The organism is Nocardia sp. NPDC058114, assembly GCF_042884695.1.
Lineage (GTDB): Bacteria > Actinomycetota > Actinomycetes > Mycobacteriales > Mycobacteriaceae > Nocardia.
Window position 1 is genome coordinate 567,237 of sequence record NZ_JBHVTK010000002.1, and the last position, 57,465, is coordinate 624,701.

Below are 57,465 nucleotides of genomic sequence, written 5' to 3' on the forward strand. Positions count from 1 at the left end.
TAGGGCGTTCGGAAGTACTGGCCGATCCGCAGGTCGGCTTCGCTGAATCGTCGCGCGGTGCCCTCGACACCGCCGGCGACGCCGAGGGTCGACAGGTGGTGGAACCGGGCGTCGGGTGCGTGCGCGTCGATCCAGGCAAGGAGTCCGGACACCGCGGCGTGGTTGGTTCGTTCGAGTTCGGCGGGTGCGGCGACCAGTCGGGTATCGGCCGCGGCGTGGATGATCACCTGTGCCCGGCCCGCCGCGCGGGTCGCGTCGACCGACATCCCGAGGTCGGTCCGGGTGATGTCACCGGCGAGCACCCGGATACCCCGCACGTGGCGCAGCCGCTGCCGGGCCTCGATGTCGCGCTCCCCGCGCACCAGACACGTCACCTGTGCGTTGCGTGCGAGCAGCGCCGAGAGCAGATGCCCGCCCAGGTAGCCGGTCGCGCCGGTGACCAGCACTCGGGGCGCCTCCTCGACCACCCGCACCCCGGCCCGCGGTGCGCGCGCGCCCGCGAGCAGAACCTGCCCCGACGTCGACAGTGCCGATGTCGTGGCGGGGGCGGCGACCGTGCCCGCGTACTCGGCGACGGCACCGGCGAAACGGGTCATGATCTGGCGCGCCCGGTCGTCGGAGTCCGGGGACCCCGGGTGCACGAGGTCGGTGACGAGGCGGCCCTCGACGATGCGAGCTGTGAGCTTGAGCCGGTAGAGCAGGTCGCAGTGGGGATTGCGCGCGGTACCCGCCTGTTCCGGCGCGACCGACCAATCCAGGGTCTGCTTGTCCGGCAATTCGAACGTGCCGAGAAAATTGAACCCGATGTCGGGGCGCGCACCCACGGTGTCCATCGGCTGCTCGGGCGTGCCCGCGAGGAGGCGCTCGATCTCCGCGGCGGAGTGGGTGGGCTCCGACGGCGAACGTCGTTCCAGCAGTATCCATTTGGCGGCGGTGAACCAGCCGACCGTATCGAGGTACTCACCGCCGCCGTCACCGGCGTCACGGCCGTGGGTCTCCACCTCGACCGCGAGCGACTGCTCCTCACCGCGCTGCACCACCGCGGCGAATGCCGACAGCAGCAGGGCTTCGAGCCCTTGCGCACCGCCGTACTCGCGAACGAGCGCGGCCGTCGCGGTCCGGTCCAACGTCCACACCAGGCTCGCCGGTCGTGGCGCCGGCCCGATCGTGCGAGCCGGGCGCCGCACCACCGCGGCCACGGAGCCGCCACGATCGGCCGCCCAACGGTAGTAGTCACCGGTACCCGGCAGGTCGAACTGCTTGCCGTGCAATGCCGTTCGATACGCGTAGGCGAGATCGTCGAGCAGGATGTGCCAGGAGAACCCGTCGACGGCCAGATGGTGGACCACGATGGCGAGGCGGTCGTCGTGGTCGTCACCGCCGTCGAACAGGTGCACGCGCAGGAGCCGCCCCGCCGCCGGATCCAGGCCGAGGTGCAAGTCGGTGCAGGTACCCTCGACGAACTCCGCGATCCCCGCGGCCGATCGCGGCAGCCGGGAGAACGAGACCGTCGCCACCTCGTCGACGTCGCGACAGGCGCCCGGTCCGGTGGGCCCGATCTCGGTGCGCAGCACAGCATGTCGCTCGGCAAGATCGGTCACTGCGCGCGACAGGACACCGGCGTCTACAGCGTGACCGCAGCGCAGCACCACCGACTGATTCCACTGCCGGTGATCACCGACCGGCTGTGCGAACATCCACCGCTGGGCAGGCCCGAGCCGGCGACCGGGCTGCTGTCCCCCGCCGGCCTTCGACGCGCCGGCGTCGATCGGTCGTGCGACCGCCGCCAGCCGCCGCGGAGTCGCATGCTGGTAAAAGTCGTCGAAAGTCACGCGCTGACCACGCCGGTAGAGGTAGGCGATCGTGCGCATGGCCAGAATCGAATCGCCACCGAGGTCGATGATGTCGGCCTCGGGATCGACCGACTGCACTCCCAGCGCACCTGCCCACAACGCGGCGATGCTGTGCGCGAGGCCGCCCGCCGGATCGTCGCCTCGACGAGTCGAGCCGGCGGCACCGCCCGCACGGGAGTCGAGCAGTGCGGTCACCATCACGCCGACGCGGGGGCGATCCAGCTTGCCCGTGGATCCCAGCGGCAGTTCCGGCAGCACGAAGATCGGCTGCGGCACCGCGTAACCCGGCAGCACCTCGTGCAAGTAGGCACGCAGTGCCGCCAGTGTCGCGGCATCGTCGGTGCGCGGCGTCAGCCGAACAGCCGCACGGAGCCGAGGGCCCACGGCCGTCGACTGGACGACCACGGCTGCCCGCTCGACGCCGGGCACGCACTCGGCGGCTCGTTCGACCTCGGCGGGATCGACCCGGAACCCCCGAACTTTCACCTGACGGTCGACGCGGCGCACGAACACGAGTGCTCCGTCCGCGCGCCGCCGACAGATGTCGCCGGTGCGGTAGACCCGGTCGTCGTCGCGCGGTACGAACTTTCTCGCGGTGTCGCCCGGTGACCCGAAATAGCCCGCGGTGACCCCCCTTCCGCCGATGTACAGCTCACCCTCCGATCCGTCGGGGACCGGATCGCCCCGGTCGTCGAGCAAGCGCAGCGTCGTTGTCGCGCCGATGGCCGTTCCGATGGGAACGACCTCCTCCTCTGGCAGTTCGGCCGCCGTGGTCGCAACGAAGCACGTCGCGCCGACGGTCGTCTCGGTGGGACCGTAGTGATTGACCACCCGGTGCGCGATACCGCGGGCGAGCAAGCTCGCGGCGAAGGCGCGGGAGAGCGGTTCGCCGCCGAGCAGCACCGCATCCAAAGGCTCACAGTCCGCGTCCTGTTCGAGTGCGCCCAGGTGAGACGGCGTCGTCTTCAGTACCGAGATACCCGCCCGGCGCACCGCGGGCCAGAAGGCCGCTGGGTCGCGGGTGTCGCGATCGGCGACGACGTGCACCGAACCAGCGCTGGCCAGTGCGAGCAACCACGCCGTGTGGCCGAGATCGGCCGCCAATGTCGTGACATGTCCGACGCACGGCGCGTTGCCCGCATCGAAACCCAGCCGTTCGCACAGTGCCCGCGCATAGTGAGTCGCGTTGCCGTGCGTGACCGCGACCGCCTTCGGCTCGCCCGAGGACCCGGACGTGAACGACAGATAGGCGAGGTCACCGGCATCGACGTGGCACGCACCGCCCCGTGCGTCGCTCTCGATCGCCTCGACCGGATCGATGACGACCGATCCGTAGTCGGTGACCGTCGCCGACACCGCACAGCGTGCCCCGACAGCGTCGAGTCGGCGACGCAATTGACCTGCACTCCACGAGGATTCGACCGGAACCGCGACCGCGCCGCGGCACCACACCCCGAACATCAGCGCGCATTGCCGGGCGTCTCGTTCGCCGAGAACAGCGACACGATCGCCCCGGCCGACCCCCGCCGCGCGCAGTCGGTCCGCGGTCACCTCGGCTATTCGCTCGACCTCGCGATAGGTGAACACGCGGTCGGCATCGGCCAGTGCGGGTCGCTGTGGGTGTTCGCGCGCGTTACGCCGCAACAGCTCGATCAGCGTGTCCGCGTTCATCGCCGCACACCTTCGCCGCGCAGCTCACCGGCCACGACACCGTCGATCAGATCCCCCGCGGGAAGCCTGCCCGCGAGTTCCCACGCGATCATGCGGTGCAGCCCGTCGAGGTGGAACAGTCCTTCCTCGGCCCGCAGATCGGCATAGTCGCTGTGCCCGGCCGGAGCGGCGCTGAGAAACACCGTGGTGAACGGCGCTTCGGTCAGGGCGGTGATCAGCCCCGTGCACACCGGGTTGGCAGCGGCCAGATCGGCCCGTTCGGTGCGCAGTCGCGCGGCCGCCTGTTCGACCGTCAGCCCGGTGCGCGGCACCAGTTCCCGGTCGCCGCCCTCGCTCAGATGCCAGGGCAGGGTCACCGCGGCCAGATCAGCCCGCGACAACAGCACCCGGGTCCAGGTGCCCGACAATTCGTCACCCCGGCGAAGATTGTCCTCTCCTTCGCGAAACCGCACACCCTCTTCCGCCCCGTGCGCGCAATGCTCATCCCGGTAGATCGCCAATACCTCGGCGAGATCGCTGTCTCCGACGATTCTCATGATCGGGCGCCCCTATCCTTGTGCGATATCGTCTCGGAAATGCTTGTCGGCGAACAACTCCGGCGAAAGCCCGGTGCCGAGGCCCAGCTCACGCGCACGTGCCAACATATGGCGCCAATACGGTTTCACCGGCCGCCAGCGCGCCGCGCCGGTCTGGCAATAGGACGCGTCGACGAAGTAGCGATGCCGGTCCGACGTCGTCGCCGACAGTCGTCGCGCGTGCAGTAACGCCGAATGCAAGAGCACCGTCGAACCCGGTGGTAGCGAATCGATCACCACTTCACCATCGAGATGGTCGGTGCCGATATGCGCCATCGCTGACTTTTCGCGCGACTGATGATGCGACCCCGGCAGAATCACCAGCGCGGCCATGGTGTCATCGAGTCCGGTGAGGTAATGCAGCGTGTGCACCATCGCCAGGGTGGAATCGGCCAGATCGTTGGGTTCATAGTCGTGGTGCCACGATTTCGCCGCGATCGTCGCGTCATGGCGGTCACTGTGCAGATGGTGGTAGACGAAATCGGGTCCGAGCAGCTGGGACAGGATCGCCATCAGCGGCCGATACGTCAGGATTTCCCCGTGCGCGGGCAATTCCAGCTCCATCACCGGCGGTATTCCGTAAGCCGCGGGATCGCGGCAACTGTCGATGGACCGCGCACGTAATCCCTGGTCCACCCAGCGGTCCACTTCCGGCAACAGCCGTGCGCGCAGTTCGCCCGGAATCAGTCCCGGCACGATCAGATAGCCCGATTCGGCGAATTGTCTCGCCGCGAGAATTCCGGTGTGATCATCATCGAGAACAGGCCGCATCAGCCCGCCCCTCCCTTCGACAACAAGCGATTACACGGTGGGAACCAGGGACGCTTGCGCGTCCCGCAGCCAATTCAGGGTGCGTTCGATGCCATTCGGCAGGGCGGTGGTCGCCTCGAGTATTCGCTCGGCGCGGGCGCGGGCGACATCGAGGCAGCTGCGGCGCACTTCACCGTCGCGAGCGGCGGCATAATGCGGCAGCCAGGCGGCCGGTTGCAGGCCGGCGGCGGTGCGAATCGCATCGACCAGTCCATTGACGGTGATCTCGACCCCGGTGCCCACGTTGTATTCACCGAAACTGTGCTGACCACATTGCGCGGCAGCGATATTGGCTTCGACCACGTCGTCGACGTAGACGAAATCCCGGGTCTGCATTCCGTCGCCGTAGATGATCGGCGGACGACGATCCAGCGCGGCCGCGCAGAAACGCAGCACGACACCGGCATCACCGTCGAGTGATTGCCGCGGACCGTAGACATTGCTGTATCGCAGGGCCACGACATCGATATTCGTGGTGTCGGCGAACCAGCGCCCGTATCGTTCGCCCGCCCATTTCGCCAACCCATAGGCCGACGGTGGATCGGGCGCGGTCGCCTCGGGTGTCGGGTAGTGCGCGGACTCGCCGTAGATCGCACCGCCGGTCGAACTCAACACCACGCGCCGCACCCCGGCGGCCACTGCGGCGGCCAGCACACTGACCACACCGACCACGTTCTGCTCGGCGTCTGTCACCGGATCCGCGATCGAATAATGGACGCTGACCTGCGCGGCGAGATGGAACACCACATCCGGATGAAACCGCTGCATGATCTCACGGACGGTATCCGCCGATCGGACGTCCGCACTGACCAAGTCCGCGCCGCGGTGCAACGCCGACTCGAGATTTCGAACGTTGCCGTGGCTGAGGTCGTCCACCACGAGCACTTCGGCGCCGCGTGCCACGAGCGCATCTGTCACATGCGAACCGACAAATCCGGCACCTCCGGTCACCAACGCACGCATCACTCAGGCCCCCTGAGAAGAAGTGGTCGAGAACCATCACGAGTGGATGGCTCGAGTTGTGAACGATGTTGTCCTACAAAATATTTCGGAACATCTGCCGAACCCGACGGTCCAGTCACCGTAACACGCTGTTATCCAATGATGTTGCAACTCAACAGGTTTCAATATTGCGTTCGCAGTGCGAGTCGTGATGTGACGCCGGGTCGAGTATCGGACACAGCCGAGGAGGTGCCGGCGGCGAGGTGCCCGGCCGGCAGATGCGCTGCGGAATCAGGGGATCACCTGGCGCGGGCGCCCCGAACGGGACATAAGCGACTCAGCTCTCGTTCCCGTCTTGCTTTGCACCACACTGTGTTTGGATCGAAACAATCGCATTACGCACTGCAGGTGGGTAATCGGTCGATCAACGGCAGGAGCGATCTCATGCGCGGCACCGTCATCCACGCCCCCGGCGACATCCGCGTCGAACAGCTGCCCGACCCCCGGATCGAGGCACCGACCGATGCGATCATCCGCACCGTCGCGACCTGCGTGTGCGGGACGGACCTGTGGGTCTACCGCGGCATCGAGGCCGTCCACGAACCGCAACCGATGGGCCACGAGTACATCGGTGTCATCGAAGAGGTCGGCACAGAGGTGCGCACGCTCCGGCCCGGCCAGTTCGTCGTCGGCTCGTTCGCCACCTCCGACAACACCTGCCCGAACTGCCGCCACGGCTACCAATCCCGCTGTGTGCACCGCGCATTCCTGAGCACCTGCCAGGCCGAATACATCCGTATCCCGAATGCCGCGGGCACCCTCGTCGCGCTCGACGAGACCCCCGATCGCCGTCACCTCCCCAGCTTGCTCGCCCTCTCCGATGTGATGGGCACCGGCTGGTACGCCGCCATCGCCGCCGAAGTACACCCAGGGGCGACCGCAGCTGTGGTCGGCGACGGCGCGGTCGGACTGTGCGCCGTGCTCGCCGCACGGGAACTGGGCGCCGAACGGATCATCGCGATGAGCAGGCATCCCGCACGACAAAAGCTCGCACGGGCGTTCGGCGCTACCGATATCGTCACCGAACGCGGCACGGAGGGCGTCGCGGTAATGCTGGAGCTCACCGGCGGTATCGGCGCGGACTCGGTGATGGAATGCGTCGGCACCGGCGAGTCGGTGACCCAGGCTCTGCGCTCGACCCGCGCGGGCGGGAATCTGGGCGTCGTCGGTATCCCCCATGCTGTCGAACTCGACAGTGCCGAGATCCTCGCGTCCGCAGTGGGTGTGCGCGGCGGTGCGGCCCCCGTGCGCCGGTTCCTTCCCGATCTCATCGACCGCGTCCGCACCGACCGCATCGACCCCGGCCGAGTCTTCGACCTCGTGCTCCCCCTGGACCGGATCGCCGAGGGCTACCGCGCGATGAACGAACGCCGAGCCGTCAAAGCCCTACTACTACCATGAATTTCGATGGCGTTCGCGAGGGCTATCGGCCGAGCCGGTCGGCCAACGCGGCTGCCGACCTCGCCCCGTCAGCGCGAGGAACACCGAAACAGGTCCCAGCGCGCAATCGCGGACGCGAAGGTGCTCGATGACGGCACCGACGAAGTACAGCACCCGGCCGGACCCATTTTCGCGGCAGATATTGAATCTGATTCAGAAACTTCTTGACTCCGTCGACGCCGGACCCCTACGCTCCAGTTACTGAATTTGATTCAAAAACTTGGAGGTGTGATGGTCGGCAATCGACGTGGCGAGGCGTCGCGGGCAGTGCTACTGGCGGCGGGTAAGGCCGCGTTCAGCGGTGATCGCTACGAAGAGGTCTCCATCGTCGACCTGGCGCGTTCGATCGGGGTCGCCGCCGGTTCTATCAGCTATCACTTCGGTGGCAAGCGCGGCTTCTACCTGGCCGTTCTCGAGCAGGCCGCCGAGGAGTTCTGGGGTGACCTGCTGGCCCTGCGCGGACCCGCGTTGGACCGACTGAGCCGTGGAATCGACCGGTTGCTCGATGAAGCCGAGCAGCAGCCGAGAGCGTTCGAGGCATTGTTCGCCGATGTCGCCGACGCGGAGGTGCGCCAGATTCGCGACCGTCACCGCATCCAGCTGACCGACGCCTTGGTCGTGGAGGTGACCGATTCGGACTCGTCCCCGGTGCTGCGGGCCGCGATCAGCGGGTTCGTGGCGTATATCGAAGGGCTGGTGCTGCATTGGACGCGCACCCGCGACATCACCCGCGATCAGCTCAAAGACCTGGTCGTGGGCAACATGTTCGGCACGATCCTCGCCGCGCTGCGCACAGATCCGAACATCGAACTGACGCAGCGGGCCATCGATGCCGCGCTGTCGGACCCCCAAGCACTGGCCTTCCTCGGCTCGCTGTCCACCGTGTCGAAAACAACGGAGTAACACTGATGTCTGAAGTTCTGCCCGCCGGTCCCTCGCGGATCGCCGAGACTCGGTTCGCCCGGGCCATCGCGTGGGCCATCGGTCCCCGCGGATTACGTAGCCAAGCCGCTTTGCGCCGTGAGGTCGAGGGCAAGGTGGTCGTGATCACCGGGGCGTCGTTCGGTGTCGGCGAGGCAACCGCCCGCTGGTTCGCCGCCGCCGGAGCCAGGGTGGTCATCGCCGCACGGTCGATGGACCGGCTGCTCGAAGTGGCCGAGGAGATCAATGCCGCCGGTGGCGACGCCTATCCCTATCGGCTCGACCTCGCCGACGAGCAGTCGGTCGCCGAGTTCGCCGCGGCGGTGCGGTACGACCTGGGCGAGGTCGACGTGCTGATCCACAACGCGGGCAAGTCGTTGCGTCGTTCGGTCCACCTGTCCTATGACCGCCCCAAGGACATCACCGCCACCTCCGGTGCCAACTACCTCGGCCCGATGCGGTTGACGCTGGCGCTGCTGCCCGGCATGCGCGCGCGGGGCAGCGGGCACATCGTGAATGTCTCCACGGTCGGGATCATGTTCCCCAATGCTCCCAAGTGGGGTTTCTATCTGTCGTCGAAGCTGGCCTTCGACTGGTGGATGCGCGCGGTCGGGATGGAAGCCCGCGCCGACGGGGTCACCCTGACCACCTTCTACGGCGGGTTGTTGCACACCAGGATGAGCGCGCCGAGTCGCTGGATGCGCGTGCTCCCCGGCCAAACTCCGCAGGACGCGGCGAAAGTGCTGGCCAAAGCCGTGGTGAAGAAGCCGCGCACGATGACGCCGCTCTACGGGTTCCTGTCGGTGGTGTTCGCCGCGGTGTTCCGGCTGCCGCTGGAAGTGCTGATGGAACGGATCTTCCGCAACCTCGGTGACACCGAGGCCTCGTTGTCGCGGCTGAGGCAACCTCGGGTCGAGCCGACGCCCACCATCACCGATACCGCCGGTGACGATCAGGCTCAGGTGAGCTCGAATGCGCGCTGAACTGACTCATAGCCTGCGCCGGTGGGGTTCGGCAGTGCCCGCGGTGGTCACCTCGGGCATGCTGGCTCCGGTCGGGCCGCGCAAAGCCGCAGCCTTGGCGCGCAGTTTCTACCGGTACGGGCCGACCCCCGCGATGTTGTTGGCGGCCACCGCGATTCGGCATCCGGACAAGGTCGCGATCATCGACGACTCGGGGCAGTTGACCTATCGGCAGCTGCAGCGGCGCGCCGAGGCGATCGCCGCGGCGCTGTTCGCGTCCAGCGCCACCGCGCCGAAGTCGGTGGGCATCCTGTGCCGCAATCATCGTGGGTTCGCCGAGGCGCTGGCCGCGGGCGCACAACTCGGTGCGGAGCTGATCTTCGTCAATACCGAGCTTCCCGCCGCGCAGTTGCAGGCGATCTTGGCCCGGCACAACCCTGACATACTGGTCTACGACGACGAATACGACACGACGGTCGAGCAGTCGAATTTCGCCGGTGCGCGCGTAATTGCCTGGCGTGACACCGATTCCGGCCCTACCGCACTCCCGACGCTGGACGACCTCGCTTCCCGGAGCCACCCGGCACCGCCACGGGTACACCGGGCGGTGAAGCTGACATTGCTCACCTCCGGCACTACCGGCTTGGCCAAGGGCGTGCCGCGCGCGATCAAACCGCACGCGATCGTGTTGCTGACCGTGACCGCGATGGCGATTCTGCGACTGCGTTCGACCGATCGAGTGTTGGTGGCGCCGCCGATGTTCCACGGTTTCGGATTGCTGTCGCTGCTCGGGCCGCTGGCATTGGGTGGCACCGCGATCTGCCGGCGCCGATTCGATGCCGTGACCGCGCTCGACGATATCGCCCGCTACCGGGTCACCGTGGTGATGGCGGTGCCCGTGATGTTGCAACGACTACTGGCGGTGCCCGGACTGCAGGAGAACACAGCGGCACGGTCGGCGTTGCGGGTCATGGTGACCGGAGCGGCGCCGATTTCGCCGATCACCATCTCAAACCTGATCAACGCTTTCGGCCCGATCGTGGTGAACGGCTACGGCTCAACCGAGGCCGGTCTGGTCACGATCGCCACCCCGGCCGACCTCGTCGCCGCGCCCGATACGATCGGGCGGTCATCGCTGGGAGTTTCGGTGCGGATTCTGCGTGCCGATCGGACCGAAGCCGCGACCGGTGAAATCGGTGAGATCTTCGTCCGCAGCGGACTGGAATACACCGGATACACCCCGGACGCGACCGTGGCGGCTGCGGCCAAGGAAGTGATCGACGGGCATGTCAGCACCGGAGACATGGGCCACTTCGACGAGCAGCGCAGGTTGTTCATCGACGGCCGTGCCGACGACATGATCGTTTCCGGCGGGGAGAACGTCTTCCCCGGCGAGGTCGAGGATTGGCTCGCCGCCCACCCGGCCATCACCGACGCTGTCGTGATCGGTGTCGCGGATGCCGAATACGGCCGGGTCCTCAATGCCTTCATCGTCCTCCGCCCGAACGTCTCCCCGCCCAGCGACAACGCGCTCAAACAGCACGTCCGCGACGGACTCGAGCGCTACAAGGTGCCCAAGCGGTTCATCGTGGTCGACGAGATCCCCCGCAACGCCAGCGGCAAAGTACTGCGGGCGCGACTGCATGTCCCGACCGGATCCTGACCCCTTCGTCATCGCTGAGATCGGGGGCGTCACACCACGTCGTGGACGTGGCGCGAACAGCCCCGGCCACGGCCGAGTCATGGTCCGAATCAGTGAAATGTCTCCAAAAGGGGAGCCGATGTCAACCGAAACGAACATGCGATCCACGCCTGGCGGCCGCAGATTCCGAGGTCAGGCGATGCTCAGCGTGGCAGTGCTGGTAGTCGCCGCCGCGCTGACCGTGGGCGCCGGGCCCGCCGCCACCACACCGGATTCCGGCTCCACATCAGGGTCCGCCCAGGGCAACGACTTCTATCTGCCGCCCGCGCCACTGCCGCCGGGGGCACCCGGCCAGATCTTGCGCAGCGAACCGTTCGCACTCGTCCTCGCGGTTCCCGGCCAGGATGGGCAGGTCCCCGCCAACGCCACCCGGATCATGTATCTGAGCGCCGACACTCACGGCACCCCTGCGGCGGTGACCGGGACCTACCTCGAACCCACCCTCGCGTGGAACGGCCCTGGTCCCCGACCGCTCATCGCGGTCGCGCCAGGCACCCAGGGCCAAGGCGACCAATGCGCACCGTCGAAGGGGTTCGCCGAACTCATCCACTACAGCTTCCCGCTCGATATCTGGGTCAGCTACGAGATGATCACCGCCTACTCGCTGCTCGCCCGCGGCATGGCGGTCGTGATGACCGACTACCACGGCCTCGGCACCCCCGCGGTCCACGACTACGTCAACCGGGCCGCCGAAGCCCACGCGGTCCTCGACTCGATCCGCGCAGCCGAATCGCTGACCGGAATCACCCGCCCCAGCGCGATTTTCGGCTACTCCCAGGGCGGTGGTGCCGCGGCCGCAGCCGCCGAACTCCAAGGCGACTACGCCCCAGACCTCGACGTGCGCGGCACCTACACCGGAGCGCCGCCCGCGGACCTGCGAGCGGTGATGCTCAGCGCCCCCGCGATCAACGGGATCGTGCCCGGCGTGATCGGCGGCTTCGCATCGGGGTTGCTGGGCTATGTGCTCAACGGGATCGTCGCCAATGATCCCGAGATGGCGCCGATCGTCGACGCCGCGACCAATCCCGCAGGCAAGCAGATGATGGCCGAGCTGGCCACCACCTGCATCGCCGAGGCGGTGATCCGGACGATGCTGCGACCGGTGACCTGGTACACCGCCGGTGGTCGCACACCCGCCGAGATCATCGACAGCTCAACGGAATTGACCGCGCTGGTTGACGAGCAGCGTATCGGCAGGCGCACACCCATCGCACCTGTCCTGATCGCCGGCGGCACCAACGATGACGTCCTGACCTATCCGCAGGTCCGCCAGTTGGCCGTGGACTGGTGCGCGCAGGGCGCGACCGTACAGTTCGAACCGACAGCCTGGCTCCCGCCACTGTTCCCGAGCACCGCGATCGGCCACCTGCTGGAGTTCCTGCCCGCCACTGTCACGGCCCACGATTGGCTAGCCCAGCGCTTCGCCGGCACCCCGGCACCGAGCAACTGCGCGGCCTTGCCCTGACCTCGACGACCGATATTGCCGTGGGGCGCGGGAAGCATTCCCACGCCCCACTGGTCGCCGTTGCTCGAGCGCCCTCGAATCAGTGGCCTTTGCCGAATCTGCTACCCGCGTGCGGCGTTCGCGGTCGTGATGAACTCGATCTGCGCGGGTGAGGGTCCGCAGAACTCGCTCTCGATCCGGTCGGACTCCTCGGCCTGCATCCGATACATGCTCTCGCGCAGGCCTTCGTCGCCGCCGTGGAAGCCCTCCAAGAGCCTCATCCACCGAGCCGCCATTTCCTGCGCCTCGGGTGAGGTCGGGTCCGTGCCCGCCGCGATCGCCGCGTCGACCTGGGGGATCAGCACGGCCCAGTCCGCTTCGGCTTGCTGAATGCGCTGTTCACCGAGTTCCTCCCGGCGCAGCGCGAGCTGGGTCAACTGCTCTTCGGTGAAGTATTGCTTGATGGTGTCGTCGACCATGACGGTCCTCCTGATCAATTCCAGGAAGTGATCCGTGGATGCGTCCGACCGGCTTTGCACCGTGGCGGTCAGTGCCGCGACCAAGGCATGCAGATCCCGGGTCGCGGCCAGTTGCGCGGCCAGATAGTCGCGGTGAGCGGCCAGTACCTGCGTCATCGCCACGGAGCCCTCGAGCAGATCCGCGATCTGGTCGAGCCCCAGGCCCAGTTGCCGCAGAGCCAGCACTTGATACAGCCGCTCGACATCGCTCGCGGTGTAGAGCCGGTGGCCGGTGCCGGAGCGTTGCGCCGGGTGCACCAACCCGATCCGGTCGTAGTGATGCAACGTCCGCACCGTCAGTCCGGCCTCGGCCGCGAGCTCACCGACTTTCCACACACGCTCGGTTCCGCGCTGGTCCATCCGCTTCATCCCACTTCCACCGGCGCCCTGTGCGCCGGTGTCGTCGACGGTAGAACCTGACCTTACGTCAGGTGCAAGCCCGAATACGCCCGCCGAATCCAGAGTTCAGCACATCGCTAGACCCGATCCAGGGCCTTCCACGGCTGCGGCGGAAGTTCAGCAACGATACTGTCGCCGGGGTGGACCTCGCCACCGGTGACGACCACGCCCATGATTCCGGCCTTGCGCACAAGGGTGCCTGCCGCATCGTGGTGGACCAGCTGCTTCAACAGCCCGTCTTGGAACCTGTCGATCTGGACGCACGGGTTGCGTAGGCCGGTAATCTCCACGACCGCGGCGGAACCGATCCGCAGCAGCGCCCCCACCGGAAGTGCGAGTAGATCCAGGCCGCTGGTGGTGATGTTCTCGCCGAGATCGCCGGGGAATACGGCGAATCCGTGTTCGGCGACCTCGGTGAACAGTTCCTCGTGCATGAGGTGAACCTGCCGCAGGTTCGGCTGGGTCGGGTCCTGCGCGACCCGAGAGCGGTGTTTGACCGTTGTTCCGGCGTGGACATCGCCCTCCACACCGAGTCCTGTCAGGAGCCGAATGCTCGGTCTGGTCGGCTTGCTGAACGAGTACTCACCGTTGCTGTTCACCGCGATCACTGTGCCGCTCATCGTGTTTCGTGCCCCTCGTCGTTCGAAACGTCACGGCGAGCGTAACCCGGCACAACGCTGTCTCTCCGGCGTTTTTCGACTCAGCGAGGGGTCGGGCACTGGCCTTCGTAGCGGCTCAAGCCGAGACCGTTGGCCTTCTTGCTTCGGCCTACGGGACCGTTCTTGGCGGAGCGGACCCAGGTGCCGTCGGTGTCGAGGACGGGCATGCGTTCGCTGAAGGCTCGGCTGTAGTGGATGGTGCCGTCGACGGTGAGGATGCCGTCGCGCACGTCGATATGGGCGACGGTGGCCCAGAAGGAGCTCTTGCCGTTGCCGATGATGACGGTGATCTGGTCGGCATCCTTGTCGGGGAGGCCGTCGGGGCCGGGACGGCCGTAGCGGACGCGCACGCGCGGGTTGCCGAATTTGTCGATGGCGCCCGCACCGTTGTCCACGGATTGGTAGACGTTGAGCAGCAGATCACCGTTCTCGGTGGGGCGGACGGTGACCTGTTCGGTGGCGGGGAGGTTGTCGGCCCCGGGGCCGCGGGTGTCGCCCTGGTGATGGATGAACGGCCACTGCGTGATGTCGCCCTGGTGGCCCTTCTCCCCGCTGAGGACCACGTAGTCGCCGGTGATCTCGTTGCGGCAGAAGAAGTACACGTCCAGGTCGCCCGTGCCGAACTCGGTGACACGACCGTTCGCGTCGTATTTCGCACCGCGGCCGTCCCACTCGAGACCGACGGTCAGGACGTAGCCCGGATCGCCCTTGCGCAGGTCGATCGTGGCGCGGCGATCCGGCGACTCCTTGGTCAGCACGACATCGACTTTGCGCAGATCGACCGAGGGCGCCGGGGGTGCAACACTCTGGGGTGCAGGCGCTTCGGCCACGTGCGAGGAGACGTCGGCCGGTTCTTCGTCGACGACGATGCCGTGATCGGTCGCGAACGCCGCCAGCCCCGCGCTGTATCCCTGACCGATCGCGTCGAGACGCCACCCACTCCCCCGCCGATACAGCGCGACGGCTTGCAACACCGTCTCCGAATCCAGCCCCGGCGGCACGAAACTCACCGATTGACTGGAACCGACGGCACAGACCCGTAGCCCGGCGACCGCACCGAACCGAATCCCCTGCGCCTCGGTGCTCCCGGTGATCACCACCCGATGGATCTCGGCGGGCACTGCCGAGAGATCGACCGCGACAACAGCATCGGATTCCAGCCGAACGCCCGACGCCGCCGGATTATTGAAGAACACGAAGTCGGCATCGGAACGCACCTTGCCGTCGACGGTCAACAGCACCGCCGCGATGTCCACCGCCCCGGCCGGGCTGTCGAGATCCAGGCGCACCGTGTACCGCCCGTCGACGAGATCGGTCTTGGACCCTTTGGACACCTCGACCATCGTTGCCGCACTCCCACTCATGATTTCTGCCCCTCCACTGGTCGGCTGAGCCCCACGGTACCCGCCGGGCCTGCCATCGGGTCTGCGTTCAGTGACCGGCACGGACCTGTAGGTATGTCCAAGCACGGGCGGAAAACCGTTGGGCTCGGTCACAGATCGAGACGCAGCGGTAGCGGGAGTGGTGAGTGTGTCGTTGACTGACTGGATGGACGTCCGTGAACTGATCGACCGCAAGGCGGGTCGTCGGGTCTCGGTGGTGGTGCCCGCGCTGGATGACGAGGACACCGTCGCCGGGGTGGTCGCTTCGGTGACGCCGCTGCTCGGTGGGCTGGTCGACGAGTTGATCGTGCTCGATGCCGGGTCCGCTGATCGGACCATCGCGCGGGCGCGCGCCGCCGGGGCCGAGGTCTTCACGCGGGAGCAGGCGTTGCCGGGAGTGGCGGTGCGGCCGGGCAAGGGCGAGGTGCTGTGGCGGTCGATGGCGGTGTGTACCGGTGACCTGATCGTTGTCCTGGACGCGGACCTCGTCGACCCCGATCCGATGTTCGCACCCACCCTGCTCGCACCGTTGCTCGCCGACCCCCACATCGCCCTGGTGAAGGGCTTCTATCGCAGGCCGACGACCGATGACGCCGACGGCGGTGGCCGGGTCACACAGCTCGTGGCGCGTCCGCTGCTCACCGCGCTCGCACCCGCGCTGGCCGAGATCATCCAGCCGCTCGGCGGCGAATGTGGCGCCACGCGTGCGTTTCTCGGGCAGATCTCCATCGCCGGCGGGTACGGCGCGGAGATCGGGATCCTGCTCGATTGCTGGCAGCGGCGCGGTGTGTCTGCCATCGCCCAGGTCGACCTCGGGATTCGCGTGCATCGTCATCGGCCGACGCACGAACTGGCGGTGATGAGCCGCCAGGTCGTGGCGACTCTGCTCGACCGACTCGGCATCCGGGATTCCGGGATCGGCCTGGTGCAGTTCCTGCCCGGGGAAACCGGGTGGCGGCGAACACCTTCCGAGGTCAGCCTGGCCGACCGGCCACCGATGTCGCGCCACATCGCCGAGTACCGCGACATCGCCTGACACACGAGAACGCCGGCCCCGCGAGGGACCGGCGTTCACGCCTCACACAGCGACGAGACCGAAGTCGAGCTTCACCAATTGGTCGGCGCAATCGAAGTACCGGTCGTCATGGGTGATCACGATGACCGTCTTACCCCGACGCTTCAGATCGGTGAGGATCTCGTGGTAGAACACATCGCGGAACCGCGGCTCCTGATCGGCGGCCCATTCGTCGAAGACATAGATCTGGCGGTCTTCGAGCAGGGCGGTGAGCAGGGCCAACCGCTTGCGCTGCCCCTGCGACAGGTCGACGGTCGACAATCGCCCGTCCTGCACCGTCACCTTGTGCGCGATCTGCAACTCGTCGAGATAACGCTGGACTTCGGCGTCGATACCGGGGCGGTCGAAACCCAGGTAATCCTCGAACAGATGGAAATCGGTGAACACCGCCGACGAATTCTGCCGGTACCACTCGATGTTGTCGTGGTCGATCCTCTCCCCGTTGAGCGACAACGACCCCGAGCGTGGCACATACAGACCGGTGATGAGCTTGGCCAGCGTCGACTTCCCGCTGCCGTTGCCACCGACGATGAACGTGATCTGGCCAGGTTCGAAAACCAGGTCGATCGGGCCGAGACGGAAACCGGCGTCCTCGGACTCGTCGCGCCCGGGCGGCGGAGCCAGCGGGCGCACATCCACGCCACCGTGGTCGACCCAGTTCTTGCCGTTGACATCCACCTGACCGCCACCCGGATGCGCGCCGGGGTGAGCGGGATGCGGATGCGGCGGCCTGCCGTCGCCCTCGCGCGGCGGCATCCCCGGACGCGGTGGATGCCCACCCGGCCCGTGCGATCCCGGCGGCGGTGGCACCTGCGAGGGCGCCTCCGAACGATAGATGTAGCTGACGTTGGTCAGTTCCAGCTTGGCCTCCCCTGCCGCTGGACGCTCCGAATACGGCAGCGACTCCTCGTCGTGCAGCGTGGTCATCGACAGGTTCATCGCCCGGATCTTGGCCAGCGCCACATCACCACGCAGCAGATCGGGGATGCGGTGCATGAAGTTCTGCATCGGCATCGCCAGGAACGTGGTGACCAGCACGTAGCCGACCATCGTCTCGCGCGGCAGATCCAGTGCGGCCGCGATGACGAACAGGATCAGCGCCATCGTGCCCAGCTGCAACGCCTGGCCGAAGCCTTGGGCGTAGGAGAACTTCGAGCCCGCGTCGGTGTTCTGATCGCGCAGCGTGCCCGCCGAACCGAGCAGGTGCCGGTCCATGAAGTCACGGCGACGACCACGGTGCAGCTTCAGTTCCTTGATGCCGAGGGTGACGGCCTGGAACGATCGCAGCAACGCGTCCTCGTTCTCCCGAGCTTCCCGGTAGATACCGCGGACGCGCTTGAGAACCAGTTCGACACACGCGATGCCGACCAATGTGCCGCCGACCGTGACCGCGAAAATCGGTCCCGAAACCACGGCGAGGAACACGAAGCAGCCGACGATGGTCGCCACATCCACGCAGATCGAGGGAATGGCGGTGACGGCCTGCGACAGCGAACGCACGTCCTCGGTGAGCGTCGCCATCAGGCGGTGCATGCCGAGCCGTTCGAGGTGTTCCAGTGGGGCGGAGACGATTCCGGAGCTCAGGTCGCTGCGCAACCGGTAGATCGCGTCCTGGGAGAGCCGGATCAGCAGAACCTGCGACAGCACACCGCTGACGAGGATCACCAGACCCGTGCCACCGAAGCGCAGCAGCAGGTTGTCCGGCTGCGGGCGCGGCGAGACGACCGCGTTGATCAGCGTCACCAGGTAGGTGTTGGCGGCGCCGCAGATCAGGCCCGCGGCGACGACGGCCGCGATCCTGGCCGGCGACAGCGCGGCGAGAAAACGGAGCAGATGCATAACCTTCGGCTCTCAGCTTCGGATGACATCGAACACGATGCCCTCGAGGGTGACACCGGGTGCGAACGAGAACGCCACACCGGTAGAGATCGGTGCCGCTGTCTGTGCGTCGCGGATCATCCGCTCCAACACGAAGATCAGCGAGACACTGAGCATGTTGCCGTGCTCGGCGAGCACCGCCCAGCTCGGCGCCGCCAGCTCGGCGGGAATGCCGAGCGAATGCGCCGACTCCTCGATGATGCGGGGGCCACCGGGGTGGATCGCCCACAACTCGATATCGGACTTTCCGAGTCCGTTGCGCGCCAGCACTTCCGACACCACCGGGTCGACACCGCGGTAGATGTAGTCGGGCAGGCTGGTCGCCAGTTCGCAGGTGATGCCCGCGTCCTTCACGCCGAGCACGATGCCGTCCTCGGCGTCGTCGAACAGGTGGCTGAAGCTGTCGCGGATCACGACGCTGCCTGCCGCGAGCGGCTTGTGCACCTGGTTGGCGCCGATCACCACCGCCCCGCAGCCGTCACCGAACAGGCTGTGGGTGATCACGTCGTTGACGTCATCGTCGAAAACGGCGTTGACCGAACTCAATTCGATGCACAGCACCATCGCCTTCTTGTCCGGATGGGCCCGGACATAGTCGACGGCGGCGCGGATGCCGTTCATGGCCGCGGCGCAACCCATGAAATTGATGACCATCCGGCCGACCTTCGGCGACAGACCCAGCTGCTTGACCACCGCGACGTCGACGCCGGGAGCGATGAAGCCGGTGCTGGTCACGAAGATCAACTGGCCGATATCCTCGGCCGGGTCCGCCAGCCCCGCGACGGCGCGCTGGGCGACGTCGACGGCGAGCGGCACGGCGTGTTCGAAGAACAGGTTCATCCGCTCCCGGATGGTGCCGGGCTTGCGGCTGAACTCGAGGAACTCGGGGTCGAGTGGGTCGATGGCGAGGTGGCGGGTGTCGATCCTGGTCTTGGCGTAGATCCGCGGAATGCGCTGGCGCTGAGCGGGATCGGAGAACAGTTCGGCGACCCGGCCCGCGTTCACGGACTGCTCGACGACCAGCGAGGGCGAACCGGTGGCGACCGCTTCGATCACGCCGACGGTCGTCGGCGGCGTGGGTGGTAGCAGGTCGTGCCCGCGCTCGACGTCGGGCGTGCGGAGCAGGTCAAAGGAAACAGACACGGGCACAAATCCTTTCGAGACAGATCAGAGGTGGCAACGGGCCGGGTCAGACGGTTCCGATGCCGGAGAAGCCCTGCGCGGTGTAGACGACACAGGTCTTCAGCGCTGATGGTGCGCAGTGTTCGCGCACGAAACCCCACCGGTTCTCCTCGGCCTCACGGGAGGGCGCGAGCAGATAGGTCCGGCACAGCTTGGGGAAACGATCTCCGAAGAAGCTCTTGGCGGGCAGCCACTCCACACCGAACTTCGCGGCCTCCTCACGCACCACGTTCTCCGACGCGATGTTGGCGAAACCACTGCGCTGGAACGGAAGTACGTGATGAGCACGGTGCGAGCTCAAGCCCGCCGAGAGGAAGCAGTCGACGTACTTGTTACCGACCACGGTCAGGTCGTAGGCCTGCTCGAGCTGGTTCACCGCCCAGTCCTCGGTCTCGGTGTGCAGTTCCTCGGTCGGGATCTCGAAGTCGTGGCTGGCCACCACCATGAAGGTGCTGATCCACAGCGTGATCACGAACTGCAGGCCCCAGGCGAGCAGGTCGCCCGCGATGGCGAAGGCCACGAACTCGGCCACCAGCAGGAACCGCATCCCGAACGAGCCGATGAAGTGCGGCAGCGCGCCACGCCAGCTGCCGTACATGTCCTTGATGCCCACCTTGCGGGTGAGCCGGCAGACATCGAGGAGGCGAATGATCATGCCCGTCAGCAGATGTCCGAACTTGTGCACGGTGTGCACCGGCACCCGGTACAGGCGCGGGATCTGCATCATCATCGTGAAGACGTTCTTCTTGATGTCGACTTCACTCTGGGTGTGCGGGTGGTGCAGTAGCGCGTGCCCGTCGGCGGTGACGAAAGACAGTGCGACATAGTTCATGTCGAAGGCGTTGACCGCGTACTTGTTCAAGCCCTTCTGCGCGCGGTGGATCGCGTAGTGACCGAACCCGGCCAGTGAGCTGCGCAGCAGCACCATCGCGATCACGAAGGCGGGCAACGGCATCCAGCTCGTGTCGTAGAGGCGGAGCGCCTGCACGGCGATGTAGGCGAAGATCAGCACGCCGACGACGATGTTGAACGCGCGGTCCATCCGTTGCAGTCGGGCCGCCAGCTCCGGTTCCTTGAGCCGGGCCTTCACCTGGTGCAGCAGATCGGACTTGTTGTCGAACTTGTACTTCGGGGTGTCGTCCCAGCTGTTGAAGCCGTCCTTGAACAGGAAGTCGGGGGCGTTGTTCTTCGGATGGATGTCCTCGGGCGTGGCATCGCGACCGAGACTGTAACGCTCGATCATCCGCGCGATTTTTTCCGGATCACGGTGGTAGGAACCGATGATCGAGGTGATATCGCGATTTTTCGTGCGGCCGATGAAGAATTCACCGCCTGGATGCTTGGAGATCCAGTCACTCAGGTCGTAGGCTCTGCCGTTATAAACCCATACGTTGTTGACGGGAGGCCGACCCCCCGGGCCGGGCGGTGGCGGGAGCTCGCGCTCCGCTTCATCAGGTCGATCATCGATCGTCATTAGTTCTTCCTCCGTGTCCGATCGGCGTCCGATGCGTGTTGCCTGCCGACCAGCGTCCCGACACGTATAGTCCTTGTGGCGCCTTGCATCTCGCTGAACATTCTCTTATTGGATGCGTACTCGTGCGTTCGTGATTCGTTTACCGCAGGCGACACCCAGACGACACACCGGCCCGGGGCTGCGGAGGGCACTGCGTGCCAGGCTCCGCTGACCCCGGACCGGTGTGGGTTGATCCGGTATTACCGGCGAATATCAGCCGGCGGGCTTGATGATGTTGACGGGCTTGGCCCAGTTCGACAGGCCGACGGTGACCTCGCCCTGATCCTTCTTCACCACGGCGCGAACAAGATTCGGGCCGTCGCCGGTGGACGCGGCGTCCGAGGGCTTGGTCGAATCGGAGGCGGGCGGGGCGGTGTCCTGGATCCACACGGTGATCGGCATGGTGCCCGCGTTCTGACCGATGCGCGGCACGATCGGGTCGATCACAGCGGCGTCGATGGTGCCGGAGACCTTGACGGTGTTGATGCCGTCGATCACCTCACGGCCCTCGGTCTTCGCATTCTGGATATTGGCGATCACATTCGCGATGCCCTTGTCCTTGTCCAGGATGACGCCCGGATCGTAGACCTTCTCCGCCGGACCCGACGGCACGTAGCGGCCACCGGCCTGGGTGTACAGGACCTTGTCCACCACAAGGAACTTCGCCTCGGTGAACGAGGCTTCGGGGGTGAGCTTGACCTTCGCGTCACCCATCGCCGCGCCCGAGCCCTGGGTCTCGTTGGTGACATCGGCCGACACGGTTTCCACCGGCAGGTCGGGCAGGTTCTTGACGTTGATCTTCAGGTGCACGTTGTGCAGGGTCTGCGTGGTCTTCGCCGACTCCTTCACGATCTGTGCGCCCTCGGGCAGCTGGCCGGTGGGCGCCGGGCCCGCCGTGGTGGCCGAATCGTCTTTGGTGCAGCCGGATACGAGGGCCGCGCAGACCGCCGCCGCCGCGACGACCGAAGTGATGCCGGAACGTCGCGCGAAGCGCCGACGCGAGGTGGGGTTCGGTGTCATGTGGATCAAGTTTCATCCCCTGGAGATGGTCGCATATCGGTATAGGGCAGCCGAAGACCATCGTTCATCTCGTGCTCCCCCGTCGGCGATAGTACCTGAGGAATTCAGTTTGCGAGTTGTGTCTTCGCGCTATCGATTTCGGATATCTGAGTCCCGGCGTGATCCGCCATCACCCCAGGTCAGCCGACCGGTGGAATCGCCGCCGATGATCTTCGCCGGGCCGCCGCCGCTCGTCGTCCGACATCGCCAGCAGCTCGGAGAGCTTCGCGGCCTCGGCGTCGTCGACCGGGGTGAAGATCTGGATCCACTCGCCGTCGGTGGCGGGCAGACTCATGATCGTCAGATGCATCGCGAGGTCACCCACGGCGAGATGCTGGATCACCTTGACCAGGTTCACCGGCACCGCCACGTCGTTGCGAGCCCACATTCTGGCGAACTCGGCGCTGGAAGTACACAGCTCGTCGATCAACTCCTGCCAGGCCGGATCGTCGAGGTGACGGACCGACGCACCGCGCAGGTAGGCAACCATGCGACGCAGATCATCGATGTTGTGCCGATAGGGATTGCAGCACTCCGGTGTCAGGAACACCGTGCGCAGCACATTGGCGTCGGGGCGGGCGAGGCCGGGAAACAACACGCGATAGGCGTCATTGTGCGCCAGGACGTCGTATCGGGAATCGAGAAGCACCGCGGGCAAGGGTGCGAGCTGGTCCAGGATCATCGGCAGACCGGGCGGCATCGCCGACTCCACCGCCGCAGCGGGCACCGACGGCACATCCGCGAGGCGATAGAGATGCACTTTCTCGGCGTGATCCAGGCCGAGGGTGCGCGCCACCGCGTCGAGCACCTGAACACTGGCGTTGATCGGTCTGCCCTGCTCGAGCCACGTGTACCAGGTGACGCCGATTCCCGACAGCTGCGCGACTTCTTCGCGCCGCAGACCCGGCGTTCGCCGCCGCGGGCCCGGTGGCAGACCCACATCCACGGGGGTGATCTTGGCGCGACGGGACTTCAGGAACGCACCGAGCTGGGCTCGGCGCTCGGTGCTCACCGAGCGCAGGTCGACCGCTTCACTCATCCCATCATCGTGGTCCATGCCGATCCTGGTATCCAGGTGGTGCTGGTACCCGGATCCGCTTGCGCTGCGTCGAATTCAGTGCGTGCGCAAATGCCGGTCCCGGCCGGTTCGAGCGCCGGATCACCGCTGCGCGATCAGTAGATTGTGGTCAACTCGACGCGCTCAGGAGGTTCCGCTGTGGCGGTACACACGCTCACCCTCGCCGTGGCCACGGCCGACGGCAAGGCCGATTCCTTCCTCGCCTACCCCGACGACAACGCGCCCCACCCCGCGGTGCTGGTGTTCTCCGACGCGTTCGGGCTGCGGCCGGTGGTGCGCCGTGACGCCGAACGCCTCGCCGCCCACGGCTTCACGGTGCTCGTTCCGAATCTGTTCTACCGCCACGGTTGCGCACCGGTGGTCGACCTTCCCGATGTCATCGGGGCCGACCGTCGCGGTGAGATCTTCGGTGTCCTGCGCCCGCTGCTGACTGCGTTGACACCCGAGCTCGTCGTCGCCGACGCCGACGCGTATCTGTCGTGGCTGGCGGATTCCCCGCTGACCACGGGCAATCCGGTGGGCCTGTCCGGCTATTGCATGGGCGTGCGCCACGCACTACACACCGCCGCCGCCTACCCCGACCGAGTGGCCGCGGTGGCCGGCTTTCACGGCGGCCGGCTGGCCACCGAAGACTCCACCAGCCCGCACGCCGTAGTCGATCGAATCACCGCCGAGGTGTATCTCGCGCACGCCGACGCCGACCCCGGCCTCCCGCCGGAACAGATCGAACAGCTCGACGCCGCCTTCAGCGCCGCAGGCACCATCTTCCGCACCGAGGTGTATCCCGGTGCCGGCCACGGCTTCACCCAATCCGACACCGATGTCTATGACGCCGGGGCCGATGCCCGGCACTGGACCGAACTGACCGGCTTGTTCACCCGCGTTCTGCGCTGAACCTGCTCGGTAGGGCGGCCCGCGGGTTCGGCGACATCGGTGGCCAGCGGGCCCACGAACAGCCACCGGCTGTGATCAGCAATCCGGGCTCGTCGCTCGCGCAGCGACCATGTCGGTGAAGGCGGTGGCGACGAGTGCGACGGAGTGATCGGTGTCCGCGCTCAGTGCCCGCAGGGTCGCCAGCGCGCGGGTGCCGGGCAGCTCCACCAGCGCTTGGACGAGCCGGATGCGGATGCCGGCGTCGTCTTCGTGTGTGGTCAGCGCGGCGGTCAGCGCGCCCAGTATTCGATCCGCGGATTCCGGGTCCTGCGACAGCGCGCCGAGCACTTCGCCGGCGTCGACATCGTTGGTGCCCGCGATCACCATGGCCACCAGGATCGGTTCGGCCGCTCTGATCCCGCGACTGCCGGCGGCCAGAGCGGCGGGGGCACGGACGGTCGGGTTCGGGTCGTCGAGTGCGGCGGTGAGCAGCGCGGTCGCGGCGTCGCCCGGGATTTCCGCCACGGCCAGCACCGCCCGGCGCCGGACCTCGGCATCGGCGGCGGCCAGCCCGGGCGCGAGCCCGACCAGTCCGTCCTCGCCTGCCCGCGACAGCGCCCAGCGCAGGGCGCCTGCCATGTTGGGTTCGGCCTCGGTGAGCACGGCCGCGGCCAGCATCTCGGTCGGCACCGGCACGTTGTCGGCCGGGTTCAGCACTGCCTGCAGGCGGCGGTGGGGGTCGGTCGAGCCGAGTGTGCGCATGAGTTCGACGATGCGTAGCGCGTCGTGCCAGTCACCGGGCTCGGCGTTTTCGACAGCGCGCAGACGTTCGAGTAGTTCGCGCTCGCGCGCCAGCCGTTCCTCGGTGCGTGCGATCAGCTCGCTCACCAAGGTCTGCGGCGTGAACGATTTGTCTGCGAGTACGCGAGCGATCTCGCGCAGCGACAGCCCGAGGGAGCGCAGGCTCTCCACGTGGAAGATGCCGCGGATGTCGGCGTCGGAGTACTGACGGTAGCCGCCGACGGTGCGCCCGGTGGGCCGCACCAGTCCGAGCGAGTCGTAGTGGCGCAGCATTCGGGTGCTGACTCCCGAACGCCGCGCCACCTCGCCGATCAGCACGGTGCGCCGTCGAGCGCCGCGACTCTTTTCGCCGCGTCGATGTCGGGATCGAAGGCCGCGTCCGGGTCGCGCAGCAGCCGCTCGGTGGCCTGTGCGTGACCTCGCACGTGCGGGTCGGTACTGCCGGCCGCCCGGTGGAGCACCGTGGTGATCACCTCACCCAGGGTGGCCAGCGCCCGGCTCAGGCTGCGCCGAACATCTCGATCACCGCGCCCGAATTGGGTGGCCAGTTCGGCGGCCAGCGCCGCGCGCTCGGCATCGGGCACGAGAACGACCGCGGCTCGCCACGCGCTGCGGGCCACGTCGTCGTCGGGATCGCGCAGCAGCGCGGGGGTGATCGCCGGCCAGACTGCCGGATCGCCGATCTTGGACAGGGTGTGCAGCGCTTGGCTGCGGGCCTGGGCACCCCCGGATTCCAGCTCGGCGCGCAGCCGCGGCACGGTCAGCTCGCCGGGGAGCCTGGTCAGTGCCCAGGTGAGCATGTCGCGGACGAAGAAGTCCGGCTCCACGGCGCAGCGGTCGATCAGGACTCCGAGCAGCGCCGGGCCTGGATGTGTGCCCGCGGCCAGGGCGGCCCGCAGCCGGATCGACGCAGTCTCCGCGCTCAGTGCGGCAAGCAGCCGCGGGTCTACCGAGTGTGCTGGTGTCGAGTTCATGGGAACCACCTCCTGCCTCCAGTGAAGACGTTGTCACTGTGTCAGGGTCAAGCCCTCGATCGCGTCATGATCCTCAGCCGTGTCGCGGGGCCCCGATCCGTTGGATTCGACCGCCGAACGTGCCTCGGTGGACGAATTGATCCTCGGCGCCCTCGCTCAGGTGTGGCTGTGCGACGAAGATGCTGTGCCGACAAGGGTTTCCAGTGCGGCGCGGGCGTTGGCGACGGCGATGCGGGCGGCGATGACGGGCGAAAGCAGTGCGCGGGGTTTGTCGACGAGTCCCATCACCCGGTACAGGGTTGTCGCGACCGCGGTGTCACGCTCGGCGGCGATCAGCACCGGCTCGAGCGCCGCCACGGCGGCTCGGACCGGCAACGAGACACCGGCACTGACGTGTGGCATGGCGCCGTCGGCGATCACGGTGAGTTGCCAGGCGTTGTCGATTTCCGGCGTGACCGCCGTGTAGAACCTGGTGGCAAGATTCTTTCCACCCCGCGCGAGGCACTCACGCAGCACGGCCATCTGGATCGCGGCGACAGTCATGCCCTGCCCGTAGACGGGGCTGAAGCTGCACAGACTGTCACCGACCGCGAGCAGTCCCTCGGGAAAGCGATCGAGCCGCTCGTAGCGTCGGCGCAGGTTGGCCTTGTAGCGGAAGGTCGAGATATCGCCGATGATTTCACCGTTCTTGATGGCATCGAGCACGTCGGGCGGGGCGATGGCTGCGGCGAAGTCGAGGAATCCTTCCTGGTCCCTGGGCGGCTCCTCGCCGTCGTGGCCGATCAGCGTCAGGATGTGCCGGTTGCCCTCGACGGCGAACAGGGCGAGGGCACGCGGGGGTAGATCGCGTACCCCGATCGTGACCAGCTTGTCGTGAGGCAATGCGTTCGGCGGCAGCTGGATGAAGGCGCTGCGGTAGATGATGTCGATCGCGGTGCCTTCTTCGGCTGGGCGGTCGTAGCCGAGCTTGTCGAGCCATGAGGGGACGACGCCGGCTCGACCCATCGATGCCACGACCAGGTCCGCGTCGATGGTTTCACGCGCCCCATCCGAACGGTCCACGATCGCGACCCCGGATATCCGCGTTCCATCGGTGCTGACAACGAGCGACCCGGCATCACACCTGTCGCGAATGGTGACGTTGGGCAGCGCCGCGACCCGCGTGCGGAGGTGCTGCTCGAGGTGTGGGCGACTTGCCTGAAAGGCCCTGTGTCCGGTCGATACTCGCTTGAGGGTCCGACCGGCCATGGTGAAGCGGACTTCGCGGAGCGCGTCGCATTCGACCACACCGCTTGTTCGCATGTCCTGCCCGAACCCTGGGAACAATTCCTCGAGGATGTCCTTGCCCCGCGGCAGCAGCCCGTGCACGTGGCGCCCCTGCGGGACTCCCTTTCGCGCCTCGGAGTCCGGGAGCAGGGCATCCCGCTCGATCACCGTCACCATCGAGTAGGCCTCGCTGAGCACCCGAGCGGCCAATAGCCCGCCGATGCCCGCGCCCAACACGACCGCGTGATCGCCGATTCTCCGCATGCCATACCTCCGAACGTCGTTGTTCCGAGTCCTGTTCATGGATCGAGTCAGGGATCCATGACTGAGACTGAATGTCAATATAGTCTCAGTGCTGACATGACCACAACCGGGCGTGCCATCCCGGATCGGGAACAGGAAGAATGACCGGCATGACCAACGCGACGCAGTCGTCCTCCGTGCTTGTGGACACGGCCTTGGCGATGATGGCCGAGACCGGCCTGGATGATCTGACGCTGACCGCGGTCGCTCGCCGGGCGGGCGTCTCACGCGCGACCGCCTACCGTGAGTTCGGAGACAAGAACGGTCTCATCGCGGCCGTCAGCAAAATCGAAGTTGCCCGCATGATGAGCGCCGCCTACCTGGAGATAGACATCTTCACGCCGGTACGGCAGCTGGCGAAAGAGGCAGTGGTCTTTGCGATCCCCTACCTGCGCCGACACCCGGTGATCTCCCGACTGCGCGACCAGGAACCAGGATGGCTGCTCAATGTCGCGATCGAGCACGAGGGGTCGAAGCTCAACCTGATCGAAACCGTCGGCGCCTTCGTCGCACCACTGCTGGCGGCCCGCGACGACAGCGCAGCACTGGTGGTCACACCGGCACAGGCGGCGGAGATCGCCGTCCGCACCGTGCTCTCGCATGTGCTGATCCAGCGCAGCAGCCTCACCGACGAACAGGTCGGCGACACGGTAGCCCGCGCTATCAGCCGCTAGCAGATCCGATGCTGCAACGGATAATGCAATCCGTATCAGTGATCGCCGCAGCCGTGTATGTCGTCGGCCATGCCGATTCCGGGTCTCAGCGTGGTGCTGGTGCCGGACAGCGACAGGCCCCATCCTCGGTGAGATTCACCCGTTATGGGGGATACGGACCCATCGACGGCAGCACTACCGTCGAAACCATGACCACCACCTCACAGGTCGTCATCAGTGAGCGGACCGCCGACGACATCGGCTCGCTCGGCGCCGACTTCTCGCACACGCGTCCCGACTCATGTCCGAACTGCTGTTGGCAGAACTGAAATCGAAGGGATAACCATGTCGCGCAGGCGCACTCACGTTCCTCAGGTCTCCCCGGCATACACCGGGCGGCTGTCGATGGCGCCGGTACCCGCGCTGCGGATGCCCGAGGAATCGATGGATCCTGACGTCGCCTATCGATTCATCCACGACGAACTGATGCTCGACGGGAGCAGCAGGCTGAATCTGGCGACCTTCGTCTCGACGTGGATGGATCCACAGGCCGAGAAGCTGATGGCGGAGACGTTCGACAAGAACATGATCGACAAGGATGAATACCCCGCGACCGCGGCGATCGAGCAACGGTGTGTGTGCATGGTCGCCGACCTGTTCCATGCGGAGGGCCTGCGCGACGACGACCCGTCCAGTGCCACCGGGGTATCGACGATCGGATCCAGCGAGGCGGTGATGCTGGCCGGGCTGGCGATGAAGTGGCTGTGGCGCGAGAAGGTCGGCGACGGGTGGAAAGGTCGCACACCGAACATGGTGATGGGGTCCAACGTGCAGGTGGTGTGGGAGAAGTTCTGCCGCTATTTCGACGTCGAGCCGCGGTATCTGCCGATGGAGAAGGGCCGCTACGTCATTACACCCGAGCAGGTGCTGGCCAACGTCGACGAGGACACCATCGGCGTGGTGGCCATCTTGGGCACGACATTCACCGGCGAACTCGAACCGATCAGCGACATCTGCGCGGCGCTCGACAAGCTCGCTGCCGACACAGGACTGGACATCCCCGTGCACGTCGACGCGGCCAGCGGCGGCTTCGTGGTGCCCTTCCTGCATCCCGATCTGGTGTGGGATTTCCGGCTGCCGCGCGTGGTGTCGATCAACGTCAGTGGCCACAAATACGGGCTGACGTATCCCGGCATCGGGTTCGTGGTGTGGCGCGGCCCCGAGTACCTGCCCGACGACCTGATTTTCCGGGTCAATTACCTGGGCGGCGACATGCCCACTTTCACCCTGAACTTCTCCCGACCCGGCAATCAGGTCATCGGTCAGTACTACAACTTCCTCAGGCTCGGCCGATTCGGCTACAGCCTGGTCATGCAATCCCTCTCGCAAACCGCGCGCTGGCTCGGCGACCAGCTGCGCGCGAGCGGACACTTCGAGGTGATCACCGACGGCTCGGCGATCCCGGTGATCAGCTTCCGGCTGTCGGGCGACCCTGAATACACCGAGTTCGACGTCTCGCACGCGCTGCGCTCCTACGGCTGGCAGGTGCCCGCGTACACCATGCCGGACAACGCCACCGATATCGCGGTGCTGCGCGTCGTGGTGCGGGAGGGGTTCTCGGCGGACATGGCCAGGGCGTTGAGCGAGGACGTCACCGCCGCGCTCGGGCACCTCGACACGCTCAAACCCAATGGATACTTCGACCGGCTGAAGCCGTTCGCCCACTAACCCTTCCGCGAATCACCCCGGTGCGCTCACGTCGCGTGGAGATACACCGGAACACTGGTGTGCCCGTTGGAGATGAAACTCGGCACCGGCGTCAGTTCGGTCCGGGTCGTGGCCAGGCTCATCCGCGGGAACCGATCGAACAGTGCAGGCAACGCAACGGCCGCTTCGAGGCGGGCCAGTGACGCGCCGATGCAGTGGTGTGCGCCGTGGCCGAAGGCGAGGTGCTGATCGCGGGTGGCACGGGTGGGATCGAACTCGGCGGTGCTGGCGCCGTGCACTTTCGGGTCGCGGCCTGCGCCTGCGTAGGAGGCCAAGATGGCCTCGCCCTTGCCGATTCGGTACTTCCCGGCGATGTCGATGTCCTCGACCGCGTATCGGAGGGGCAGGTGTGCCACCGGTGCCTGGAAGCGCAGCGTCTCCTCGACCACGTCTGCCCACGACACCTGCCCTGCGGCCACCGCGGCGCGCTGCTCAGGATGGGTGAGCAGGGCGACGATCGCTTGGTCGAGCAGATTGACCGTGGTCTCGTGACCGGCATTGATGATCAGCATCAGGGTGTCGGCGAGTTCCTTCTCCGACAGCGCGGAGTCGTCCTCGTCGCGCGTGGCGATCAGCGCGCTGGTGACGTCGTCACCAGGATGCGCACGACGGTAGGCGACGAGTTCGCCGACCAGTCCATACATTTCGAGGTAGTTGGCCTGCGCCTGCTCGGCGGTGAACGAGCCGTCGAAGAAGCCGTCCACGCACTTGTGCAGCGCAGGCCCCAGCCCTTCGGGCACACCGACCAGTTCGGTGATGACCCGGATCGGAACCGGATAGGCGAAGCCGCTTCGCAGATCGACCGGTGCGCCGGCCGGGGTGGCTGCCAGCGCGTCGAGCAGGTTCTCGGTGATCTCGGCGATCCGCGGACGCAGCGCGGTACTACGGCGATGACTGAAAGCTGGGGAGACCAGCCGGCGCAGCCTGCGGTGATCGGCGCCGTAGGCGGTGAACATGTTGTCGACCGCTACCCACGGCAGCAACGGCCACGCCTCGGTGATCTCGCCGTTGATGAACGACATCCAGTGCTGCCTGGGGTCCTTCGACACCCGAGGATCGGCGAGCAGACTCCGCAGCACTGCCTGATCGGTGACCGACCAGGCGGGCACGCCACCGGGCAGTTCGACCAGCGCCACCGGGCCACGTTGCTGAATGCGTGCCGACTCACCTTGGATGTCGGCACCGGTCGTATCCAGCACGATCGGTTCCATGAAATCTTCTCCACCAGGGTCTACGCCCGTAATCGACAGCGCCGCAGCCAGTTTCACCCGACCGATTACGAACTTACCCCTCGGCTGAGCGGTCCAGGGGACGAATAGGGGCACCAACGGCGGACGTTGATCGGTAGCCTCGTCATCGCGCGGGACCGGCTGAGGGCGCGGCGGACCCAGAAGCCGTGAGCCGATACACGATGATGTGACGGCCGTTTCCCATCGGGGCGATGATCCACCGGTAGCGTTGGCAAGTGGCCAACCATGAGGAGACGCGGCGATGCCGAAAATTGTACTGTTCGGGGCAACCGGCTACACCGGACGCCTGACGGCCGAAGCCCTCACCGCACGCGGCGCATCGCCCGTGCTGGCGGGACGCAACGGGGCGGCCCTCGAGAAGCTCGGCGCCGAACTCGGCGGCTGCCGGACCGCCGTCGCCGACGTCACCGACCCCGCGTCGGTCCGGGCCCTGCTCGGTCGCGGCGATGTTCTGGTGACAACGGTCGGGCCGTTCCTGCGCCATGGGGGCCCCGCACTGGCCGCGACGATCGCCGCGGGCGCGCATTACATCGACTCCACCGGCGAAGGGCCCTTCATCCGCACCGTGTTCGAGCACGACGAGCAGGCCCGTGCCGCCGGCGCGGGGCTGCTCACCGCGTTCGGGTTCGACTACGTACCGGGCAATCTCGCGGCCGGGCTCGCCTTGCGCGAGGCTCCCGCCGCGGTGCGTGCCGAAGTCGGCTACTTCATGAAAAGTCCCGGTACCAGCGGTGGTACCCGCGCGTCCATGGCGGGGATGCTGTTCGAACCCGGCTTCGCGCTGCGCTCCGGACAGGTGGTCGCCGAACGCACCGGCGCGCGTCTGCGTTCCTTCGATGTCGCCGGAGAGAGCCGGACGGGGGCATCGATTCCCGGGTCGGAGCATTTCGCGCTGACTCGCTCGCACCCACACCTGCGAGAAGTCGATGTGTTCCTCGGCTTGCCGCCGCTCGCGGCACAGACGCTGCGCGTCGGCTCACGACTGACCTCGGTCGTCGCACAGGTGCCTGCGCTGAAGCGCGGATTCGACGAGGCTTTGGCACGAACGGTCAAGGGGTCGACCGGTGGCCCCGACGCCGAAGCTCGCCGCCGCACCCGCACCTGGGTGGTCGCCGAAGCTCAGGACGCGGCCGGCACGACGTTGGCCACCGTCACCCTGAAGGGCGGCGATCCCTACGATTTCACCGCGGCGATTCTGGCCTGGGCCGCCGACACCGCACTGGGCGGCGGCCTCCTCGGCTCCGGCGCGCTCGGCCCGGTCGACGCGTTCGGCCTGGACGCGCTGTACACCGCCGCCCGCGACGCAGGCTGGTCGCCGCACCCGGGCCCCTCCATCGAGCCGAAGGCACCCTGACACCGGCCGCCACCGCGTCGCGGCGCTAGGCCGCGTGGGTGAGTCGCGCGGCCGCCGCGCCGACGGTCGGTCCGGCGCTGACCAGTGTCCCCATGAACCGATCCTGTTCTCGCGCACCGCGATTCGCCGCACGGTCGAGCCCGCCGGGCAGCAGCCGGGTGACCGAGCGCGCGACATTGACGGGGATTCGGATCGCCGGGTACCACGGAACGATCGCCGTCGGCAGCCCGAGCGCACGCATCGTGTGGCGCCCGAGGAAGGTCCCCGTCACCGACAGATGCTGGGCATAGGCAAGGCGGCGCCTGATCGTGGGCAGCCGGTCATAGTTCCACGACAACGGGTCTCGTGACATCGGTACCGCGAGTTGAGGAGTCGACTCGTCGGGGTCGGCCAAGGCAGACAGCGTGTGCACCAGGACGCGCACACCGTCACGGAAGGAGTGCGGCAGCCACTGTTCCTCGACACCGAGCAGCCAGCCGACGTAGCGGACCAGGTGCGCGACAGCGTCGGTTTCGGCGGGGGTGAGCAACAGACCCAGGCCCATCCCACCGATCGCCGGTGCGATGAAGGCGCCGACGAGCGTTGCCGCCATGTCCGTCTGGTTGATGGGCAGGCCCCAGTCCTCGGTCCGCCAGTCCGGCATGGCGGCCACGTGCCTGCGGACGAAGGCGTGGATGAGTCGCACCCGGATCGTGGACCGGTATCCCAGACCCAGGGGGGACAAGCCGTCCTCGGACAGGACATCCATCGCCCACTGCATCGTCTCGGCCCACCGCTGATTGGAGCCCTTTTCCAGCGCTCCTGTGCGCAACAGGGTCTTGTTGAAGCCGGAGAACTGGTAGCCGCCGAGCATGGCGACATCGCGCGCGATGTACATGCCGTCGGAACCGCTGGTGAGCAGGACCTTGGCACCGCGCACGAGTGTGTCGTGATCGACCCACGCCGGAACAGTCTCGACCGCGGTGAAGAACTCGCGCAGCGGATCCGGCGCCTGCGGTACCGCAGCGATGCCGTCGGTGAGCGCTCGATCGAACAGCGGACGCATCTGTTTCGAGCCCGCGGCGACCATCCAGTCCACCAGCCGATCCATCGCGTCGTCACCGACGAGCAGGCCCTCGCCGAGATGTTGCCATTGCGTCGAGTCGGGGCTGTGAACCCCTAGCATCGCCGCGAAGCCGCCGACGAGGGGCGGGACGCGGTGGGGACGATCTGGATGACGGGCGGGAACGGTGGTCATCGACACTCCTCGTTGAGCGCTCCATTGTGGATAACGACTGATATCCAAAATAGGTCGACTGCTAAAGTCCTGTCAATGGCGCGTGCAGAGGTGGTCCGGTCCTACCGTGGAATCAGCGCGGCGACTCGACGTGACGAACGCCGCGACAAACTCCTCGCCGCAGGTCGCCAGATCTGGGGCGAGGCCGGCCCGAGCGAAGTCACCGTGCGCCGCGTGTGCGCCGCGTCGGGGTTGACCCCGCGCTACTTCTACGAACAATTCGCCACCCGAGACGCACTGGTCCTCGCCGTCGCCGAACAGGTGCAACAGGAGCTGTTCACCACCCTCGTCGACGCGAGCCAGGCCGAGCCCGGCACCTTGAAACGCAAACTCCTGCGAGCACTGACGACCTACCTCGACACGATCGCCGACGACCCCAGCATCCACCGCATCATGACCAGCGATACCCACAGCGTCGCAGGGCTCGAAGAGTTGCGCTCCCGTGCCGTCGGGATCGTCACCGACCTCGTGATGCAGTACAGCGCGGAATTCCTCGACGCTCCCGCGAATCCGGAGATCCGGCGCCAGGAAGCACTTTTCGTCGTCGGCGGGATCAACCAGCTGGTGGCGACCTGGCTGGGCGACCCCCGTCGGCCGACCACCGAAGTAGCCGCCCTCTGCACCGAACTCGCACTGGCCGTGGTGAACCGAGCACCCTGACAGTCGGTGCAGCCGAATCAGTAGTTCGACCGCACCGCACGGTCGGCAACGACAGTCGTTTCTGGCCGAGTGGGCGGCGCCGACGCCGGTGAATCACTTCCTTCCGTGCGGTACTGCCCGATCCCGGGCGCGCGTGGCGGGTGCGCTGGTCTACCGGTTGTGCCCGCCCACGCTGGTATCGAGCGCGCCGAGTTGGAGTTGGGTGGCGAGGGCCTGGAGCGCTGCGGGGTCGTGCGGTGGCACCCGTTCCATCGCGCTGAAAGCCAGGTGGTCGGCGATCAACATGGTGCGCACCTCGGCGTCGGTGAGCTCGCCGGTCAGGACACCTTCGGGCAGGGTCTGCACCATAGCGAAGGTGGTGTCGACGATCAGTGGCACCAGCGAAGTCGGCATCGACAGCGGGTCGCCCACAACGAGCGCCTCGGTCGCTGTGTTCGTCGCGTCGGTGAACTCCGGTGAGACGTCCAGCATTCGGTGGACCGCCACGTCGACACTTCGCCGCACCCGATCCAGCATCGTGGTCCAGCGCCTCGACGAGGACGCCGCAAGCAGCGCGGCGCCGACCTTGCGCCGAAAGGGCGGGGGCGCGTCGACGGCCCCGCACAGGAAAGCCGTCGTGGTGATGGTCATGTGCGCCATCGCCACCCGCGCACCGAAACTCGGGGTGGCGGGACCGAGCCTGGCCAGGAGAGCGAAACCGCCCAGTGCCGGCACGAGGAGCTGGAGCATGACCTTCCGCTTCAGTTCCTCGCGATCGGCGACGCCGTAGATCTGCAGCTCGTTGTCGCGCAGGTCGTTGGCGGACTGAGCGATGATGGCGAGACAGCCGGCCAGTTCGCGCAGATCCGCCTCGGGCACAACGGCTTCGGAGGCGAGTTCACACGCGTAATAGGTGACCCGGCCGAGCACACCTTCGCTGTAGGCGACCCGCGACAGCGGCGAGTCGATATTGCGGGCCATCACCACCGCGACATCGATGACCACCGCGCCGACACGCTTGCGCCCGGCCGGCGACAGCGCTCCGAGCAGAGCTCGGATGTCGCCGATACGCTCGGCCAGGAGCCGGTCGACCGCTTCGCTGTCGCGGGCTTCGGTGCTGACCGAAGGCAATGCAGCAGGCTTGGTGTCGGTGTTGCCGGTGAGGTAGTCCGCAGCGTCCAGAACGGACCAGCTCGCGATCGCGCGATCGCTGAGATCCTCGAAGGCGTCCAGAACTCGGCAGGCCAGCAGGGCGGCGGTGGCCTCTGCCTGCAGGTGGGTGGGCAAGAAGCTCACCGCGATACCCAGGTTACGACCGGCTGGGATCAGTGCCAGCCGGGCCAGCTCCTCCGGTGAGGAGGCGGCCCGTAACGCGGCCAGGTCCGGTGCGCGGCGCAGGTGTCGAAATCCATGGGCGAGTGATCCGATTCTGGTCTGCCTCATCGGGTGATCACTTCCTGTAGCAGTGCATGGAGGTCGTCGCGAGCAGGCGATGGCGGGAAGATGTCCAGTGCGGCGCTCGCCTTCTGTGTGGCGTCGAGGGCAACCGCCCGCGCGGCGTCGGTGGCCCCGCTGTCGATCAGGTCGCTCTGCAGGATCGTGCTCGGGGTGTCCGCGGACAGCCACATCTCCCGCGCGCCGGCGCGCATGTCGAGCCATTCGATCACCGGCCAGGTTGGAACCCGTCGTTCCAGGTCACCCCCTGCGTCCTTGCCCAGCCCGGGACCGCCCTCGACGTCGCGGACGTCGTCCATGATCTGGAACGCGAGTGCGAGCTCATCGGCGTATGTCATCAGCGCTCGCAGGCGATCGTGATCGGCACCGCCCGCGGTGCCGCCGTAGGAGCACGACAATCGGAACAAGGTGCCGGTCTTGGCGCCGGCGACGAGTCGGTAATGGCGGCGCAGCGCGGTGGCATCGACCGCGGGCGGCAGCATCTCGATGAGCTGACCGAAGGACAGATCCGACAGCCCGTCGGAATACGTCACACCGGGCACCTCCCCCAGGCAAGCAGACATTCCCGGGTTGTCGGCAAGCACCTCGGCGATCACCTGCACTGCGGCACCTGCCATGTGGAACCCCGCTCGGGCCGCGATGCGCACGCCGAATGCGGCGGGCACCGACGTCGCGCCGCGGCGTAGCAACGAGCCGTCACAGATATCGTCGTGCACCAGCGAGGACTCGTGCAGCATCTCCATCGCGCAGGCCAGATCGAGGGCGGCGCGACTGGGTTCGGACCCGGCGGGCGCAAGCAGGCCTGCACTCGCGAGAACCAGACGTGCGCGCACACGCTTGCCCGGAGCGGCGAGGACGTGCCTGCCGATGTCGTCGAAATCCCCACCGCTGATGAGGATTTCGTACAGGCGCGCGTTGACCAGCGTGAGAAGTTCGTGCTGAGTCCCACTCGGATGTCTGAGCATCAACGCGACCGGTTCGCCCTGGTGCTGCGGGTTGGCTGCCGGACGAGCGTCGTTACGGCGGACTTCGGGTAGCGCGGGATTGTCCATAACGCTGAATTCCTTTGGTGCGGCCATATGGCGGTGAGATCCCCTGATGGTTCACGGGGGCTGACGCGATTCAGACGGAGCCGTCCTGCCACAGCTACTGTTCTGCCGCAACGACAGACAGATAGGTAGCGTCGTGGCACGTAGGCATACGGTGAGCTGGTATTGCGCTGAAACAGTGAGGTTCGGACCTCACGATCCGTGGACGGTCACCTCGACGGGACCGGGACGATGTGGGTACGGTCGGCAAACACCTGCACTCGGACCGTTCACGAAAACGCCATTGTCCGGCGATCGGTCGTCGAAGGGAGCGACGTCGCTCTGCCGGCAATTCTACGGCGTGGATCACGTTGCCGCACAGGAGATTCGGCGCTTCGTGAGACTCCACGGCGCCGATCTCCGATATTGTGGGTTCCCGCCCAGTTTCCCGGCCACGACCGGACCGAGTCCTCGTCCCAGAGGACACCCTCGACGTCCCACACCCACGCGGACCCTTGGATGCTGACGCGAATAGCGTTGTGCCACAGTGACTTATCCGGTCCGGGTCGCACCGGCCGCGGTCAGGGGTCAACGGCGAGGATGCGCGGGACGGTGCCGACGATTCAGCACGCTTCCCGCGCGAGTCGGTTTCCCTGGGTTTCGCCGCCGTCGGTCGATCGAGTCACCGAGATCATCGAGGTGTCGCACCACTGCGGGTAGCTCAGTCACCGACATGGACGTGTGCGGCCCACCTGGTCGGCACGGCCGGATAGGCGTTGCGCATGGTGCGCAACGCCTCGGTGAGCGCGGTGGCCGCCTCGGCCGTGTCGGGCGCCCGGGTGCCGTGCGCGGTGAGCGCCGCGTAGACCGCCTCGGCGGTCTGGGAGCTGTCCGCGGTGTGCCACAGCGTGCCGATGACACCGCGGAAGCCCGCGAGATGGAAGGCCGACGCCAAGTTCAGCGGCTCGTCGAGCAGAGCCGGGTCCGGGCTCGCGGTGTCGCAGGCGGACAGGAACGCCAGCTGTGCCCGCGTGGTGCGCAGGTCGTGCACGAACGAGGGCACGAACATCCCGTCGCTGAGCACCAGTCCCCCCTGGTCGGGATGCTTTGCCGAGCTGACCGCCCGGCCGTGGCAGGCGAAATGGGCGATCGCGTGCTCGTGCAGCCCCTGCTTGATGGCATCGAAGTCGGCGGCGGCGTCGATGAGCACAGTAGAGCCGGGCAGCAGTCCCGCCACCGCCTCGGCCTCGGCACGGGCGCTCGGCAGCACCGAGACGCCGTTACGCTCGCCGACACCGACGATGAGCGCGGTGTGACGGGCATGGCGCGGCCGGGGTGTGCTCAACGTGTCGGCGAGCGCGGTCAGCGACGGTGTGTACGAGGAGACCGCCCGGTCGAACACAGTCTGCCCCGCGTCCTCGCGATGTCTGCCCGCCGCGTGCAAGGGCAACTGGGCCATGATTCCGATCGGGCACCACCACAGCCGCGACGTCGTGACCTTCTCCAGCACCGGCCGGGCCGTGGTGGTCCACAGCCATTCCAGCACCGCGTGCACCTCCAGCTGGGCCTGCTCACGCCGGTCGAACGAGCACGCCGGGTCCTTCACATCGGCCAGTGCTGCTCGCAACCGCCGGACCTGGGCGCGGGCGGTGGTCTCGGTGATCTGCGGCAGCGACACAGCCTCGACGGGCTCCCGACAGTCGGCGGGAACCACGAGCGCGCTGCCCTGAGCGCTGACGATCACCACGGTGTGCCCGGCCGTGCGTGTGCGCAGGACTTCGAGATTCGGCGGCACCAGCAGATCCTCGAACCCCGGCACCGTGCGCGCTCGCGCGAGCAGCCGGTCCCGCCGCATCGAGAGCTGCCGGATCTGTTCGACGGCCTGTGGTCGCGGGTCCCAGTCCCGGGAGGAGATCCGGCCGTTGAACTCCACTTCGATGTGAAACGTCAGGTCGGCGTATCCGTCGGCCCCAGCCAGCTCGCGCTCGACCTCGCTGAGCTCCTCGGCCAGCGACGGTTGCGTCTCGCCGAGTCGTGCCCAGCCGCGCCGGATACCCCACGCGTCGCCGAACAGCACGCCGCGGCACCGTTCGACCAGTTCCAGAGCTCGGTCGAGCTGGCCCGACCGCACACCGGCATCCACCACCCGGTCGGCGAGGCCGTGCAGCTGCCGCGCCGCCTCCACCCTGCGGACCCAGGACAACGCTCGGCTGACCGTGGCGGGGATGGCGGTGATCACCCGTTCCTGCGCGTCCAGCCATGTTGCCGGGTTCGCCTCGGCGAACATCGCGGCCTGGGCCTGTTCGCAGATCATCCGATGCTGCGTGCTGGTGGCCGGGTGGCCGGAAACTGACCGGTAATAGGTGATCGCGAGTTCGCGCAACCGGTCGGCTCCCGGCCCGCCGAAGGTGGCGAGCGCACGGGCCGAGCGCGCGAGCGCGAACGCACGCAACGGCCACCAATGGTGGTCTCCAGGGGTCTGACCGACGGCTTTCTCCGCGAGCGCGAGCGAGTCCTCCAGCGCGCCGAGATCACCGCACTGCCGGTACCGGTGATACAACACGTCGGCGATGGTGCTCTCGATGCGCGGCACGTCGGGGTGATCGGGACCCACGAGCGCGAGCGCGGCCCGGTAGGCGCGCTCGGCCTCGTGAAACGGTTCCGCATGCGTGACATCGGTGCTGACCGCCCGGGCCTGCACGGCACCGGCATAGTTGTAGAGCATGCCGACCCGGCGCACATCGTCTGTCGCCATGGTGGACACCGCCGATGCCGCCGCGTCGACAGCTGTGGTGAACATGGCGTGATCACCGGCCTCGGCCACCTCCTCGGCCGCCCTGGACAGGGACGACCAGCGCAGCGGGAGGTTCGGGTCATCGGGTGGGGTCAGCGCGAGGGCCTGCTCCGCGACGGTGACAGCCTCGCGGCCCGCCCCGGGGCTGGAGCCGACTCGGCATTGCGTGATCAGCGCGGACGCGAGTGCGGAGAGCCGGAGTGCGCGCTGGTCATCGTCGGCGGCCGGTAAGTTCAGCGCGGCCCGGGCGGCGTCGACCGCCAGCTTCGCTTCGTCGCGAGAGCCGGTCGCCATCGCGACGGTGCTCGCGCAGTGGGCGAGTGCTTTCAGCAGCTGCGCCCGCAGCGCGTGGCTCGGTGTGGTGGCGAGCAGCGCTTCGGTCACCGCGTCGTAGGCGAGCGTGATCGCCTCGGTGTCGCCGCCGATATCCCAGAGGTCGTTGTGCGCGTAGTAGAGATCCAGCAGCGCGGCAGGCCGCTCAGCGTGGTCCAGCGGCAGTCCGACGGCCAGCACCCACGCCTGGTCACGTCGTCGCACCAGCACATCGCCGGTGACCGGCTGCCGCCGCAGGCTCGCGACCAGGTCGTACTGCGCCTGCAGAGCGCGCGGATCGCGGTGGCAGGTCATCAGGAATCGCGCGATATCGGAACCGATCTCCCTGCTCGCCTCTTGCTCGAGCTGCGCGAGCGCGGGCACCCGCGCTGTGTCGCCGTAGTCGCGCTTCAACGCGTCGGCGAGATCACGACATGCGACCAGCGCACCGGCCAGGTGGATGGGCGCGGCACCGTCGGTGTAGAGATCGAACTCGTACTGGGCGAGCTCGAGCACGACGTCGCGCCACACCGGGCGTTCCCGCAAGGCCAGTTGGGCCGCGGCCCGGTAGTCGGCGACGATCTTGCCCGGCGACAGGCCCGCGTTGTCCTGCGCTCGGGCGCGATCGACCAGCCTGCGGGCGCGTTGCGGATCGTCGCGAGGTGTGTGCGCGATCGTCCAGTTCAGCCCGTTGACGACGGTCTCGCGGTAGGTGTCGGTACCGTCGTGCTCGTCGAGCAGGAGCAGCAATGTGGCGTGATCGGCGGTGAGCGCGGCTTTCATCCGCTCGTCGTCCAGTGCGTTCATCACCGTCGTACAGGCGTTCGCGAACAGCACCAGCGAGTCACGGTCCCGGTAGACCTGGAACTGCTCGCGTGCCTGGTTCAACGCCCGGTATTGCGGCATGGCGACGACGCTCGCGACCGCGAGATCACCTGATGTGCCCGCGATGGCGGCCGCGATCTCCCGGTCGACCAGCCCGGCGAACCCGCTCTGCGCCTGGAACCGGTGCCAGTGCGCTCGGGCCAGGTGCGGCAACAGATTCGCGGGGCACTGCTGCGGTGGCGGCAGGCCCGCGTCCAGCAGTGCGCCGATGTCACCGGTGTCGGCGAAGTTCTCGACCACCAACCGAATGTCGTCGTACACGCGCAGCCCCCGATCCCGTTCGGTCCACGGTAGCGTGATCCGAATCACCAAGCAGGAGGTTCGAATTCGGCATGACATCAACGAGCGGTCCCCGAGTCGAGGTTCTCTGCGAGCAGGCCGGAGCGGCGCTGGCCGAACGCGCTTCCCGCTACGGCGTCGCGGACGTACTGGCCAGAATCGTCACGGCGGCACAGCAGGGCGAGGTGTCCGAAGCTGACCTCGACCTGCTCGACAGTGCCTTCGCCCAACACGGCATCGACAACCTGACGCGGGCGCACCGCGGCTTCGAGCCGTGGAAGGGACCGCGCGACATCGTCGTCACGGCATGGGTGTGCCCGACGAGTGCGTGCACCAGGGCGAGGATCGACGAAGGTGCGCGGTGCGAGCTCACCGGGCAACCGTCGCGCAGGATCGAGCTGTGAACGCGTTCCTCACCGAGCTCGGCAAGAACCTTGCTACCCGCTGGGCTGCCGCGCTCGCACTGCCCGCCGCGGTGTTCGTGGCCGTGGTGGTCGTGGCGGTCGCGCTCGGGCCCTCGCACGCACTCGACTTCAAGCTGTTGTGGACCCGGGTGACGACGGTGTCGACCGGTCCCGCGCTGGTATGGGCCGCTGCGGCGTTCCTCGCCGCGACCGCGATGGTGGGGTTGGCGGTTACCGCGCTCGGCGGCATCGTGATCGCCGCGTGGGCAGCCACCGGCACCGGTGCAGGCAGACCGTTCGTCGCGCTGCGCCACCGCCGTTGGCGGCGTGCGACGGCCAAGGCGGACGCCGCGGTCAAGGCGGTGCTGGCCGACCGATCGGACCGCCGGGCCAAGAGCACTGCGCAGCGAGCTGTGCTGCGGCGCAACGCGATCTCCGAGATCGAACCGGCATGCCCCACGTGGGCAGGCGACCGACTGCGGAGCGTGGACGAGCGCGTCAGCCGCGGCACGGGGCTCGACCTGACCACGACGTGGCCGCGATTGTGGCTGGTGCTGCCCGACGCGGCGCGCACCGAGGTGACGACGGTCCAGGAACGGTGTGGCTCCGCCGCCCGCACCCCGGTGTGGGGCTTGGCCTATCTGGCAGTCGGTGTGTACTGGTGGCCGGCGCTCGTGCCGGGAGTGTGGGCATTGCTGGTGTCGCGCCGTCGGATCCGCCGTGCGGTGGGGGTCTACGCGGACCTCGTGGAAGCCTCGATCGACCTGTACGCCCGAGACGTCGCCAACCAGCTCGGGTTCGAACTGACGGGCAGGTTGACACCGGCGATCGGCGAGCAACTGACCGAGGTACTGCGGAAACAGCCCGGGTAGCTGTGTGGCCATTTCTCGCGCGATCCGACCGGCCGGCGTCAGCCGCCGGAGCGCGGACCGGCCGTAGCGGCCAGAGCCGTGGCGAGGTCCCGGTGGATCGAAATCCACTCGGTCATCCCGGCGAGGTCGATCACGCGCGCGATGCTCGTAGGGGCCAGCCCGCCGGCGAGATGCATCCCGATGCCGCGGCGGTCCAGCTGCTGCGCCAGGTCGGCGACGACCATGATGGCACGGACCGACAGGAACGTGATCTCGGCCAGATCGACGACGAGATGACCACCACCGGCGGACGCGGGGACAGCCGACTCGAGCAGGCCCCGCCAGCGCGGGAGGGTGTAGGCGTCGATCTCCCCACGAGCATGCAGCACGATGACCTGTCCTGCGGATTCCGCGACGGCACCCAAGCGGCGGCAGAGATCGGCAGCCGGGTCGCCGGCTGCGGGCGAGCGGGTTTCGTCGGGACGATTGTTCAACGGACTCAATTCTTCAGCACCGGAGAGCAGTGCGCTGCCAACTGTCCTGTGTGCTCAAGATCGGGCCGGCAATCCTATTCCAGCACGCGGCCCGGCAACAGCCTTGCCCCGTCGCTGCCCTGGCGCCCAGTTGTTCGCTATCGGTCCTGATTCGCGGTGATCGGCCTTCGCATTTCGTCTCAGCGGCCGGGCGCCGCAGGGACGACACGCGGTGCGCCGAGGGCGAGACAACGGGTGCGTCGCCTGTTGCCGAGCCGGTAAAATGGCGCCGGGAAACCATACGGGCGCGGTCGTCCGGCGCCCGCCTACACCGGCGTGCCCTTCATCGCGTGTCCACGGAGGGAGCGTCGTGCAGAGTCTGAATTTCGAGAGCGACGACCTCGCCGCGACCGAGGAGTTCCTCAACAACGCCTACACCCGGGTGCAGATCGGCAACCACGGCCCGCACCAGGTGCGTTCCAGGATTCGTCGCGAGGTGCTCGGTTCGATCAACTTCGACCAGCTCGAGATGGGTTTCGACATGGCCTACGATGCCGACCCGCTCGGCCGGGTCTGCCTGGTCACCGTGCACAGCGGTCGGATCGAGGAGAACTATCACGGTAGCGGTACCGACACCTTCACGCCCGGGCAGACCGGTCTGCTCACCCCCCACGACCTGCCCTACTCGGGGGTCATCCGAACCAGCCGCTACGACATCACCATGTTCGACCCTGCGATCCTGAACCGTATGGCCACCGCCGCGGGTGGAGACCGCGTGCGCGTAGACGGGCACCGACCTGTCACTGTGGCGGCCGGACAGCGGCTGCGGCGGGTGATCATCCACCTGCAGCAGATCGCCGCGGACCCCGATGCAGCGAGCAGCCCGCTCACCGTCACGACGGCCTCGGACTATCTCGCCGCGACTGTGCTGGCCACCATGCCGACGACCGCCGAGCACGAGCCCACCGCCACCGATCGTCACGATGCTCACCCGCACACCGTGCGCCGTGCCATCGCCTACCTGGAGTCGCATCTGAGTGACAAGATCGCGATCAGCGACGTCGCAGCGGCAACCTTTGTCACGCCGCGCGCCTTGCAGCTCGCCTTTCGCCGCCATCTGGACACAACACCGCTCGAGTACCTGCAGCGACTGCGCCTTGCCGCGGCGCACGAGCAACTCGGCGCCGCGCTGCCCGGTGACGGTCAGACTGTCGCGACCATCGCCTACCGATGGGGCTTCCCCCATCCGGGCCGCTTCGCCACGGCCTACCGCCGGCGCTACGGTCGGCCACCGAGCCAGACCCTGCGCGAATGAGCGCTGCCGTATCGCGTCGCGAACGCGGTCCGAGCCCGCCGCGCCGGCGCGACCGAGGGGGTCAGGGCCGTCTCACGCCCGAGCGAACCGCATGTCCACCACCGTGCCTGCCGCCGATGTGCTGACCTCGAATTCACTGCTGAGAGCGCGCATGATGCCCATCCCGCGCCCACGTGACCGATCGATGTCCGGATCAGGGGTCGACCAGCGTCCCTCGTCGGTTACGACGGTGTGGACATGAGTCTCGGTGAGCGCCGCTGTCACGCGTACTGTGCCGCCGTCGCCACGGTGACCGTGCTCGACGGCGTTGGTACACGCCTCACCGACGGCGAGCACTATGTCGTACGCCTGGTTCGGGTCGACCGGTACCTCGGCCAGCCAGGCCTGTAGCGCGTGGCGCACTTCGGCCAACCGCGCGGCCTCTGCCGAGAAATCGATCTCGAACGGTTTCACGGCGCTGTCCTGCCGAGACGGGTGCGTCGTCACCTGATGCCTCCCTCTCCATCTCGACGTCCAACGAATCCGCGAGAGAACACCCGCGCCATTGGCAGTACCCCTGCAGTATCCGGATATGCCACGTCCGGGCGTGACAAAACCCTCTCGCGGCGGCCCTGCGGATACGTCCGAGCCAGGGTACCCCGGTGCGGCGCAACGGTTTGCGGCCCGAGCGGATGGGGTAGGTTGCTCGAGCAAGAATCGCTCGCACATTCGCCGACCCGGCGAAGCTAGAGGCAAGAGGTAGAAAAGTGGCGAATCGCAACCGAGGAGACCTTCGGTGAGTGTAGAAGGCGGCTTCCGCGACCTCGACGTGCAGACACGAGCACAAGACGACTTCGAAATCCTCTCCGTGCGCGGTGAAGTCGACATGGCCTCGGCGCCCCAGTTGCAGGCGGCGCTGGAGAAGGCACAGCAGAGTGGCAAGACACTGGTGGTCGATATGACCCAGGTCGGCTTCCTCGGCTCGGCCGGACTCAGCGCGTTGCTGGTCGTGTCCAAGGCAGCGCCCTACCAGCTGCGCGTGGTCGCCTCCCATGAGGTGGCTCGACCGATCGAATTGACCGGACTGGACAAGCTGCTCGCTGTCTACGCCACCCTGGAGGCGGCAATCGCCGCGGAGCCGAACGCGCACTAGGTCCGCAGTCGCGGGGGGGGGGGGCGCCGGGGGCGCCCCCCCCCGACCGCATGCTCAGTCGAAGACCGGGTCCTCGGTGCGGGTGCGCTTGAGCTCGAAGAAGTGCGGGTACGAGGCCAGCGCGACCACGCCGTCCCACACCTTGCCCGCGTCCTCGCCGCGCGGGATGCGCGAGAGCACCGGCCCGAAGAAGGCAGTCCCGTTGATGTGGATGGTCGGCGTGCCGACGTCGGGGCCGACCTTGTCCATGCCCGCGTGATGGCTGGCCCGCAACGCCTCGTCGTAGTCGGTGCTGGTCGCGGCCTCGGCGAGTTCGGCGGGCAGGTTCAGTTCGGCGAGCGCGTCGGCGACGACCGCGTCGAAGGTCTCCTGCAGCGTCTCGCGCTCGTACTCGGCTTTGCGGTCGTGGATCCGGGTGCCCAGCGCCGTGTAGAGCGGGGACAGGATCTCGTCGCCGTACTTCTGACCAGCGGCGGTGACGACCCGCACCGGGCCCCACGCGGCAGCCATCATGTCGACATACCGCTCCGGCAGGCCCTCTTTGCCCTCGTTGAGCACCGCCAGGCTCATCACGTGGAAGCGCGCTTCGATATCGCGCACCTTCTCGACCTCCAGGATCCACCGCGAGGTGATCCAGCACCACGGGCACAGCGGGTCGAACCAGAAATCGGCGACATCCTTGGTGGCCTGCTCGCTCACGATGGGTTCCTCTCGGGTCAGCTGCGGTGGGCCGGGTCGCCCCACCGATTGGTGCAACCGCATCACCGCCGGAATCGTTCCCGTGGGTGAAAACGCGCACTAAGCTCGGGTTGCGAGGAGTCCGGGTCGTCCGCGAGAAGGGGTCCATTCATGAGCTCGAATCAGCATTTCGTCGTCATCGGTGGAGGTCTGGGCGGAGCGAAGATCGCCGAAGCCCTGCGCGCCAACGATTTCGACGGCCGCGTCACTCTGCTGGCCGCCGAAGAGGAGCTGCCGTACGAGCGCCCGCCACTGTCGAAACAGCACCTGGCGGGCACCCAGCAACTGCCCGATTTCACCGTCGATCCGGCTGCTTGGTACCGCGATCACCACGTCGACCTGCGACTGGGCACCACCGCGACCGCGTTCGATCCGATCGCCAAGACGGTGACACTGCCCGACGGTTCCACGCTCGACTACGACAAATTGGCTCTCGCCACCGGTTCGCGAGCCCGCACGCTCGACATTCCCGGCGCCGATGCCCCCAACGTCTACACGCTGCGCACGATCGGCGATTCGAACGCGCTGCTCGAGATACTGCGCACCGACCGGCGCCTGGTGATCATCGGGGCCGGGTGGATCGGTCTCGAGGTCGCCGCGCAGGCCCGCGCCAAGGGTGTCGAGGTGACGGTGATCGAGACGGCCGATCTGCCGCTGGTCACGGTGCTCGGCCCGGAGATGGGCGCGTTCTACGCCGATCTGCATCGCGCGCACGGCGTCGACCTGCGCACGAACACCTCCGTCGACGCCATCCTCACCGACGAGGACGAGGCGACCGGCGTGCTGCTCGGCGACGGCACCGTGGTGCCCGCGCAGGCGGTGCTGGTCGCGGTGGGCGCGCAGCCCAATATCGAGGCGGCCACGGCGGCCGGGTTGGCGGTCGACGGCGGCGTGCTGGTGGACGCCGCCCTGCGCACCAGCAACCCCGATGTGGTGGCGGTGGGCGATATCGCCGAGCAGGACCATCCGCTGCTGCACCGGCCGATCCGCATCGAACACTGGGCGACCGCGCTGAATCAGCCCGCGGTCGCCGCGAAGACGATGCTGGGCAAAGCGGCTGTCTACGACCGGCTTCCGTATTTCTTCAGCGATCAGTACGACGTCGGGATGGAGTACTCCGGCTATGTCGGACGCGGCGACGACGTGCGGGTGGTGGTGCGTGGCGATCTCGATGAGCGCGAATTCGTCGCGTTCTGGCTGGACACGCAGAACAGGGTGCGCGCGGGGATGAACGTCAATGTGTGGGATGTGACCGACCGGATCAAGCAGCTGATCGGATCGGCGGAGCCCGTCGACCCCGACCGGCTGGCAGACCCGGGCATCCCGCTGTGATCCACTTCACAGCGATCGTTGTGTCGAAGACTGCTCATCGGCTCCGACCAACCGTCGAACGCGCCACGAGGGCGCAGCGAGCAGGAGCCGAACCATGAAATTCATGCTGGTCAAGACCTATTCCGAGACCGCCTACTGCGACATCCCGCTGCCGGAGTGGGCACCCGAGGACATCGCCGCCCATATCGACTTCCAGCGGGCGCTGGGCGAACAACTCGCCGCCGCGGGCGAACTCGTCGACGCGCAGGGCCTGGCCGCACCCGATCAGGCGATGATCGTGTGCTCCGACGGTCGCTCGGCGCCGGTCGTGACCGACGGGCCTTTCCCGGAGACCAAGGAGTTCCTGGCCGGTTTCTGGGTGGTCGATGTCGATTCTGTCGAGCGCGCGGTCGAGATCGCCGCGCAGGCCTCCGCGGCACCGGGCCCCGGTGGCAAGCCGATCGGGGAATACATCGAGGTGCGCCAGATCATGAGCGCGCCCGACGTGGCCTGAGGCGAGACGCTGACTGCGCGTATCGAGGACCTGCTGCGTGAACTCTCGCCGCAGGTCCTCGGCGTATTGGTCCGCCGCTTCGGTGATTTCGACCTCGCCGAGGATTCGGTGCAGGACGCGCTGCTCGCGGCGGCGACCCAGTGGGATCGCGACGGACTTCCGGACAATCCGCGCGGCTGGTTGATCCAGGTCGCGCAGCGGCGGATGGCCGACGCGGTGCGCGCCGAGGTGGCGCGGCGACGCAGGGAGACCACGGTTTTCGTGCGGGATGTGCCCGTCGAGGCGGTCGGTCGCGATGACACCCTCGACATGTACTTCCTGTGCTGCCATCCCGACTTGCCGCCCGCCGGAGCGGTGGCCCTGACACTGCGGGCGGTCGGCGGCCTGAGTACCGCCGAGATCGCGGCGGCCTTCCTCGTCCCGGAATCGACCATGGGTCAACGTATCTCGCGGGCGAAGAAGCGTCTGGCCGAATCGGATCGGCCGTTCGCCGACGGCGCGCACGACAGCACCCGGGTGAGCGCGGTGCTGCAGGTGCTGTACGTGATCTTCACGGAGGGGCACACCAGCACCGCCGGAACGGGGTTGCGTCGCGGGGACCTGTCGGCGGAAGCGATCCGGCTCACGCGTGCGCTGCGCACGCTGCTCCCGGAGAACGCCGAGGTCACCGGTCTTCTCGCGCTGATGCTGCTCACCGATGCCCGGCGCGCCGCCCGCTCCGGTGCGCACGGCGAACTGATCCCGCTCACCGAGCAGGACCGCTCCCGCTGGGACCGCACCCAGATCACCGAGGGTCTTCGCCTGCTCACCGCGACCATGCCTGCCGGGCTGACGGGTCTCTATCAGATGCAGGCCGCCATCGCGGCTCTGCATGCGCAGGCCCGACGCCCCGAGGACACCGACTGGACGCGAATCCTGCTGCTCTACACCATGATCGAAGGTCTGACCCCCAATCCGATGATCACCCTCAACCGCGCGGTCGCCACCGCGATGGTGCACGGTCCGGTGCCGGGGCTGGCGGTAGCCGACAGCGTCGCCGAGCCGCTGGCACGATCGCACCGCCTCGCCGCCGTGCGCGGGCATCTTCACGAAATGGCAGGCGAGCAGGCTGCGGCCGTGCGCGAATACCAGCGGGCGGCCAGACAGACCGCCAGCGTGCCGGAACGCGACTACCTGTTGCTGCGCGCCGCACGTCTGCGAGCGGGCGACCCGTGACATCAGGAGCTGTCGTCCGACCCCGAATTCGCCGGTGTGCAGCTCGCTTTCGCCGTCACCCAGGCTGGCGACGTCGCGCGAGCAGGCGCCTGGCAGACTCGCTCCGATGACGGACGTTTTCAGTGCGGGCGTGCTGGTGTATCGCCGCGTCGAGGCCGGAATCGAGGTCCTGCTCGGGCACATGGGCGGGCCGCTGTGGGCGAAGAAGGACGCCTCGGCGTGGTCGATTCCCAAGGGCGAGTATCTGTCCGAGGAAGAGTCCGCGCGCGACGCCGCCGGGCGGGAGTTCACCGAGGAACTCGGGCTGCCGGTACCCGAGGGCGAGTGGATCGACCTCGGTGAGGTGAGTTATCGCAGCGGGGCCAAACGCAAGTACCTCACCGTGTGGGCGGTCGAGGGCGATCTCGACCCGGCCGATGTCGTGCCGGGCACATTCGAGATGCAGTGGCCGCCACGGTCGGGCAAGGTCGCGGAATTCCCCGAGATCGACCGGGCGGACTGGTTCGACCCCGCCACGGCGCGGGAAAAGCTCGGCAAAGGCCAGCGCCCCTTCCTCGACCGCCTCACCGATCAGCTGCACTGAGATCGGGGTAGATTTCAGCTATGCCCAGCGACCTGCAGCTGAAGATCATGAACAGAGTCCACCGCACCCTGCTCACAGTGACCGGCGGACGCCTCGGCAACTCGTTCTTCGGGATGCCGTCCCTGCAACTCACCACGATCGGCCGCAAATCCGGCGAGCCGCGCAAGGTCATGCTGACCGCGCCGATCATCGACGGCGACACGATCGTCATCGTCGCCTCCCGCGGCGGCGACCCCACCCATCCCTCCTGGTTCGTGAACCTGCGCGACAACCCGAACGTCGAGGTGTCACTGCGCAACGGCCCCGTGCGCCCGATGACAGCCCACGTCGCCACCCCCGACGAACGCGCGGCACTGTGGCCTCGGGTCACCGAGGCCTACAAGGGCTACGCCGACTATCAGACGAAAACGACGCGCGAGATCCCCTTGGTCCTGCTCACACCGAGGAACTGACCCACCTGCCGGCAGGTACACAGGGCGGGCATCGAACACGATGCCCGCCTACACCAGCGCGGCCCGGAACTCGGTGGGACTCGTCCCGCGGAGTCGTTTGAAGGCCGCGCTGAAGCCGAAGGCGTCGGAATAGCCGACCGTGGTGGCCACCTGGGCGACGCTGCGCGCGGGGTCGGCGAGCAGCTCTTCGGCTTCGGCCATGCGCCATTCGGTGAGGTAGGCCAGTGGCGGTTCGCCCATCACCTCGGTGAAGCGCCGAGCGAACAGGGCGCGCGAGACCGCCGCCTCGGTGGCCAGGCTCGCCACGGTCCAGCGGTGGAACGGCCGGTCGTGGATGGCGGTGAGCGCCGGGCCGACGATCGGGTCGGCCATCCCCCGGTACCAGGCGGGCGCGCAATGCTGCTGTTCGGCCAGCCAGGAGCGCAGCGTGCAGACCAGCGCCCAGTCCAGCAGCCGGTCCATCAGTGCCTGCGAGCCCGCGCTGAACCGGACCGCGTCGGCGGCGGATTGTTCCAGCCACAAACACATTTCCGGGTCTTCGTGGACCACCATCACCTGCGGTAGCGCTCGCAACAGCCGTTCGTGGCGTCGCCCCGATGCCCGATAGGCGCCGACGAGCAGCGAAGTCTCGCCGGGCGCACCGGTTGTCGCCGGCGTGACGATCAATTCCGATGTCGCACAACTGATGTCGGTGGGACCGAAGCCGTCCGGCACGAAACAGGACAGCTCGTAGCGCTCGTGTGGACGGCCGAGCGCGGCGGGCGTGTCTGCCAGATGGAAGGGCTCACCCGCTTGCACGAGCGCGGTGTCACCGGCGATCAGAGTCGTGCGTGATCCGTCAGCGAGCACCAGGGTGCCGCCGCCACGCAGCACCGTCACCATGATCAAGGGCGCACGGTCGGCGAAACGAATCGTCCACGGTGGTCGCAGTACCGCATGGGCCACGACCGATCCTTCGGCACGAATGCCGCTCAGCAACGAACTCAACGGGTCCACTCCACCAGCGTAGACGAATTCCTATCGACTTGAGATGATCGCCCATAGATCGTCCACGCGATCCACGGTTGACTGAAGCGACCGGGCCGACCAGCCCGCACCCGATCGAACAGGAGCTCACCGTGACCCAGTCCGCCGCCACCACGACTGCCACCGCCGACCTGACCACCACCGGATCGAGCACCACCGATCCCTCGGCACCGGGTCCCACCGCGCTCGTAGTCCTGGGCCATCACCGCTCCGACTCGCTGTCCGCCCATGTCGCCGACCGCGCCGTCGGCCGCCTCACCGCCGCCGGGTACACGGTCGATTTCCTCGATCTGCAGACCGAGAACTTCGACCCGCGGATGACCGTCGCCGACCAGCCCGAGTGGGGCAACCGCGACAAGGTCTACTCCCCCACCGCCGAGGCGCACATGCGGCGCATGCTGGCCGCAGACATTGTGGTCGTGGTGTTCCCGGTCTACTGGCAGAGTGTGCCCGCCCTGCTCAAAGGCTGGATCGACGCCGTATGGAACTACGGTTTCGCCTACGGCCGCAGCAAGCCGCGGCTGGCAGGCAAGCGCATCCTGTGGCTCGGATTGGCCGGAGCGACAGCCGATGACGCGATCATCCCCGGCATGCAGCAGCTACTGGAAGCCCAGCTCAACGAGGGCCTGGCCTACTACAGCGGTTTCGCCGACTCGCGGGTCGGCCTGCTTCCCGATGCCGAGGAGCAGCCCCAAAGTCTCGACGCCGAAGGCAATCTCGTGATCGGCGAGGCGATCAGCGGGGACGCGCGGACCACCCACTACGCCGCCTTCGACGCGAAAGCCGAGGGCTTCGTCGACGCATTGCTCGCCGCGAGTCGCGTCGCCGCCTGACAACGACCGTTCGGCCGACCGCCCCACCGCGCCGGTCGGCCGAACACCAGGCCGCGCGCTGATCTCGTCGCCACCACCGGCTCTCGGTGGCGGCGCGAATCGGCTCAGAGCCCGGTGAGCGTACGGTGCAGCACACCGAAAAGGTCTGTGGACGTGCCTGATTCGACCGCCGCCTTGTCGATCAGATCGATGGCGGCGGCGGTGAACTCGTCGCTCTGGATCTGCACGTAGTCGGCGGGGGTGTCGATGCCGACGGCCTGCGCGGTCAACGAGGTCGATATCGCCTGCAGGAACGGGACCATCAGCGCGGCCAGGTGCGCCGCGGTGCCGCCGGTGGTGCGAACCATCGTGCCGCCCTGACGGAACGCGGCGAACATGGCATACATCCCGCCGAGGATCGACAGGTCGTACATGGCGGCGGCACCGAGATCCGCGCCGACGAATTCGGCCCGGCCGAACAGTTCCAGCACCGACCGGTGACGATCGAATGCCGCGGTCGCCCCGCTGTAGATCACGAGCGAAGCCGCGCCGCCGATCATTTCGGGCGATGCCATGATGCCGCCGTCGATCAGCTCGACCTCGTTGGCCGCGGCCCACCTGCCCAGCGCACGCGCCTGCTCGGGCGTCGTGGTGGTCAGGTTGACCACCGTGCGGCCCCGCACCAGCGCTGCGGCGGGCTCGATGTGCTCGCGCACGGCAGCGTCGTCGAGAACACACAGGATGACCAGATCGGCCGCCGCCATCGCCTCGGCCGCGGTCGCGGCCACTCGCGCGCCCTGGGCCACCAGCGCTTCGGCCCGCGCCGCGGTGCGGTTCCACACCACCACCTGATGACCGCCCGCCAACAGCGCCTCGGCCAGCGCAGTGCCCATAGCACCGAGACCGATCACCGAAACACGCTGTGCTGCCGTTGAATTCGTCATAGCTGCCTTTGCGTCGAAGTTCTTGCTGCCGGTTCGGCAACGCACTTCTAGATTTGCCTGCTGCGCTACAATCGACAAGTACCGACTATGAAGTGCAATACCCACCAAAAGGTAAGTAAGGACATCATGCAGCAGCGAGTGCGTCCGTATTCCTGCGAACTCGACGCCGCGCTCGACGTCGTCGGCGGCAAGTGGAAAGCGCTGATCCTGTGGGCCCTGTCCACCGGCACCCAGCGCTTCGGCGACCTGAAACGCCTGATTCCCGGCGTGACCGAGAAAATGCTGATCCAGCAACTGCGCGAGCTCGAACACGACGGGATCATCCATCGCGAGGTCTACGCGCAGGTTCCCCCGAAAGTCGAGTACTCACTCACCGAGCGCGGGGTGTCGCTCAACGCGGCCCTTGCCGCACTCGGCGCCTGGGGTAGGGAGAACATGAACCACATCTGCGCGGTCAAAGGCGTCGACGCACCCGTGCACTGACGCGCCACAGGACCACGCCGGGCCCGCACCGTGTTCGACGGGCGAACGATGGTGGCGCCGGTGCGTCGACCGGCGCCGCTCGCGTCACGCCTGGATTCCGGCCCACTTCTGGCCGGTGATGCGCTCGTAGGCCTCTTCGTACTTGCGGCGAGTGCCTTCGACGACATCGGCGGGGATCTCGGGGCCCGGGTATTCCTTGTTCCAGCCGGTGGAGGTCGACCAGTCGCGCACGAACTGCTTGTCGAAGGAGCGCTGGGCTCGACCCGGCTCCCACTCGTCGGCGGGCCAGAAGCGCGAGGAGTCCGAGGTCAGTACCTCGTCACCGAGGGTGAGAACGTCACCGTCCCACCCGAATTCGACCTTCGTATCGGCCACGATCACGCCGGCCTTCGCCGCGTGCTCGGCCCCGCGCGAGTAGATCTCGAGGGTCAGATCGCGCAGCTTCTCGGCCACCTCACGGCCCTCCTGGTTCACCACGTCGGCGAAACTGATCGCCTCGTCGTGGCCCTCGGACGCCTTCGTCGACGGCGTGAAGATCGGCTCCGGCAGCTTGTCGCCGTCACGCAACCCCGCGGGCAGCGCGATCCCCGACACGGTCCCCGACCGCTGGTACTCCTTGAGGCCGGACCCGGTCAGATATCCCCGCGCGATGCACTCGACAGCCAGCATCTTCAACGGCTTCACCCGGATCCCACGTCCGGCGAACTCCGCGGGCACGTCGGTCGCCGAGACCACGTGATTCGGGATTCCGGTGAAGTACTCGAACCACCAGTTCGACAGCTGCGTCAGCAGCGCGCCCTTGTCGGGAATCGGCGTCGGCAGCACCACGTCGTAGACCGAGACCCGGTCCGACGCGACGAGCAGCAGGGTATCGCCGTCCTCGTAGAGGTCACGAACTTTCCCGGCGTGCACATGCTTCAACGTCGAGCCTCCGAATCATGGGTCGTCTACATACTGAGTATGTACGAACTGTACAGACGGCCCCGAGGGCCGAATCACGCCTGGTCACCGCGACGCGGAGTCGGTCGCTCTCCTCGTGATCCGCGCCACGGCCGGAGGGTGGCCGCACGACCGTCACGCCGGCGTGGGCGCGAAACTCGTGAGCGGGGGCCGACGGCAAGTGGCATTGTGGACGCCGAACTACCGTGCCGTGTTCGTCGACGACGAAGGAGATCAATGTCCGCCCCGAATCTCACCCGCGACCAGGCGGTCGAACGCGCGGCCGTAGTGGCCGTGCAGAACTACCGGATCGAACTCGACCTCACCGATCAGCCGCGCGGAGCGGGGTCCGAGGTGTCCGACACCTTCGGGTCGAAGACCACTGTCAGCTTCACCGCCACCCCCGGTGCCGACACCTACATCGATCTGGTTGCTCCGCGCGTGCGGTCGGCGGTGCTCAACGGCGTCGCGCTCGATGTGAGCTCCTACGACGAGTCGACCGGGATCGCGTTGCCGGGGCTGGCCGAGAACAACGAGCTGGTGGTCGAGGCCGACTGCGAGTACTCGCACACCGGTGAGGGGCTGCACCGCTTCGTGGATCCGACCGACGACAACGTGTACCTGTACTCGCAGTTCGAGACCGCCGATGCCAAGCGGATGTTCGCCTGCTTCGATCAGCCCGATCTCAAGGCCACCTTCGACATCGTCGCCACCGCGCCCGAGGACTGGGCCGTGATCTCCAACGGCGCCGATATCGAGCAGCACGAGATCGGCGCGGTCGTGCGCCACACCTTCGCCACCACCCCGCGGATGAGCACCTACCTGGTCGCCATGATCGCGGGTCCGTACGCGAAGTGGTCCGACACCTTCACCGACGCGAGTGGCGAGATCCCGCTGGGCCTGTACTGCCGTGCGTCGCTGGCCGACCACATGGACGCCGAACGGCTGTTCACCGAGACCAAACAGGGTTTCGAGTTCTACCACAACAACTTCGGCGTGCCGTACGCCTTCGGCAAGTACGACCAGCTGTTCGTGCCGGAGTTCAACGCGGGCGCGATGGAGAACGCCGGCGCTGTCACCTTCCTCGAGGACTATGTGTTCCGGTCCAAGGTGACCCGCGCGTCCTATGAGCGTCGCGCCGAGACCGTGCTGCACGAGATGGCGCACATGTGGTTCGGCGACCTGGTCACCATGAAGTGGTGGGACGACCTGTGGCTGAACGAGTCGTTCGCGACCTTCGCCTCGGTACTGTGCCAGGCCGAGGCCACCGAATACACCAGCGCCTGGACCACTTTCGCGAATGTGGAGAAGTCCTGGGCCTACCGCCAGGACCAGCTGCCCTCGACCCACCCGATCGCCGCCGACATCCCCGACCTGCACGCGGTGGAGGTCAACTTCGACGGAATCACCTACGCCAAGGGCGCTTCGGTGCTCAAGCAGCTCGTCGCCTACGTAGGACTCCAGCCGTTCCTGGCGGGGCTGCGCGACTACTTCGCCGAACATGCCTACGGCAACGCCACTTTCGACGATCTGCTCGCGGCGCTGGAGAAGGCCTCGGGTCGTGACCTGTCGGACTGGGGTGCGCAGTGGCTCAAGACCACCGGCCTCAACATCCTTCGCCCCGATTTCGTCGTCGCGGCGGACGGCACGTTCTCGAGCTTCGCGGTTGTGCAGGAAGGTGCCGCGCCCGGTGCGGGCGAGTACCGCGTGCACCGCATCGCGATCGGTGTCTACGACGATGTCGACGGCAAGCTGGTGCGCACCGACCGGGTCGAACTCGACCTCGACGCCACCGGGCGCACCGAGGTGCCCGAGCTGGTCGGCGTGCCGCGCGGTGCGCTGGTTCTGGTCAACGACGACGACCTCACCTACTGCTCGCTGCGTCTGGACGCCGATTCGCTCGACGTGGTCGTGCAGCGCGTCGGTGACATCGCCGACTCGCTGCCGCGCACGCTGGCCTGGTCGGCCGCCTGGGAGATGACCCGCCAGGCCGAGATGAAGGCCCGCGATTTCGTGGCGCTCGTGCAGCGCGGGATCGGCTCCGAGTCCGAGATCGGGGTGGTGCAGCGACTGCTCATGCAGGCCAACACCGCCATCTCGAGCTACGCCGATCCGGCGTGGGCAGAGCAGGAAGGCTGGGCGGCATACGCCGACCGGCTGCTCGAGCTGGCCCGCGCCGCCGAGTCGGGTTCGGACCATCAGCTCGCCTTCGTCAACGCACTGACCGGGGCGAAGCTGGAATCGCGCCACGTCGAGGTGCTGGCGCGGCTCCTCGACGCCGACCCGGCGGCGGCCGGTCTGCCCGGTCTCACCGTCGACACCGACCTGCGCTGGCGCATCATCACCGCGCTGGCCGCCGCGGGCCGGATCGACGCCGACGGTCCGGCCTCGCCGACCATCGACGCCGAACTGCAAGGCGACCCGACCGCGGCAGGTAAACGCCAGGCCGCCACCGCGGCCACCGCACGCCCGATCCCCGAGGTCAAGGCGCAGGCGTGGGACACGGTGATGGGCGACGACTCGGTGCCCAACATCACCGCCCGCGCCATCGTCGGCGGGTTCGCCCCGGCCGGTCAGGGTGCGGTGCTCGCACCGTACGTGGACAAGTACTTCGCCGAGATCCCCGCCGTCTGGGACCGCCGCTCGAGCGAGGTCGCCCAGACCGTCGTGATCGGGCTGTACCCGCACTGGGCGATCAGCGAGGAAGCCGTCACCAAGGCAGACGAGTTCCTGGCAGGCGACCACCCACCCGCCCTGTACCGCCTGGTCTCCGAGGGCCGAGCGGGCATCGAACGCTCCTTGCGCGCACGGGAATTCGACGCCAAGTAGTTCGACCGAAGGGCCCGGTGCCGCGATTTCGCCACACCGGGCCCTTTCCCTGTCCGGAGCCCGCCCGAGGCTCGCGCCTGCGCTGGAGCTTGGGGCGACCGACCTTGCTGCTGTGAGCGGATCTGCTGGGGGCAGCAACGGCGGCGCCAGGGGGTGTGCGCGAGGCACCGTGGACCCATGGCACACGACGACAAGACCCCGATGTTCAGCTGGCGAGCCCGCGAACAACTGTTCGGCCGCCGAATCCTCGTCCTCGACGGCCCCCTCGACGACGACAACGGCACCCTGCTCATCACCCAACTACTCACCCTCGGCGCCCAGAGCCCCGAGGCCGGGATCTCGCTGTGGATCCACTCCCCCGGCGGCTCGGTGCCGTCGATGCTGGCGATCCGCGACGTGATGCGCCTCGTTC

50 protein-coding genes (2 of these 50 running past the window's edge) are annotated in these 57,465 nt (G+C 67.4%); 24 read left to right on the top strand and 26 right to left on the bottom strand.

Annotated elements, in window-relative coordinates:
* The 4 genes in view from ACFVVI_RS11180 to ACFVVI_RS11195 are tightly spaced (at most 30 nt apart) and all read right to left on the bottom strand, a layout consistent with a single transcriptional unit that may run on beyond the window.
* Nucleotides 1-3,524, bottom strand: the 5' portion of a protein-coding gene (locus ACFVVI_RS11180; protein ID WP_387445137.1) for an AMP-binding protein. Its footprint begins 619 nt before the window's first position; the window shows 3,524 of its 4,143 coding nt (coding positions 1-3,524); the start codon lies at nt 3,522-3,524; its stop codon lies off the left edge, out of view.
* Nucleotides 3,521-4,060, bottom strand: a complete 540-nt coding sequence (locus ACFVVI_RS11185; protein WP_387445138.1) for a DUF6309 family protein — start codon at nt 4,058-4,060, stop codon at nt 3,521-3,523. The genes ACFVVI_RS11180 and ACFVVI_RS11185 overlap by 4 nt, the downstream gene beginning before the upstream one ends.
* 12 nt (nt 4,061-4,072) lie before the next feature.
* Nucleotides 4,073-4,870, bottom strand: a complete 798-nt coding sequence (locus tag ACFVVI_RS11190) for a phytanoyl-CoA dioxygenase family protein (protein ID WP_387445139.1) — start codon at nt 4,868-4,870, stop codon at nt 4,073-4,075.
* Nucleotides 4,871-4,900: 30 nt separating this feature from the next.
* The gene (locus ACFVVI_RS11195; RefSeq protein ID WP_387445140.1) at nt 4,901-5,872 is read right to left on the bottom strand and encodes an NAD-dependent epimerase/dehydratase family protein; all 972 of its coding nucleotides are present in this window, start codon (nt 5,870-5,872) and stop codon (nt 4,901-4,903) included.
* Nucleotides 5,873-6,295: 423 nt separating this feature from the next.
* On the opposite strand from ACFVVI_RS11195, the gene ACFVVI_RS11200 reads away from it, so the two are divergent.
* From ACFVVI_RS11200 to ACFVVI_RS11220, 5 genes are all read left to right on the top strand, one after another.
* Nucleotides 6,296-7,312 (top strand): zinc-dependent alcohol dehydrogenase family protein, encoded by a 1,017-nt coding sequence (locus tag ACFVVI_RS11200; RefSeq protein WP_387445141.1) that lies wholly within the window; start codon nt 6,296-6,298, stop codon nt 7,310-7,312.
* Nucleotides 7,313-7,582: 270 nt separating this feature from the next.
* On the top strand, nt 7,583-8,254 hold the full coding sequence (locus ACFVVI_RS11205) for a TetR/AcrR family transcriptional regulator (protein ID WP_387445142.1): 672 nt from the start codon (nt 7,583-7,585) through the stop codon (nt 8,252-8,254).
* Nucleotides 8,255-8,259: 5 nt separating this feature from the next.
* Nucleotides 8,260-9,255, top strand: coding sequence for an SDR family NAD(P)-dependent oxidoreductase (locus ACFVVI_RS11210; protein WP_387445143.1), 996 nt, complete (start codon nt 8,260-8,262; stop codon nt 9,253-9,255).
* Entirely contained in the window at nt 9,245-10,897 is a 1,653-nt protein-coding gene (locus ACFVVI_RS11215) for an AMP-binding protein (protein ID WP_387445144.1), read from the top strand. Before ACFVVI_RS11210 ends, ACFVVI_RS11215 begins: the two co-directional genes overlap by 11 nt.
* A 178-nt stretch (nt 10,898-11,075) precedes the next feature.
* The gene (locus ACFVVI_RS11220; protein WP_378994782.1) at nt 11,076-12,401 is read left to right on the top strand and encodes a lipase family protein; all 1,326 of its coding nucleotides are present in this window, start codon (nt 11,076-11,078) and stop codon (nt 12,399-12,401) included.
* Nucleotides 12,402-12,502: 101 nt separating this feature from the next.
* On the opposite strand, the gene ACFVVI_RS11225 is transcribed toward ACFVVI_RS11220, so the two are convergent.
* The 3 genes from ACFVVI_RS11225 to ACFVVI_RS11235 all read right to left on the bottom strand — a co-directional run bounded on the left by ACFVVI_RS11225 (nt 12,503) and on the right by ACFVVI_RS11235 (nt 15,320).
* The gene (locus tag ACFVVI_RS11225) at nt 12,503-13,267 is read right to left on the bottom strand and encodes a MerR family transcriptional regulator (protein WP_378995923.1); all 765 of its coding nucleotides are present in this window, start codon (nt 13,265-13,267) and stop codon (nt 12,503-12,505) included.
* A 107-nt stretch (nt 13,268-13,374) separates the two neighbouring features.
* Nucleotides 13,375-13,917: an MOSC domain-containing protein gene (locus ACFVVI_RS11230; RefSeq protein ID WP_387445146.1), complete on the bottom strand. Its 543-nt coding sequence runs from the start codon at nt 13,915-13,917 to the stop codon at nt 13,375-13,377.
* 80 nt (nt 13,918-13,997) lie between these two features.
* Nucleotides 13,998-15,320 (bottom strand): TerD family protein, encoded by a 1,323-nt coding sequence (locus tag ACFVVI_RS11235; RefSeq protein ID WP_387445148.1) that lies wholly within the window; start codon nt 15,318-15,320, stop codon nt 13,998-14,000.
* A 157-nt stretch (nt 15,321-15,477) separates the two neighbouring features.
* Here ACFVVI_RS11235 and ACFVVI_RS11240 point away from each other — a divergent pair, with 157 nt between their 5' ends.
* Nucleotides 15,478-16,374, top strand: a complete 897-nt coding sequence (locus ACFVVI_RS11240; protein WP_387445149.1) for a glucosyl-3-phosphoglycerate synthase — start codon at nt 15,478-15,480, stop codon at nt 16,372-16,374.
* Nucleotides 16,375-16,416: 42 nt separating this feature from the next.
* Here ACFVVI_RS11240 and ACFVVI_RS11245 read toward each other — a convergent pair whose 3' ends face one another.
* The 5 genes from ACFVVI_RS11245 to ACFVVI_RS11265 form a co-directional block, all read right to left on the bottom strand.
* Nucleotides 16,417-18,252 (bottom strand): ATP-binding cassette domain-containing protein, encoded by a 1,836-nt coding sequence (locus tag ACFVVI_RS11245; RefSeq protein ID WP_387445150.1) that lies wholly within the window; start codon nt 18,250-18,252, stop codon nt 16,417-16,419.
* Between the two features lie 12 nt (nt 18,253-18,264).
* Nucleotides 18,265-19,434: a type III polyketide synthase gene (locus tag ACFVVI_RS11250; protein WP_379316352.1), complete on the bottom strand. Its 1,170-nt coding sequence runs from the start codon at nt 19,432-19,434 to the stop codon at nt 18,265-18,267.
* A gap of 46 nt (nt 19,435-19,480) precedes the next feature.
* Nucleotides 19,481-20,947 carry a fatty acid desaturase gene (locus ACFVVI_RS11255; protein WP_378995943.1) on the bottom strand — a complete coding sequence of 489 codons (1,467 nt, stop codon included), beginning with the start codon at nt 20,945-20,947 and terminating at the stop codon, nt 19,481-19,483.
* A 252-nt stretch (nt 20,948-21,199) separates the two neighbouring features.
* The gene (locus ACFVVI_RS11260) at nt 21,200-22,006 is read right to left on the bottom strand and encodes an LppX_LprAFG lipoprotein (RefSeq protein WP_378995946.1); all 807 of its coding nucleotides are present in this window, start codon (nt 22,004-22,006) and stop codon (nt 21,200-21,202) included.
* Between the two features lie 169 nt (nt 22,007-22,175).
* Nucleotides 22,176-23,084 (bottom strand): helix-turn-helix transcriptional regulator, encoded by a 909-nt coding sequence (locus ACFVVI_RS11265; RefSeq protein ID WP_387445151.1) that lies wholly within the window; start codon nt 23,082-23,084, stop codon nt 22,176-22,178.
* A gap of 177 nt (nt 23,085-23,261) precedes the next feature.
* Between ACFVVI_RS11265 and ACFVVI_RS11270 the strand changes: the two genes are divergently transcribed.
* Nucleotides 23,262-24,017 (top strand): dienelactone hydrolase family protein, encoded by a 756-nt coding sequence (locus ACFVVI_RS11270; RefSeq protein ID WP_387445152.1) that lies wholly within the window; start codon nt 23,262-23,264, stop codon nt 24,015-24,017.
* A 75-nt stretch (nt 24,018-24,092) separates the two neighbouring features.
* Here ACFVVI_RS11270 and ACFVVI_RS11275 read toward each other — a convergent pair whose 3' ends face one another.
* From ACFVVI_RS11275 to ACFVVI_RS11285, 3 genes are all read right to left on the bottom strand, one after another.
* Nucleotides 24,093-25,115 (bottom strand): MerR family transcriptional regulator, encoded by a 1,023-nt coding sequence (locus ACFVVI_RS11275; protein ID WP_387445154.1) that lies wholly within the window; start codon nt 25,113-25,115, stop codon nt 24,093-24,095.
* On the bottom strand, nt 25,109-25,771 hold the full coding sequence (locus tag ACFVVI_RS11280) for a HEAT repeat domain-containing protein (RefSeq protein ID WP_387445155.1): 663 nt from the start codon (nt 25,769-25,771) through the stop codon (nt 25,109-25,111). Before ACFVVI_RS11280 ends, ACFVVI_RS11275 begins: the two co-directional genes overlap by 7 nt.
* 156 nt (nt 25,772-25,927) lie before the next feature.
* Nucleotides 25,928-27,301 carry an FAD-dependent oxidoreductase gene (locus ACFVVI_RS11285; protein ID WP_387445157.1) on the bottom strand — a complete coding sequence of 458 codons (1,374 nt, stop codon included), beginning with the start codon at nt 27,299-27,301 and terminating at the stop codon, nt 25,928-25,930.
* A 140-nt stretch (nt 27,302-27,441) separates the two neighbouring features.
* Between ACFVVI_RS11285 and ACFVVI_RS11290 the strand changes: the two genes are divergently transcribed.
* Both ACFVVI_RS11290 and ACFVVI_RS11295 read left to right on the top strand, forming a co-directional pair.
* Nucleotides 27,442-28,014, top strand: a complete 573-nt coding sequence (locus tag ACFVVI_RS11290; protein WP_387445159.1) for a TetR/AcrR family transcriptional regulator — start codon at nt 27,442-27,444, stop codon at nt 28,012-28,014.
* A gap of 324 nt (nt 28,015-28,338) precedes the next feature.
* The gene (locus ACFVVI_RS11295; RefSeq protein ID WP_387445161.1) at nt 28,339-29,721 is read left to right on the top strand and encodes a glutamate decarboxylase; all 1,383 of its coding nucleotides are present in this window, start codon (nt 28,339-28,341) and stop codon (nt 29,719-29,721) included.
* Nucleotides 29,722-29,747: 26 nt separating this feature from the next.
* Here the strand turns inward: ACFVVI_RS11295 and ACFVVI_RS11300 are convergent, their stop codons facing one another.
* Entirely contained in the window at nt 29,748-30,971 is a 1,224-nt protein-coding gene (locus tag ACFVVI_RS11300; protein WP_387445163.1) for a cytochrome P450, read from the bottom strand.
* A 280-nt stretch (nt 30,972-31,251) separates the two neighbouring features.
* Here ACFVVI_RS11300 and ACFVVI_RS11305 point away from each other — a divergent pair, with 280 nt between their 5' ends.
* The gene (locus ACFVVI_RS11305; protein ID WP_387445165.1) at nt 31,252-32,364 is read left to right on the top strand and encodes a saccharopine dehydrogenase family protein; all 1,113 of its coding nucleotides are present in this window, start codon (nt 31,252-31,254) and stop codon (nt 32,362-32,364) included.
* 25 nt (nt 32,365-32,389) lie between these two features.
* On the opposite strand, the gene ACFVVI_RS11310 is transcribed toward ACFVVI_RS11305, so the two are convergent.
* On the bottom strand, nt 32,390-33,601 hold the full coding sequence (locus ACFVVI_RS11310) for an oxygenase MpaB family protein (RefSeq protein ID WP_387445167.1): 1,212 nt from the start codon (nt 33,599-33,601) through the stop codon (nt 32,390-32,392).
* Nucleotides 33,602-33,676: 75 nt separating this feature from the next.
* Between ACFVVI_RS11310 and ACFVVI_RS11315 the strand changes: the two genes are divergently transcribed.
* A complete protein-coding gene (locus ACFVVI_RS11315; RefSeq protein ID WP_378995970.1) occupies nt 33,677-34,300 on the top strand; it encodes a TetR/AcrR family transcriptional regulator in 624 nt (207 codons plus the stop codon).
* A gap of 150 nt (nt 34,301-34,450) precedes the next feature.
* Here the strand turns inward: ACFVVI_RS11315 and ACFVVI_RS11320 are convergent, their stop codons facing one another.
* From ACFVVI_RS11320 to ACFVVI_RS11330, 3 genes are all read right to left on the bottom strand, one after another.
* Nucleotides 34,451-35,722: a hypothetical protein gene (locus ACFVVI_RS11320; protein ID WP_387445169.1), complete on the bottom strand. Its 1,272-nt coding sequence runs from the start codon at nt 35,720-35,722 to the stop codon at nt 34,451-34,453.
* The gene (locus ACFVVI_RS11325; RefSeq protein WP_387445171.1) at nt 35,719-36,786 is read right to left on the bottom strand and encodes a polyprenyl synthetase family protein; all 1,068 of its coding nucleotides are present in this window, start codon (nt 36,784-36,786) and stop codon (nt 35,719-35,721) included. The genes ACFVVI_RS11320 and ACFVVI_RS11325 overlap by 4 nt, the downstream gene beginning before the upstream one ends.
* A 697-nt stretch (nt 36,787-37,483) precedes the next feature.
* Nucleotides 37,484-41,062: a CHAT domain-containing protein gene (locus ACFVVI_RS11330; RefSeq protein ID WP_387445173.1), complete on the bottom strand. Its 3,579-nt coding sequence runs from the start codon at nt 41,060-41,062 to the stop codon at nt 37,484-37,486.
* Between the two features lie 23 nt (nt 41,063-41,085).
* Here ACFVVI_RS11330 and ACFVVI_RS11335 point away from each other — a divergent pair, with 23 nt between their 5' ends.
* Together ACFVVI_RS11335 and ACFVVI_RS11340 are read left to right on the top strand one after the other, a co-directional pair.
* Complete coding sequence (locus tag ACFVVI_RS11335; RefSeq protein ID WP_387445174.1) at nt 41,086-41,436, top strand: hypothetical protein; 351 nt, start codon at nt 41,086-41,088, stop codon at nt 41,434-41,436.
* Entirely contained in the window at nt 41,433-42,308 is an 876-nt protein-coding gene (locus ACFVVI_RS11340; RefSeq protein WP_387445175.1) for a hypothetical protein, read from the top strand. The genes ACFVVI_RS11335 and ACFVVI_RS11340 overlap by 4 nt, the downstream gene beginning before the upstream one ends.
* 38 nt (nt 42,309-42,346) lie before the next feature.
* On the opposite strand, the gene ACFVVI_RS11345 is transcribed toward ACFVVI_RS11340, so the two are convergent.
* Nucleotides 42,347-42,781, bottom strand: a complete 435-nt coding sequence (locus ACFVVI_RS11345; protein ID WP_378995984.1) for an STAS domain-containing protein — start codon at nt 42,779-42,781, stop codon at nt 42,347-42,349.
* Nucleotides 42,782-43,130: 349 nt separating this feature from the next.
* Between ACFVVI_RS11345 and ACFVVI_RS11350 the strand changes: the two genes are divergently transcribed.
* Nucleotides 43,131-44,075: a helix-turn-helix domain-containing protein gene (locus ACFVVI_RS11350; protein WP_379313848.1), complete on the top strand. Its 945-nt coding sequence runs from the start codon at nt 43,131-43,133 to the stop codon at nt 44,073-44,075.
* Between the two features lie 72 nt (nt 44,076-44,147).
* Here ACFVVI_RS11350 and ACFVVI_RS11355 read toward each other — a convergent pair whose 3' ends face one another.
* Nucleotides 44,148-44,528: an ATP-binding protein gene (locus tag ACFVVI_RS11355; protein ID WP_387445176.1), complete on the bottom strand. Its 381-nt coding sequence runs from the start codon at nt 44,526-44,528 to the stop codon at nt 44,148-44,150.
* Between the two features lie 322 nt (nt 44,529-44,850).
* On the opposite strand from ACFVVI_RS11355, the gene ACFVVI_RS11360 reads away from it, so the two are divergent.
* Nucleotides 44,851-45,207 carry an STAS domain-containing protein gene (locus ACFVVI_RS11360; protein WP_379313850.1) on the top strand — a complete coding sequence of 119 codons (357 nt, stop codon included), beginning with the start codon at nt 44,851-44,853 and terminating at the stop codon, nt 45,205-45,207.
* Between the two features lie 54 nt (nt 45,208-45,261).
* Here the strand turns inward: ACFVVI_RS11360 and ACFVVI_RS11365 are convergent, their stop codons facing one another.
* The gene (locus ACFVVI_RS11365) at nt 45,262-45,906 is read right to left on the bottom strand and encodes a DsbA family protein (protein WP_379316054.1); all 645 of its coding nucleotides are present in this window, start codon (nt 45,904-45,906) and stop codon (nt 45,262-45,264) included.
* Nucleotides 45,907-46,056: 150 nt separating this feature from the next.
* Here ACFVVI_RS11365 and ACFVVI_RS11370 point away from each other — a divergent pair, with 150 nt between their 5' ends.
* From ACFVVI_RS11370 to ACFVVI_RS11390, 5 genes are all read left to right on the top strand, one after another.
* On the top strand, nt 46,057-47,277 hold the full coding sequence (locus ACFVVI_RS11370; protein ID WP_387445177.1) for an NAD(P)/FAD-dependent oxidoreductase: 1,221 nt from the start codon (nt 46,057-46,059) through the stop codon (nt 47,275-47,277).
* Between the two features lie 94 nt (nt 47,278-47,371).
* Nucleotides 47,372-47,770 carry a YciI family protein gene (locus tag ACFVVI_RS11375; protein ID WP_266298409.1) on the top strand — a complete coding sequence of 133 codons (399 nt, stop codon included), beginning with the start codon at nt 47,372-47,374 and terminating at the stop codon, nt 47,768-47,770.
* A 66-nt stretch (nt 47,771-47,836) separates the two neighbouring features.
* The gene (locus tag ACFVVI_RS11380; protein WP_387445179.1) at nt 47,837-48,985 is read left to right on the top strand and encodes an RNA polymerase sigma factor; all 1,149 of its coding nucleotides are present in this window, start codon (nt 47,837-47,839) and stop codon (nt 48,983-48,985) included.
* Nucleotides 48,986-49,091: 106 nt separating this feature from the next.
* On the top strand, nt 49,092-49,568 hold the full coding sequence (locus tag ACFVVI_RS11385) for an NUDIX domain-containing protein (RefSeq protein ID WP_387445181.1): 477 nt from the start codon (nt 49,092-49,094) through the stop codon (nt 49,566-49,568).
* 20 nt (nt 49,569-49,588) lie between these two features.
* Entirely contained in the window at nt 49,589-50,020 is a 432-nt protein-coding gene (locus ACFVVI_RS11390; protein WP_378995605.1) for a nitroreductase family deazaflavin-dependent oxidoreductase, read from the top strand.
* A gap of 48 nt (nt 50,021-50,068) precedes the next feature.
* Here ACFVVI_RS11390 and ACFVVI_RS11395 read toward each other — a convergent pair whose 3' ends face one another.
* Nucleotides 50,069-51,016, bottom strand: a complete 948-nt coding sequence (locus ACFVVI_RS11395) for an AraC family transcriptional regulator (protein WP_378995603.1) — start codon at nt 51,014-51,016, stop codon at nt 50,069-50,071.
* 68 nt (nt 51,017-51,084) lie between these two features.
* Between ACFVVI_RS11395 and ACFVVI_RS11400 the strand changes: the two genes are divergently transcribed.
* Entirely contained in the window at nt 51,085-51,879 is a 795-nt protein-coding gene (locus ACFVVI_RS11400; protein WP_387445182.1) for an NAD(P)H oxidoreductase, read from the top strand.
* Between the two features lie 104 nt (nt 51,880-51,983).
* On the opposite strand, the gene ACFVVI_RS11405 is transcribed toward ACFVVI_RS11400, so the two are convergent.
* A complete protein-coding gene (locus ACFVVI_RS11405) occupies nt 51,984-52,907 on the bottom strand; it encodes an NAD(P)-dependent oxidoreductase (RefSeq protein ID WP_387445183.1) in 924 nt (307 codons plus the stop codon).
* A gap of 21 nt (nt 52,908-52,928) precedes the next feature.
* On the opposite strand from ACFVVI_RS11405, the gene ACFVVI_RS11410 reads away from it, so the two are divergent.
* Nucleotides 52,929-53,285, top strand: coding sequence for a winged helix-turn-helix transcriptional regulator (locus ACFVVI_RS11410; RefSeq protein WP_378995598.1), 357 nt, complete (start codon nt 52,929-52,931; stop codon nt 53,283-53,285).
* A gap of 84 nt (nt 53,286-53,369) precedes the next feature.
* On the opposite strand, the gene ACFVVI_RS11415 is transcribed toward ACFVVI_RS11410, so the two are convergent.
* Nucleotides 53,370-54,206 (bottom strand): phosphoribosylaminoimidazolesuccinocarboxamide synthase, encoded by an 837-nt coding sequence (locus tag ACFVVI_RS11415; protein WP_378995596.1) that lies wholly within the window; start codon nt 54,204-54,206, stop codon nt 53,370-53,372.
* Between the two features lie 255 nt (nt 54,207-54,461).
* Here ACFVVI_RS11415 and pepN point away from each other — a divergent pair, with 255 nt between their 5' ends.
* Nucleotides 54,462-57,053 (top strand): aminopeptidase N, encoded by a 2,592-nt coding sequence (gene pepN / locus ACFVVI_RS11420; RefSeq protein ID WP_387445185.1) that lies wholly within the window; start codon nt 54,462-54,464, stop codon nt 57,051-57,053.
* Between the two features lie 177 nt (nt 57,054-57,230).
* Nucleotides 57,231-57,465, top strand: the beginning of a protein-coding gene (locus ACFVVI_RS11425) for a ClpP family protease (RefSeq protein WP_378629942.1). It continues 371 nt past the right edge of the window; only the first 235 of its 606 coding nucleotides appear in the window; the start codon lies at nt 57,231-57,233; its stop codon lies off the right edge, out of view.

Excerpts from the sequence above, each read along its gene's own strand:
- ACFVVI_RS11185 (WP_387445138.1), bottom strand. The coding sequence starts at position 4,060 with ATGAGAATCGTCGGAGACAGCGATCTCGCCGAGGTATTGGCGATCTAC.
- ACFVVI_RS11190 (WP_387445139.1), bottom strand. The coding sequence starts at position 4,870 with ATGCGGCCTGTTCTCGATGATGATCACACCGGAATTCTCGCGGCGAGA.
- ACFVVI_RS11195 (WP_387445140.1), bottom strand. The coding sequence starts at position 5,872 with ATGCGTGCGTTGGTGACCGGAGGTGCCGGATTTGTCGGTTCGCATGTG.
- ACFVVI_RS11200 (WP_387445141.1), top strand. The coding sequence starts at position 6,296 with ATGCGCGGCACCGTCATCCACGCCCCCGGCGACATCCGCGTCGAACAG.
- ACFVVI_RS11205 (WP_387445142.1), top strand. The coding sequence starts at position 7,583 with ATGGTCGGCAATCGACGTGGCGAGGCGTCGCGGGCAGTGCTACTGGCG.
- ACFVVI_RS11210 (WP_387445143.1), top strand. The coding sequence starts at position 8,260 with ATGTCTGAAGTTCTGCCCGCCGGTCCCTCGCGGATCGCCGAGACTCGG.
- ACFVVI_RS11215 (WP_387445144.1), top strand. The coding sequence starts at position 9,245 with ATGCGCGCTGAACTGACTCATAGCCTGCGCCGGTGGGGTTCGGCAGTG.
- ACFVVI_RS11220 (WP_378994782.1), top strand. The coding sequence starts at position 11,076 with ATGCTCAGCGTGGCAGTGCTGGTAGTCGCCGCCGCGCTGACCGTGGGC.
- ACFVVI_RS11225 (WP_378995923.1), bottom strand. The coding sequence starts at position 13,267 with ATGAAGCGGATGGACCAGCGCGGAACCGAGCGTGTGTGGAAAGTCGGT.
- ACFVVI_RS11230 (WP_387445146.1), bottom strand. The coding sequence starts at position 13,917 with ATGAGCGGCACAGTGATCGCGGTGAACAGCAACGGTGAGTACTCGTTC.
- ACFVVI_RS11235 (WP_387445148.1), bottom strand. The coding sequence starts at position 15,320 with ATGAGTGGGAGTGCGGCAACGATGGTCGAGGTGTCCAAAGGGTCCAAG.
- ACFVVI_RS11245 (WP_387445150.1), bottom strand. The coding sequence starts at position 18,252 with ATGCATCTGCTCCGTTTTCTCGCCGCGCTGTCGCCGGCCAGGATCGCG.
- ACFVVI_RS11255 (WP_378995943.1), bottom strand. The coding sequence starts at position 20,947 with ATGACGATCGATGATCGACCTGATGAAGCGGAGCGCGAGCTCCCGCCA.
- ACFVVI_RS11260 (WP_378995946.1), bottom strand. The coding sequence starts at position 22,006 with ATGACACCGAACCCCACCTCGCGTCGGCGCTTCGCGCGACGTTCCGGC.
- ACFVVI_RS11265 (WP_387445151.1), bottom strand. The coding sequence starts at position 23,084 with ATGAGTGAAGCGGTCGACCTGCGCTCGGTGAGCACCGAGCGCCGAGCC.
- ACFVVI_RS11280 (WP_387445155.1), bottom strand. The coding sequence starts at position 25,771 with ATGAACTCGACACCAGCACACTCGGTAGACCCGCGGCTGCTTGCCGCA.
- ACFVVI_RS11285 (WP_387445157.1), bottom strand. The coding sequence starts at position 27,301 with ATGCGGAGAATCGGCGATCACGCGGTCGTGTTGGGCGCGGGCATCGGC.
- ACFVVI_RS11290 (WP_387445159.1), top strand. The coding sequence starts at position 27,442 with ATGACCGGCATGACCAACGCGACGCAGTCGTCCTCCGTGCTTGTGGAC.
- ACFVVI_RS11295 (WP_387445161.1), top strand. The coding sequence starts at position 28,339 with ATGTCGCGCAGGCGCACTCACGTTCCTCAGGTCTCCCCGGCATACACC.
- ACFVVI_RS11300 (WP_387445163.1), bottom strand. The coding sequence starts at position 30,971 with ATGGAACCGATCGTGCTGGATACGACCGGTGCCGACATCCAAGGTGAG.
- ACFVVI_RS11305 (WP_387445165.1), top strand. The coding sequence starts at position 31,252 with ATGCCGAAAATTGTACTGTTCGGGGCAACCGGCTACACCGGACGCCTG.
- ACFVVI_RS11310 (WP_387445167.1), bottom strand. The coding sequence starts at position 33,601 with ATGACCACCGTTCCCGCCCGTCATCCAGATCGTCCCCACCGCGTCCCG.
- ACFVVI_RS11315 (WP_378995970.1), top strand. The coding sequence starts at position 33,677 with ATGGCGCGTGCAGAGGTGGTCCGGTCCTACCGTGGAATCAGCGCGGCG.
- ACFVVI_RS11320 (WP_387445169.1), bottom strand. The coding sequence starts at position 35,722 with ATGAGGCAGACCAGAATCGGATCACTCGCCCATGGATTTCGACACCTG.
- ACFVVI_RS11325 (WP_387445171.1), bottom strand. The coding sequence starts at position 36,786 with ATGGACAATCCCGCGCTACCCGAAGTCCGCCGTAACGACGCTCGTCCG.
- ACFVVI_RS11335 (WP_387445174.1), top strand. The coding sequence starts at position 41,086 with ATGACATCAACGAGCGGTCCCCGAGTCGAGGTTCTCTGCGAGCAGGCC.
- ACFVVI_RS11370 (WP_387445177.1), top strand. The coding sequence starts at position 46,057 with ATGAGCTCGAATCAGCATTTCGTCGTCATCGGTGGAGGTCTGGGCGGA.
- ACFVVI_RS11375 (WP_266298409.1), top strand. The coding sequence starts at position 47,372 with ATGAAATTCATGCTGGTCAAGACCTATTCCGAGACCGCCTACTGCGAC.
- ACFVVI_RS11385 (WP_387445181.1), top strand. The coding sequence starts at position 49,092 with ATGACGGACGTTTTCAGTGCGGGCGTGCTGGTGTATCGCCGCGTCGAG.
- ACFVVI_RS11390 (WP_378995605.1), top strand. The coding sequence starts at position 49,589 with ATGCCCAGCGACCTGCAGCTGAAGATCATGAACAGAGTCCACCGCACC.
- ACFVVI_RS11410 (WP_378995598.1), top strand. The coding sequence starts at position 52,929 with ATGCAGCAGCGAGTGCGTCCGTATTCCTGCGAACTCGACGCCGCGCTC.
- pepN (WP_387445185.1), top strand. The coding sequence starts at position 54,462 with ATGTCCGCCCCGAATCTCACCCGCGACCAGGCGGTCGAACGCGCGGCC.